The 55777-nt window shown below is 58.0% G+C and carries 56 protein-coding genes, 2 tRNA genes, 2 pseudogenes, 1 riboswitch and 1 other annotated feature (2 of these 62 only partly in view); of the genes and pseudogenes, 16 read left to right on the forward strand and 44 right to left on the reverse strand.

Annotated elements, in window-relative coordinates; all coding sequences use genetic code 11:
• The 3 genes from RCJ00_RS19535 to RCJ00_RS19545 form a co-directional block, all read right to left on the reverse strand.
• Positions 1-2103: the 5' portion of a TonB-dependent receptor plug domain-containing protein gene (locus RCJ00_RS19535; RefSeq protein ID WP_524524942.1), read on the reverse strand. It extends 870 nt beyond the left edge of the window; the window shows 2103 of its 2973 coding nt (coding positions 1-2103); it begins with the start codon at positions 2101-2103; the stop codon falls past the left edge of the window.
• A gap of 426 nt (positions 2104-2529) precedes the next feature.
• Positions 2530-4146 carry a glycoside hydrolase family 43 protein gene (locus RCJ00_RS19540; protein WP_316224033.1) on the reverse strand — a complete coding sequence of 539 codons (1617 nt, stop codon included), beginning with the start codon at positions 4144-4146 and terminating at the stop codon, positions 2530-2532.
• Positions 4143-5408, reverse strand: a complete 1266-nt coding sequence (locus tag RCJ00_RS19545) for an MFS transporter (RefSeq protein ID WP_316224034.1) — start codon at positions 5406-5408, stop codon at positions 4143-4145. The genes RCJ00_RS19540 and RCJ00_RS19545 overlap by 4 nt, the downstream gene beginning before the upstream one ends.
• 477 nt (positions 5409-5885) lie before the next feature.
• Between RCJ00_RS19545 and RCJ00_RS19550 the strand changes: the two genes are divergently transcribed.
• A complete protein-coding gene (locus RCJ00_RS19550; RefSeq protein WP_316224035.1) occupies positions 5886-6674 on the forward strand; it encodes a FadR/GntR family transcriptional regulator in 789 nt (262 codons plus the stop codon).
• Positions 6675-7579: 905 nt separating this feature from the next.
• Here the strand turns inward: RCJ00_RS19550 and RCJ00_RS19555 are convergent.
• The 4 genes from RCJ00_RS19555 to RCJ00_RS19570 all read right to left on the reverse strand — a co-directional run bounded on the left by RCJ00_RS19555 (position 7580) and on the right by RCJ00_RS19570 (position 12198).
• The gene (locus RCJ00_RS19555; protein ID WP_316224036.1) at positions 7580-8938 is read right to left on the reverse strand and encodes a caspase family protein; all 1359 of its coding nucleotides are present in this window, start codon (positions 8936-8938) and stop codon (positions 7580-7582) included.
• A 61-nt stretch (positions 8939-8999) separates the two neighbouring features.
• The gene (locus RCJ00_RS19560) at positions 9000-9869 is read right to left on the reverse strand and encodes a C1 family peptidase (RefSeq protein WP_316224037.1); all 870 of its coding nucleotides are present in this window, start codon (positions 9867-9869) and stop codon (positions 9000-9002) included.
• A 137-nt stretch (positions 9870-10006) separates the two neighbouring features.
• Positions 10007-10852 (reverse strand): S1 family peptidase, encoded by an 846-nt coding sequence (locus RCJ00_RS19565; protein ID WP_316224038.1) that lies wholly within the window; start codon positions 10850-10852, stop codon positions 10007-10009.
• 17 nt (positions 10853-10869) lie between these two features.
• The gene (locus tag RCJ00_RS19570) at positions 10870-12198 is read right to left on the reverse strand and encodes a hypothetical protein (protein ID WP_316224039.1); all 1329 of its coding nucleotides are present in this window, start codon (positions 12196-12198) and stop codon (positions 10870-10872) included.
• 392 nt (positions 12199-12590) lie between these two features.
• On the opposite strand from RCJ00_RS19570, the pseudogene RCJ00_RS19575 reads away from it, so the two are divergent.
• A pseudogene (locus RCJ00_RS19575) lies at positions 12591-13833 on the forward strand (IS3 family transposase).
• Positions 12875-12991, forward strand: a sequence feature (AL1L pseudoknot). It overlaps the preceding pseudogene by 117 nt.
• On the opposite strand, the pseudogene RCJ00_RS19580 reads toward RCJ00_RS19575, so the two are convergent.
• The 5 genes and pseudogenes from RCJ00_RS19580 to RCJ00_RS19600 all read right to left on the reverse strand — a co-directional run.
• Positions 13734-14584 (reverse strand): annotated as a pseudogene (locus tag RCJ00_RS19580) (transposase); the annotation flags it as partial. The pseudogenes RCJ00_RS19575 and RCJ00_RS19580 overlap by 100 nt on opposite strands.
• A gap of 124 nt (positions 14585-14708) precedes the next feature.
• Entirely contained in the window at positions 14709-14936 is a 228-nt protein-coding gene (locus RCJ00_RS19585) for a helix-turn-helix transcriptional regulator (protein WP_316224040.1), read from the reverse strand.
• Between the two features lie 229 nt (positions 14937-15165).
• On the reverse strand, positions 15166-16083 hold the full coding sequence (locus tag RCJ00_RS19590) for a HEPN domain-containing protein (RefSeq protein ID WP_316224041.1): 918 nt from the start codon (positions 16081-16083) through the stop codon (positions 15166-15168).
• Between the two features lie 351 nt (positions 16084-16434).
• Entirely contained in the window at positions 16435-16698 is a 264-nt protein-coding gene (locus RCJ00_RS19595) for a conjugal transfer protein TraD (protein ID WP_316224043.1), read from the reverse strand.
• A 16-nt stretch (positions 16699-16714) separates the two neighbouring features.
• Positions 16715-17044, reverse strand: coding sequence for a conjugal transfer protein TraD (locus RCJ00_RS19600; protein ID WP_316224044.1), 330 nt, complete (start codon positions 17042-17044; stop codon positions 16715-16717).
• Between the two features lie 171 nt (positions 17045-17215).
• On the opposite strand from RCJ00_RS19600, the gene traA reads away from it, so the two are divergent.
• Positions 17216-20152, forward strand: coding sequence for a Ti-type conjugative transfer relaxase TraA (gene traA / locus RCJ00_RS19605; protein ID WP_316224045.1), 2937 nt, complete (start codon positions 17216-17218; stop codon positions 20150-20152).
• A gap of 18 nt (positions 20153-20170) precedes the next feature.
• Positions 20171-20857 (forward strand): DUF6118 family protein, encoded by a 687-nt coding sequence (locus RCJ00_RS19610; protein WP_316224047.1) that lies wholly within the window; start codon positions 20171-20173, stop codon positions 20855-20857.
• A 146-nt stretch (positions 20858-21003) separates the two neighbouring features.
• On the opposite strand, the gene RCJ00_RS19615 is transcribed toward RCJ00_RS19610, so the two are convergent.
• From RCJ00_RS19615 to RCJ00_RS19625, 3 genes are read right to left on the reverse strand one after another with little or no spacing between them, the layout of a single operon-like run.
• A complete protein-coding gene (locus RCJ00_RS19615; protein WP_316224048.1) occupies positions 21004-21825 on the reverse strand; it encodes a hypothetical protein in 822 nt (273 codons plus the stop codon).
• Positions 21826-21832: 7 nt separating this feature from the next.
• Positions 21833-22570, reverse strand: coding sequence for a hypothetical protein (locus RCJ00_RS19620; protein ID WP_316224049.1), 738 nt, complete (start codon positions 22568-22570; stop codon positions 21833-21835).
• A complete protein-coding gene (locus tag RCJ00_RS19625; protein WP_316224051.1) occupies positions 22567-23367 on the reverse strand; it encodes a TIGR04255 family protein in 801 nt (266 codons plus the stop codon). The genes RCJ00_RS19620 and RCJ00_RS19625 overlap by 4 nt, the downstream gene beginning before the upstream one ends.
• 194 nt (positions 23368-23561) lie before the next feature.
• Between RCJ00_RS19625 and RCJ00_RS19630 the strand changes: the two genes are divergently transcribed.
• On the forward strand, positions 23562-24314 hold the full coding sequence (locus tag RCJ00_RS19630; RefSeq protein WP_316224052.1) for an HNH endonuclease: 753 nt from the start codon (positions 23562-23564) through the stop codon (positions 24312-24314).
• A 111-nt stretch (positions 24315-24425) separates the two neighbouring features.
• Here the strand turns inward: RCJ00_RS19630 and RCJ00_RS19635 are convergent, their stop codons facing one another.
• The 14 genes from RCJ00_RS19635 to RCJ00_RS19700 all read right to left on the reverse strand — a co-directional run bounded on the left by RCJ00_RS19635 (position 24426) and on the right by RCJ00_RS19700 (position 33298).
• Positions 24426-24800, reverse strand: a complete 375-nt coding sequence (locus RCJ00_RS19635; RefSeq protein WP_316224054.1) for a hypothetical protein — start codon at positions 24798-24800, stop codon at positions 24426-24428.
• A 177-nt stretch (positions 24801-24977) separates the two neighbouring features.
• Positions 24978-25181: a hypothetical protein gene (locus RCJ00_RS19640; protein ID WP_316224055.1), complete on the reverse strand. Its 204-nt coding sequence runs from the start codon at positions 25179-25181 to the stop codon at positions 24978-24980.
• Positions 25178-25576: a hypothetical protein gene (locus RCJ00_RS19645; protein WP_316224056.1), complete on the reverse strand. Its 399-nt coding sequence runs from the start codon at positions 25574-25576 to the stop codon at positions 25178-25180. The genes RCJ00_RS19640 and RCJ00_RS19645 overlap by 4 nt, the downstream gene beginning before the upstream one ends.
• Before the next feature lie 475 nt (positions 25577-26051).
• Entirely contained in the window at positions 26052-27245 is a 1194-nt protein-coding gene (locus RCJ00_RS19650) for a tyrosine-type recombinase/integrase (RefSeq protein WP_316224057.1), read from the reverse strand.
• 162 nt (positions 27246-27407) lie between these two features.
• Positions 27408-27483: transfer RNA gene (locus RCJ00_RS19655), tRNA-Phe, on the reverse strand.
• A gap of 108 nt (positions 27484-27591) precedes the next feature.
• Positions 27592-27831: a DNA gyrase inhibitor YacG gene (locus tag RCJ00_RS19660; protein WP_316224058.1), complete on the reverse strand. Its 240-nt coding sequence runs from the start codon at positions 27829-27831 to the stop codon at positions 27592-27594.
• On the reverse strand, positions 27828-28838 hold the full coding sequence (locus tag RCJ00_RS19665; protein ID WP_316224060.1) for a ribonuclease E/G: 1011 nt from the start codon (positions 28836-28838) through the stop codon (positions 27828-27830). The genes RCJ00_RS19660 and RCJ00_RS19665 overlap by 4 nt, the downstream gene beginning before the upstream one ends.
• Positions 28835-29413, reverse strand: a complete 579-nt coding sequence (locus RCJ00_RS19670; RefSeq protein ID WP_316224062.1) for a Maf family protein — start codon at positions 29411-29413, stop codon at positions 28835-28837. Before RCJ00_RS19670 ends, RCJ00_RS19665 begins: the two co-directional genes overlap by 4 nt.
• A gap of 9 nt (positions 29414-29422) precedes the next feature.
• Entirely contained in the window at positions 29423-29644 is a 222-nt protein-coding gene (gene infA, locus RCJ00_RS19675; protein WP_023450735.1) for a translation initiation factor IF-1, read from the reverse strand.
• Between the two features lie 159 nt (positions 29645-29803).
• Positions 29804-30322, reverse strand: coding sequence for a porin family protein (locus RCJ00_RS19680; protein ID WP_316224063.1), 519 nt, complete (start codon positions 30320-30322; stop codon positions 29804-29806).
• 354 nt (positions 30323-30676) lie between these two features.
• The gene (locus RCJ00_RS19685) at positions 30677-31129 is read right to left on the reverse strand and encodes a UPF0262 family protein (RefSeq protein ID WP_316224064.1); all 453 of its coding nucleotides are present in this window, start codon (positions 31127-31129) and stop codon (positions 30677-30679) included.
• A 79-nt stretch (positions 31130-31208) separates the two neighbouring features.
• Positions 31209-31667 carry a DUF2948 family protein gene (locus RCJ00_RS19690; RefSeq protein ID WP_316224065.1) on the reverse strand — a complete coding sequence of 153 codons (459 nt, stop codon included), beginning with the start codon at positions 31665-31667 and terminating at the stop codon, positions 31209-31211.
• Complete coding sequence (murA, locus tag RCJ00_RS19695; RefSeq protein ID WP_316224066.1) at positions 31667-32962, reverse strand: UDP-N-acetylglucosamine 1-carboxyvinyltransferase; 1296 nt, start codon at positions 32960-32962, stop codon at positions 31667-31669. Before murA ends, RCJ00_RS19690 begins: the two co-directional genes overlap by 1 nt.
• Positions 32963-33055: 93 nt before the next feature.
• Positions 33056-33298: a hypothetical protein gene (locus tag RCJ00_RS19700; RefSeq protein WP_316224067.1), complete on the reverse strand. Its 243-nt coding sequence runs from the start codon at positions 33296-33298 to the stop codon at positions 33056-33058.
• Between the two features lie 161 nt (positions 33299-33459).
• Here RCJ00_RS19700 and RCJ00_RS19705 point away from each other — a divergent pair.
• Positions 33460-33534, forward strand: a tRNA-Thr gene (locus RCJ00_RS19705).
• A 70-nt stretch (positions 33535-33604) separates the two neighbouring features.
• Here RCJ00_RS19705 and RCJ00_RS19710 read toward each other — a convergent pair.
• The 3 genes from RCJ00_RS19710 to RCJ00_RS19720 form a co-directional block, all read right to left on the reverse strand.
• Positions 33605-33787 carry a hypothetical protein gene (locus RCJ00_RS19710; protein WP_316224068.1) on the reverse strand — a complete coding sequence of 61 codons (183 nt, stop codon included), beginning with the start codon at positions 33785-33787 and terminating at the stop codon, positions 33605-33607.
• Positions 33787-33951, reverse strand: coding sequence for a hypothetical protein (locus RCJ00_RS19715; RefSeq protein WP_316224069.1), 165 nt, complete (start codon positions 33949-33951; stop codon positions 33787-33789). The genes RCJ00_RS19710 and RCJ00_RS19715 overlap by 1 nt, the downstream gene beginning before the upstream one ends.
• Positions 33952-34109: 158 nt before the next feature.
• A complete protein-coding gene (locus RCJ00_RS19720) occupies positions 34110-34622 on the reverse strand; it encodes a DUF4112 domain-containing protein (RefSeq protein WP_316224070.1) in 513 nt (170 codons plus the stop codon).
• 73 nt (positions 34623-34695) lie between these two features.
• Here RCJ00_RS19720 and RCJ00_RS19725 point away from each other — a divergent pair, with 73 nt between their 5' ends.
• Complete coding sequence (locus RCJ00_RS19725) at positions 34696-35631, forward strand: endonuclease/exonuclease/phosphatase family protein (RefSeq protein WP_316224071.1); 936 nt, start codon at positions 34696-34698, stop codon at positions 35629-35631.
• A gap of 13 nt (positions 35632-35644) precedes the next feature.
• Here the strand turns inward: RCJ00_RS19725 and RCJ00_RS19730 are convergent, their stop codons facing one another.
• The 4 genes from RCJ00_RS19730 to RCJ00_RS19745 all read right to left on the reverse strand — a co-directional run bounded on the left by RCJ00_RS19730 (position 35645) and on the right by RCJ00_RS19745 (position 39204).
• A complete protein-coding gene (locus tag RCJ00_RS19730; RefSeq protein ID WP_316224072.1) occupies positions 35645-36247 on the reverse strand; it encodes a hypothetical protein in 603 nt (200 codons plus the stop codon).
• Between the two features lie 97 nt (positions 36248-36344).
• Entirely contained in the window at positions 36345-37178 is an 834-nt protein-coding gene (gene rlmJ / locus RCJ00_RS19735) for a 23S rRNA (adenine(2030)-N(6))-methyltransferase RlmJ (RefSeq protein ID WP_316224073.1), read from the reverse strand.
• Positions 37175-37522: an MmcQ/YjbR family DNA-binding protein gene (locus tag RCJ00_RS19740; RefSeq protein ID WP_316224074.1), complete on the reverse strand. Its 348-nt coding sequence runs from the start codon at positions 37520-37522 to the stop codon at positions 37175-37177. The genes rlmJ and RCJ00_RS19740 overlap by 4 nt, the downstream gene beginning before the upstream one ends.
• Positions 37519-39204 carry an amino acid kinase family protein gene (locus tag RCJ00_RS19745; protein ID WP_316224075.1) on the reverse strand — a complete coding sequence of 562 codons (1686 nt, stop codon included), beginning with the start codon at positions 39202-39204 and terminating at the stop codon, positions 37519-37521. The genes RCJ00_RS19740 and RCJ00_RS19745 overlap by 4 nt, the downstream gene beginning before the upstream one ends.
• Before the next feature lie 182 nt (positions 39205-39386).
• Between RCJ00_RS19745 and RCJ00_RS19750 the strand changes: the two genes are divergently transcribed.
• Complete coding sequence (locus RCJ00_RS19750) at positions 39387-40298, forward strand: DMT family transporter (protein WP_316224076.1); 912 nt, start codon at positions 39387-39389, stop codon at positions 40296-40298.
• An 86-nt stretch (positions 40299-40384) separates the two neighbouring features.
• Here the strand turns inward: RCJ00_RS19750 and RCJ00_RS19755 are convergent, their stop codons facing one another.
• Positions 40385-41248, reverse strand: a complete 864-nt coding sequence (locus RCJ00_RS19755; RefSeq protein ID WP_316224077.1) for a DMT family transporter — start codon at positions 41246-41248, stop codon at positions 40385-40387.
• A 111-nt stretch (positions 41249-41359) separates the two neighbouring features.
• Here RCJ00_RS19755 and RCJ00_RS19760 point away from each other — a divergent pair, with 111 nt between their 5' ends.
• The 5 genes from RCJ00_RS19760 (at position 41360) to RCJ00_RS19780 (ending at position 46108) form a co-directional block, all read left to right on the forward strand.
• On the forward strand, positions 41360-41713 hold the full coding sequence (locus RCJ00_RS19760) for a GntR family transcriptional regulator (protein ID WP_316224079.1): 354 nt from the start codon (positions 41360-41362) through the stop codon (positions 41711-41713).
• 27 nt (positions 41714-41740) lie between these two features.
• A complete protein-coding gene (locus tag RCJ00_RS19765) occupies positions 41741-42739 on the forward strand; it encodes an aminotransferase-like domain-containing protein (protein WP_316224080.1) in 999 nt (332 codons plus the stop codon).
• 80 nt (positions 42740-42819) lie between these two features.
• Positions 42820-42926, forward strand: a riboswitch (SAM riboswitch).
• 86 nt (positions 42927-43012) lie between these two features.
• Positions 43013-44026: a homoserine O-succinyltransferase MetX gene (gene metX / locus RCJ00_RS19770; protein ID WP_316224081.1), complete on the forward strand. Its 1014-nt coding sequence runs from the start codon at positions 43013-43015 to the stop codon at positions 44024-44026.
• Between the two features lie 2 nt (positions 44027-44028).
• The gene (metB, locus tag RCJ00_RS19775) at positions 44029-45198 is read left to right on the forward strand and encodes a cystathionine gamma-synthase (RefSeq protein WP_316224082.1); all 1170 of its coding nucleotides are present in this window, start codon (positions 44029-44031) and stop codon (positions 45196-45198) included.
• A 34-nt stretch (positions 45199-45232) separates the two neighbouring features.
• Entirely contained in the window at positions 45233-46108 is an 876-nt protein-coding gene (locus RCJ00_RS19780) for a TIM barrel protein (protein ID WP_316224083.1), read from the forward strand.
• 112 nt (positions 46109-46220) lie between these two features.
• On the opposite strand, the gene RCJ00_RS19785 is transcribed toward RCJ00_RS19780, so the two are convergent.
• Positions 46221-46643 (reverse strand): organic hydroperoxide resistance protein, encoded by a 423-nt coding sequence (locus tag RCJ00_RS19785; RefSeq protein ID WP_316224084.1) that lies wholly within the window; start codon positions 46641-46643, stop codon positions 46221-46223.
• 106 nt (positions 46644-46749) lie between these two features.
• On the opposite strand from RCJ00_RS19785, the gene RCJ00_RS19790 reads away from it, so the two are divergent.
• Together RCJ00_RS19790 and RCJ00_RS19795 are read left to right on the forward strand one after the other, a co-directional pair.
• Positions 46750-47187: a MarR family winged helix-turn-helix transcriptional regulator gene (locus RCJ00_RS19790; RefSeq protein WP_316224086.1), complete on the forward strand. Its 438-nt coding sequence runs from the start codon at positions 46750-46752 to the stop codon at positions 47185-47187.
• 76 nt (positions 47188-47263) lie between these two features.
• Complete coding sequence (locus tag RCJ00_RS19795) at positions 47264-48829, forward strand: alpha-N-arabinofuranosidase (protein WP_316224087.1); 1566 nt, start codon at positions 47264-47266, stop codon at positions 48827-48829.
• A gap of 172 nt (positions 48830-49001) precedes the next feature.
• On the opposite strand, the gene RCJ00_RS19800 is transcribed toward RCJ00_RS19795, so the two are convergent.
• From RCJ00_RS19800 to RCJ00_RS19820, 5 genes are all read right to left on the reverse strand, one after another.
• Positions 49002-49922 carry a 3-keto-disaccharide hydrolase gene (locus tag RCJ00_RS19800; RefSeq protein WP_316224089.1) on the reverse strand — a complete coding sequence of 307 codons (921 nt, stop codon included), beginning with the start codon at positions 49920-49922 and terminating at the stop codon, positions 49002-49004.
• An 18-nt stretch (positions 49923-49940) separates the two neighbouring features.
• Positions 49941-50750, reverse strand: a complete 810-nt coding sequence (locus RCJ00_RS19805) for a PhzF family protein (protein ID WP_316224090.1) — start codon at positions 50748-50750, stop codon at positions 49941-49943.
• Positions 50751-50837: 87 nt separating this feature from the next.
• Entirely contained in the window at positions 50838-51497 is a 660-nt protein-coding gene (locus RCJ00_RS19810) for a DUF3617 domain-containing protein (protein ID WP_316224226.1), read from the reverse strand.
• A gap of 125 nt (positions 51498-51622) precedes the next feature.
• On the reverse strand, positions 51623-52321 hold the full coding sequence (gene ung / locus RCJ00_RS19815) for a uracil-DNA glycosylase (RefSeq protein WP_316224091.1): 699 nt from the start codon (positions 52319-52321) through the stop codon (positions 51623-51625).
• Positions 52322-52398: 77 nt separating this feature from the next.
• Positions 52399-52893 carry a DUF3617 domain-containing protein gene (locus RCJ00_RS19820; protein WP_316224092.1) on the reverse strand — a complete coding sequence of 165 codons (495 nt, stop codon included), beginning with the start codon at positions 52891-52893 and terminating at the stop codon, positions 52399-52401.
• A gap of 272 nt (positions 52894-53165) precedes the next feature.
• Here RCJ00_RS19820 and RCJ00_RS19825 point away from each other — a divergent pair, with 272 nt between their 5' ends.
• The gene (locus tag RCJ00_RS19825) at positions 53166-55124 is read left to right on the forward strand and encodes a CocE/NonD family hydrolase (protein ID WP_316224093.1); all 1959 of its coding nucleotides are present in this window, start codon (positions 53166-53168) and stop codon (positions 55122-55124) included.
• A 62-nt stretch (positions 55125-55186) separates the two neighbouring features.
• Here RCJ00_RS19825 and RCJ00_RS19830 read toward each other — a convergent pair whose 3' ends face one another.
• A protein-coding gene (locus RCJ00_RS19830; protein WP_316224094.1) for a helix-turn-helix transcriptional regulator crosses the window boundary here: on the reverse strand, positions 55187-55777 show its 3' portion. 162 nt of this gene lie beyond the right edge of the window; only the last 591 of its 753 coding nucleotides appear in the window; its start codon lies beyond the right edge, outside the window; its stop codon occupies positions 55187-55189.

Raw genomic sequence — 55777 nt, forward strand, 5'->3', positions numbered from 1 at the left:
CGGGCCAAACAAATCGTTGAGGTTCGGCGCCCGCACATCTTGCGACCGGACGGTGCGTAATCTCAGGCCGCTAAGCGGGGTATCCCACGTAAACCCGACCTTCCATGCCTGCGCATTTCCAGCGGTGCTATATTTTTCTGCACGGCCAGCCGCATTCATGTTGAGCTTGCCAAGCGCTTCGGAGTCGATCAAAGGCACATTGAACTCGAGGAAAGCTTCCACGACGTTATAACTGCCTGTCCCGTTGCGATAGTTACCGGCATAGAAATTGCCGCCGCTGGTGCTGAGCAAAGGATCGGCCGGATAGTCGGCAGTATATGGACTGGTTGTGCCGTTGCCGTAGGGGTCAGCGACCGCGCGATACCATTCGCGACGCCCTTCCGCGCCAAACGCCACCGAGACTGGGCCTGCCCATAGAGAGAAGGGCTCGCCCGACACGCTGACAGCAGCGACATCCTGAGTCTGAATGGTGTGCTGGAAGGCACCTACAGACGGCTGAAGATAGGCGATCGCCGATGCACTTGGTGTCTGGTTGCCAATGACATTGATGGGTTGGCAGCCATGGGCGCGCGCCACAGGATCGCGGCACACAATTACGCCATTCACCATCGTGGCATCGACCGCCGCCGTGAAGCGCGCTTTCAGGAGGAGATTGTGGACGTTGATGTCCGATGTTTCCTTACCGTGGGTGTAATAGGCGTCGTAGTTCCAGCTCGTGCCGAAGGCGTCGAATTTGCCGTCCGCGCCGATGACGAACCGCTCTTGCTTACGCTGGGTATTGACCCGGATGCTGGGCAAGAAAGGCGTGACCGTGCCCAGCTTGAAGCTGGTGATGCCATTTGGAGCGCATTGCGCGGAAATGGAGGCGGGCACATAGGGGTTTGAACATTGAATCGTCAGGCCTGGCTCGGTAAAGCCCGGATTTGGCTGGTTGTGCGTGTCCACCTTGGCCAGGTTGATGGTAAAATAGACTTCGTTGTTCTCATCCAGATCAAATGAGGTCCGGTTATAGAAGTTCGAACGAATAATGCCTGATTGGAGCGTTGCCCCCACGCCCACATTGGCTGAGGTGTCGCCGCCCACGCAGAACCCAACGTAGCATCCTGTGACGCCACCGGCGGCATTTTTTTGCGGCACGCCGTTGGAGCCATATACGAAGTTATACGGGTTGCCGTTCTGGTCAAAGGCAATGCCCTGAAGCGGACCGGAGGTAATCAGACCGTATTTGGAATAGGTGATGGATTGCGCATGTTCCACCGACACAAACTGGGGGGAACCATTATTGGTGATGCCGGTATTGACCAGGGTCGAGGTGCGATACCAGTCTCGGCCATTGGCCGCCTTCTCACCGAAATCACCCGCAGGCACGCCATCTTCGCGGTGATATTCGAGGGCGAACTCTGTATGAAGCCGCTTGTTCAGAAATGACTTGCCAAAGGCGACCTGGAACAGGCCCTGCTTGTCGTCGCCATAGGTGGTTTCGCCGGCTTCAATATTGCCTTTGAAGCCCTCAAACTTCTTTTCCGTGATGAAGTTGACGACACCGCCAACGGCATCCGAGCCCCAGGAGGCGGACGCGCCGCCGGTAACCACGTCCACACGCTTTACCAGTAATTGCGGAAAGAGACTGATGTCCGGAACGCCAGTGCCAATATTGGCCGGCACGACGCGCTGCCCGTCCAGCAAGGTGAGCGTACGGCTGACCCCAAGGCCACGCAGAGCAAAGGAGCTCAGGCCCTGCTGCCCACTGGAGGTGCTGAACGTATTGGTGGCGACGCCGCTTGACCCCTGGAGGGACGGCAATTGCACGATCGTCGTGAAAATATTCGGCTGGGCCTGATTGGCGATGTCGGTCGCACTGATCGAGGTTGTCGGCGTCGGCGCCTTGAAGCCCCGCGACACAATGCGCGAAGCGGTCACGACGACCACGACGTTGTCAGAATCCGCTCCCACTTTTGCCGTCTCGGCTTGCGCGGCGTAAGCGCAGCCTGTGGCGAGCGCAAACGCCAGCACCGAGGCCGAGGCGACTTGCAGCGAGCGCTTTAGGTAGTTTCCGGATACGCCCGGCGCCTCACACACGCGGTTCTTCAGTAAATATCTCATTTTCATCCTGGTTTCCTTCCCCTTGCCTTTTCGGCAATTTCATTAACGGCACGTTGGCGTTGACTGGCTCTGCAGGCCAAGTCGCGCCCGGTCAAACGACAGCTTGCCGGGCATTATGTCAGACCATAACGAGGGTATTTTTGAAGCGCAACCGCCGTTATGCCAGACATATCGAAATAAGTCTGGCGTTGTAGATTTATCACAAGACAAAATACGACGGAACTATCCGCGCCAAATCCCAATGTGGAAATAGCGGACGTAAAATTTAATTAATATATATCAATATGTTACTTCTAGGTTATTAGACCACCGGCCCGAAGATGGTTCATTAGAGGCCAACCCAACTCAAACCATTTCGCCTGGCTAAACAACAAATTATAGGTAAGACATAATTTTCACGAAATAGAGGTCGCGGATTGAGGCGGATTATATGGGTGCGGCGTCTTGATAACCAAACCAATCAAAATCGGCCGCAAGACGCTCTCCGGACATATCCTGGCAGGCCATGCCGACAAAGGTACCCGTGAAATTCGGCACGTCCTGCGCCCCCGCCTCATCGGACAACTCGGACATGTCCAGCGTCAGGCCGAACCACGTCCAGTCATCGCTACCCTCTTGGCGGAAGGCGAACCTCAGACGATCATAGTCCACGTCCACCCGTATCTCGACGGCGCCATCAGATATGGGATGGATGTTTGAGGCCGGGCCTATCTCATCTAAATTCGGCACGCTGGACATGACCCGCAGATGCCGGCCGATGGCATCATCATAGGTGACGCAGCAATAATGGTACTTGCTGGCGTTATAGTAGACGACAAGGCCGGCCGACTGCTGAAAATTCCGGGGTGAATAGTCCAGCCACGTCGTCGCGGAATAGCAAAACGCCTCCTGACGCCGGGCGACCAGCGCTTGCTCGAATTGACTTCCCAAACTTTCGCGCCCGTAGAGACGCAGAAAACCCGGCCGCTCCGTCAGGCTGAACAGTTCGTCTGGGCACGGCGATCTTAACCATTGGAATTCTTCTGGAAGGTCTGCGGCATCAAAATCCCGGCGGACGGTGTCCGGCCCCACCTCTCCCGCTTCCGGTTCCGGGCCTTTCGCGCTAACAACAGGCGCGCCGTCGCCATCCAGAGTCTCCAGCCAACCATCCGCGCGCCAGCGCATGGGCTGGATCGCCGTTTCGCGACCCATCACGCACCGCTGCAGGCCCGGCAGAGGACGTCCACACAGATAGGCAATGAACCAGCTTCCATCCCCGGCCTCGACGAGATCGCCATGCCCCGCTCGCTGTAAAGCACACGCCGGGCGCCCGCGGCTTGTCAGGATGGGGCCCGTCGGGCAGGCGTCATAAGGACCGTCGATGTGACGAGACCTAGCCATTGTCACCGCATGATCCCACCCGGTGCCACCCTCCGCGACGATCAGGTAGTACCAGCCGTCGCGCTTCAGTAAGTGCGGCCCCTCGGTAAAGCCCAGCTCCGTTCCGGTATAGATTATCCGACGCTCATCGATCAGCTTGTTTGCCGCACGGTCATACTCCTGGAGCACAATGCCGCCAAAATGGGGCCGATCAGGCCGATGGTCCCACAGCATATTGAGAAGAAAGGATTTGCCGTCATCGTCATGAAACAGTGAGGGATCAAATCCGCTGCTGTTGAGCACAACCGGATCGGACCACTCGCCCGTCACCGAGTCGCACGTGACGAGACAATTGCTGAAATCTCGCAAGGCAAGCCCATTGGCGCCGCTGACAGTGGTTCGCCCATATCTGCGCACAACGGAATATGTCAGATAGAAGAGGCCATCCTTATGCGTAAGACACGGCGCCCAAACCCCGCAACCGTCCGGGACGCCCCTTAAATCGAGTTGGGAAGCCCGCCGCAGCGGCCGATTGACCAAGCGCCAGTGAACAAGATCGCGAGAGTGATGGATTTGAATGCCCGGGAACCATTCAAACGTGGACGTCGCTATAAAATAGTCCGCCCCGACGCGCACAATGGACGGGTCGGGATTGAAGCCCTTCAGAACCGGATTGCGAATCATGACCCGGTCTCCGCGATGACCGCCCTTGGCTTGATTAATAGCCAGAGCAACGCAGCGCCCACCAGATCAAGCCCACCGATCAGAATGAAAAACGGGCCGTAGCCGATCTTCGCGACCAAAAGGCCAATAGCCAGGGATATCAACAGCGCCCCCAAATTGGCGGCAGAGCCAACCATACCGGCGACAGTGGCGACTTCTCCGCGCGGAAATAGGTCGGACGCCATCGTAATCACGTTGACCGACAGCGTCTGATGCGCAAACGCACCCACGCACAAAAGGGCAATCGCTACATAGGGGCTCGAAACGTAACCGACAAAGGGAATGCACGTCATCATGCACGCGCCGGCCGTGAAGGCCCACCGCCGCGCGTTGATCAGACTGACACCCAGGTTTTGAATCGATAAGGCCAGGGCCGGGCCAAACAGGCAGCCCAAATCCGCCGCCGCAAAAGGCAGCCAGGCAAACAGGGCAATGTGTTTCAGGTCGAAGCCACGTACCGAACTCAGGTAAAGCGGAACCCAGAACACCAGGGTGCCCCAGGTTGGATCGGCGAGAAATCGAGCAATCGCCAAGCCCCAGAAATTTCGCTGGGTCAATATCCGAAGCGGCGACGGTTTCGGCGCACGGGATTCCAGATGACTCTCTTGCCCCGCATTGATGTAGTCGCGTTCCACCGGTGATAATCGCCTATGCCGGGCCGGCGATTGATAACAGGCATACCACAGCGCGGCCCATACCAGGGCCAGCCCGCCGGAGATGATAAAGGCGGCCTGCCAATTATATTGAAGAATGGCCCAGGCCACCAAAGGCGGCGCCAGCATTGAGCCGACGGACGCGCCGATATTGTAAATTCCGCTGGCGAATCCCCGCTCCTTGGCAGGAAACCATTCCGCAACAACCTTTAGCCCCCCCGGCTGGGCGATTCCTTCGGCAAAGCCTTGCAAGCCGCGCAGGAAGGCAAGGCTTTGCCAGTTTCCCGCCAAGGCATGCGCCATGGTGATCAACCCCCAGGCCAATGCGAACAGCGCGAGGCCAAGTTTCAGTTTGACGAGGTCCAGAATGTACCCAGCGATCGGCTGGAGCATGATGCCAAATTGGAAAATGCTGGTAATCACGCCGTAGTTTTTCTCGGTCATGTGCAACGACGCCATCATCGTTGGTGCGGCAACGCTCAGCGCGCTTCGGGTGAGATAGTTGACTATGGTGCCCAACATGACCAGGCATATGATACCCCATCTGGTCATACCCGTGTTTTTGGCCATTCCATCCTCCCGTAGCCTTATGACGCCCCCGGTGAGATCGGCCGCCTTGCGCCTGGCTCACATGCGATGCCAGGCGTAAAAATGGCACGGACTTTCCGGGATCTTCGCCCCTTCGCTACCCCTGTTTCAGTTATGGCTACCACGTTATGTCTGGCTTTATCAAGGCAAGACATAGCCGGGCCAATTCATCCCTTTATTCTGCGCACGGCGCGTGGCGGAGTTCGCACATTTCAGACATTCCTGGATATTTATCAACATTTTGCAACTATATTGGGGGCGTAATCGGTGGGTATTTCACAATGTGTCGCAGCCGTAATCCTTGAGATGCAATTTGAATTTATGTTACATTCTGCCCTTTTCAGGCTTGGAGCCCCTATCAATTGGTCTTACATAATGAAATTTTCGGCCTCATTCGGCCTTTCCATATCTGCCAATCAAATATAGCGTGCGAACAACGAGATGCAGAGAGAGTCACATATGGATAAGCCAGGCCGCAAGCGGCTGGCAGCCGTCAATAAGCGCGACAGGCTGGAGTCGGGTAAATTGGGTGAATTGCATACGCAGTTGGCCCAAAAGCTGGGCATAGACATTCTTGGACGCAAATGGCTGCCGGGCGAAATCCTGCCCAGCGAAGTCGATATGGCCAATACCTACGCGATTTCTCGGCCGGCCGTGAGAGAGGCGATCAGGACCCTGGCCGCGAAGGGAATGGTTGAGCCGCGCCGCCGACGGGGCACCTGCGTCACCGAACGCGTGAAATGGAACATGCTGGATCCGGACGTCCTAAGCTGGATGTTTGCCTCCAAGCCCGATGAAACACTCGTCAAGAATCTGTTTGAGATGCGCCTCATTCTGGAACCGGCCGCCGCGCGGCTGGCGGCCCAAAGACGGACGGATGCGCATCTAAAAGCCATGTCCGACGCCCTGACCATAATGGGGCGGGAAACGCTGCTCACCGAAACCGGCCTACAGGCCGACATAGATTTTCACGCCGCCCTCATGTCAGCGGCCGGGAATGAGCAGCTTGGCGCCTTAAACGCGTCGATAGGCGCCACTGTTGCCTTGTCCAACCGCTACAAGATCGCCCACGACATTCTGGGCCGCGACCCGGTCCCCGCGCACATGGCCGTGTATGAAGCGATTTTGAACCGAGACCCCGAAGAGGCGCATTGGTGCATGCAGTACCTCGTCCGGCTGGCGGTCAAGGACCTGCTGCATATGGATGCCATCGAGGACCTCCCGCCTGAGGCCGGCAAGGAGGCGTAACCAGACGCGCCATTCTTCGCGGTTGGCCTGTCGATGCTACAAGGCGCGCAGCCCGAACAAATAAATACATAGGGGAAAAAATGGGCATGAATTCGGTATGCGGCAGTTCACAGCTATCCGTTTGACCGAACCCGCATGGTCCGTGCCTCGGAAGGCGTTTCTACTTCTTGCCGGTGGCGGGCTTCGGCTCTGATGAATGCTGTTGAAAGTGGCATTTCAGGTACCCGGATTCACCATCCGGCAAACACGCGCAAATTGAAAGATCGAGTGATATCTTCTAGGACGTCGCCGGACGAACCAATGCAAGACTACCTTATAGGACTTTCTATACTCTGGAGGATATCTTGGGAAAAGGTGGTGGAGCCGGAATCGAACATCGTCGGAACCATTTATTTTTATTGACTGTCTACCGACAAAATTTCTGTCATACCCGCACTTGTACCCGCGCTCCGCAAAATTTAATCCACAAGATAATTTGGCTTGCAATCTCTTGCTTCGCGATCCGTAGCGACGTCATTGTTATCTTAAATTGCGGCGTTTTCGCCAAGGCCGTAGGCTGAGCTAGGCACTTCGCCAAGTTGAAGGCTTCCCTATGCCGATGGTCAGATTGTGCGAAATAGGGGAACCTTACAGCACATCGGCATAATGCTGTCGAAAGCGGGTGAGCGTGAAGAGGACCAGGCTTTCCTGAGAATTGAAAAACTCTCCAAGCTATTGGGCCATCGCTAACTCCTGGCCCTTGGTGGCTTGACAGGGTGCATGGGGGCCGTTCTCATGCAACTGACCGATACTGGTGGTGTGGCGGGTGCATAGACAAAGAGTGGGTAGGGTCGCGGGTACAGCCAGATTTGATTCGTTAGGCATCCGAGCTAACGCGTACTCAGGTTTGAAAGTCCGATGGCAAACTACTGACGAAATTTCGACAGCATGTCCTCGCTGTATTCTGGCGCCGCACCGCACACAAGCGCTGAAACACTATGCGTCGGCCGGCCGCCCTTACCTTTGCCCTTTTGGGGCAAAAACTCTCCATCAGGGTAAGCCCGTGCTATTTTGGTCAGCGCGGCCGCTTCCGCTGCATTGTCATATCGCATAATGTTTCTTCGGACATGTCCATAACCACCGAAATCATTCAGCGCTTGGGACAGCGGCACTACCACCACGCTCTTAATGTCCAAATCCTTGGCGTTAAGCCTCAGGAAATTGGCAAACTGTTCCGCGTATACGCGTCGCTCGACCTCGCCCGGCCCTTGGCACCATAGGACTCGCATATCGACAAGTTTCAGCCGTTCGGAGGGATCGGGCACAAGGTTCCAATAAGATGCCCGCATCAGTTTCGCACGTACTTTGCCGGACGAAAGAACCGTGGGCGGCGGTGCTTCCGTAAGGTAGAAGCCGTCGCTTGCACTGAAAAGCCGTGCGCCATTCAACGTTGGCTCATCCCCTAATGCGCCAGCGCTATATAGTGAAGTCAACTTATCATCGGCGGCTTGCATCACCGCACCTATGTCCCCCCCCCGAGATAGCTCCGTCGCGAGGATCGTCGAATAGGCGTCGTTGGCGGCCGAGAATTCCGAAGGTCGCGTCCTATATTGGATAAGTACGTTTTTCTGCGTGTCTATGTTGACTAACTCGTTGGACCCAGAGTCCAACTGGGCTTGGCTGCCCTTGAATGGATTGTTGCGACAATTGTCGAGGACTACCACCACGGCCAAATCAGCCCTTTGCTTGATCTTGGCCAACGAGACCTGGAGATCGTTCGCAATGGCCGAAGCGACCGCGATCTGCGCGGTCCCGTTCCTTAGGTTGTAGGCGTTGTCCAGTTGAGGCTTCGCAGCCCTGACCGGTAGTGCGAAAGCATTGCCGTAAGCTTGGATTCCGTGGCCAGAATAATAAATGAAGACGATCGATTTTGGCGGGAGGGCGTTGGCGGTTTGCGCGAACTTTGAAAACGCATCAGCGAAGCCCTGTTGATTGGCATTGCAGACATAAGTGATTTGAAATTGGAACTTTTGAAGCTGATCTCTGACCGCAGCCAAGCCGCCCAAGGGGACGTCGTCTCGACAGCTTATCGGCAAATCGTCGAAAAAAGGCCCAGTGCCTTTCTCATCGGGTCCGTCAAGAGCTCGGTTTAGATTGTAATCCCAGTCAGAGATGAACAAGGCAATCCTTTGGGGAGCTACCGCTGCTGACGTCGACGTCCCTGTTAACGCAACCAGGGAAACCAAAAAGCATACAGCAACGAACACAATGGACGGTTTACCCATGTCTTTCTCCAAAAAAGGAATGCGGAAAGCAAAAGTGTTTCTCGGCTTCGAGAGTGGCTTATCAGGTGCCTTTGATGGGATTGACGACATACATGCGCAGTTGTTCGTCCACGGTCGCATCCCTAAGTACGGTGTCGTAGCTGATCCAAGCAAACCCTCTAGCCTCGGGCGGACTGGACGCACCCCAATTGGTTCCCCAGGAATTCATTACTTCGAATGCCCCTTTCTGATTGTCGTATCCGACCACAAGCATGGCGTGCCCCCCGGTAATCGGGTCGGATGGCGGAGGGGCGTAAATGCCTCCCTTGTAGTCGTCGAAGGACTTCCTTAGCTGGATGCCGATCAACGCCGGGATGCCCGCAGCCAGTGAATCCTTCACTTTGGAAATGCTGTCAGCAACCGCCCAGCCGGAAATCACAAGGGTTCCCCGAGCGACCTTGTCTTCATCCAGTTTGGGTAGGCGGGCACAATCTGCATCGAGATAAGGATAATTGTCCCACGGTAGGATGCCAAATCCTTGCAAGTACGCTAGTGCTGTCTCAATGAACATACCTGTGTCACAGGAATATTCCCATGCATTGGCGTAGCTATCCAGAAGCATCCCCCGATTGTAAATATATGATGGACTCGTAATTACTTGCTTACCAGTACGCTTCTTGACCAGAGCACTTGCAAGTCCATATCCCACCGACCAACCCACACACGATCCTTGCGCCTCTTGTTCGACCGGCAGGATAGGCGGTAGGAACTGGCGAGTAGTGGCTCGCGGGCCGACCGCGCCTCGTGAAGCCGGTGCCCTATCAATTTTCGCAAACTCGTCGTTCGGCAAGAACCGCAGGCCATGCGGCATCGGCCGCCCCTGACTCCGTCCCGGCAGCGATCCCACAGTAGCAAAGCCGACACCGCCGGCGAGGAAAGCTCTTCTAAGCATAGCCTAATCCTTTCTCTGTCATTGGCGGGTTGCCGCAAGATTCGTTGGCCGTCCTTGCATTGACCCGTCCACTTTACGCGTAGGCAAAAGATCGATCCTGATACCGAGGTCTTTGGTGGCTGTCGGGTGAAGCCCTCCTAGATGACCTTGGGCTTTTGACCGTGCATCCGCTCGATAGCAGCCAGAATCCAGGTTCTGTTCGTCGTGGTCAGCCGCGCATAGACCCCGCCACTACCGCAGGGAGCGTCGGCAGACGCCACTGCACGATTAGTGACGCCTACAAGCACGTAATCTGAATCGCTTTTGGAATTCGGCCCCTTTGTGGAAACCATCAATGGCCCACCACTATCACCGGCACAGGTGTCGGGAGACAGCGGACGGCCGAACACCATCTCGGTCCCCGATTGGCAGCCATAGTACTCCGTGGCAGGAAGCCCTTCGTGCACGCCGGCGCAGTTCCTGTCTACAGGGCTGACCGGAGCTATCCTTTTGTCGAAACTGAGATCAGTCCCTGCTCTGTCGACGGCGCCATAACCTAGTACCGAGAAAAATGCTGCATGTTCCAATTCCGCCTCCGATGCGATCACGACGGGCTTGAACTTGGAGATCGCGGGCGTGATATGGACCACGGCTATGTCCTTGCCTTCGAAACTTTCGTCGCATCGCGCGAGGCTATGCCAATCGTCGACCTTAAAATACCCCATATTGGGCCTAGGAACCGTGGGATCGTTGCCGACATAGATATTGCTGTTCACTTGATCGCAAACGCAATGGGCTGCAGTCAGCACGACGTCCGGACTAATTAAGGTTCCAGTGCACGAAGCAAACCTTTGCCCTGCCCTCGTTATGCCCACGACGTACATGAAGCGGCCAAGATCCACCGGCTTACCTTTGTAGATCCGTTCACCATTCGTCGTGGCTGCAGGCAAAAGTAGAACAGTCGTAAGCAATCCGACCAACAATACGTTGAGACGCAGAAACATACGCCACCCCCCGGCTGCTAATGGATTGACAAGATCTTCTTGTATTGGCTCGCCTGCCTTCCCCCGCCCGAGGCGACAACCTCGCCGGTGCTCAGGACGACGAGTTGATAGCTGACGATGACACCGCCCTTGACCCAAAGCGGAGGCCCTCCGAACACAGACCAAATGTCTTTCTTTGTGTAATTCGCAGCGACGCCATGAGCGGATACGGACAACACCATCCCATCCGCACCGGCTGTAGCCGCGACCTTTTTGCCTTTGATAACCTTGACGATATTAGGGACTTTTGCGTCATCTTTCGTTGTCAGCCAAGTCAGAAGCGCGTCATAAGTCGTCATAGCCTTGCTGGCGGCGGCATCGGCGGCATCGTATTGCACCGCGACCATCAGGGCTGCCGGTGTATTCAGCTTCTTGAGCGTGGCGGATTTGTCTTTGTACGAAGCGCTCGCGGCAGACATCGAAGCATAGTCAGACTGAAGCGTCCGAAGATCCGAGGCGATGAGATCGAGGTCTGTGGGTATGATGGCGGAGGGGAAATAGATCTTTTGTGAGATGGGAAGTGATGCATCCGGATTAACTGACTTCAAGGCTTGCGCTAGGTACCGGGGAAGTTCAGCGCTGGCTGGATCCACCGATGAAATTGTCCCAAACCCATAAGACGCGTTGAAATAGCTCAAAAGCTTCGCGGTATTGTCGACCGCGGCGCCGACAGTGCCGAAGGTAAGGTTGCGGGCACTGCCAAGGGCGCCTTTGGGAGGGGGGGGTAACTTCAGCTCGGCTGTAAGAGCGGCGGTTTGAATCGTGTTGGAGATCGCGACGAAGTCTTCTATCGACTTCACCTGCTGGCTGAAATATAGGCTTTCGGATTGATCGAGTTCGGAAGGGTCGGCAACCACGAGTATTGGCCCCTGGCCGCCCTCGTTGGCTTTCTTGGCGATATCGATCGCTGCCACGGTTGCCGCCTCAACCATTTGATCGGCTATTAGCAGGCTGGCATCCGCGCCATCACTGATGCTCGTAGCCGATATTTCGTTGCTCGAGATTGAACTGCCCGAGACTATCCCTATTTTTGCCACCTCGGCAGATCGCGCAGCGGCGTCCGCTGAGGCTTGTGCCGCGCTGACGGATGCTTTGCTGGTGATGTTCGCCGCGATGGCGGAGTTCACAGAAGTGTTGCTGTTCAAAATTGAAATGAGCGAGGAGTCGGCGGAGATCGATGCATTAACCGACGTGGAATTACCGTCGTCCGCACTGGACGATCCTTCGATGGGATTCTGTTGTTGCGCTAACGCGGTGCCCGCGAGGGCAAGGGTAAAGATACACGCGAATACTACACGCTTGGCCATGGCCACCTCCCCAGATGATATGGTTAACAAACACGCCCATAAAGTGTGGTCAATTCAAAAATATCGCGAATGGAGAATTACCTAATGCGTGTGATTATTGGGCAACTCGCCCTTAGAGAGACTGTTCCGACGGGCTGATGAGCGGTAAAAGGGCGACGCGCTTATGTTGTAGAACTTCACAACTAGCTGGCAAAAAAACTTTCCGATTGCTTGATCGCGCACAGGAAAACTCAGCACGTAAAATCTCCTCGCAAGTGCGGTGCGGAAATTGCAACTCCGCTCCTTACGGATTAACGTCCATTCGAATTGAAACCCGTTGCAAACCACGCCCGACCTAACAGTTGAACCGCCCCGGGTTTGCCGGAGGCCCTAACTCGTGAGTAGATAGGGCTATGACGAACAAAACGACGAATAAATTCTCCCCTGAGATCCGTGAACGCTCTGTGCGGATGGTTCTCGATCATGAAGCCGATTACCCATCGCGATGGACAGCGATCTTGTCGGTGGGTCAGAAGATCGGCTGTGCGCCAGGTACTTTGAACGACTGGATCAAGAAGACTGAGGTCGATAGCGGCAAGCGGGCCGGCGTTCCGACCGATCTGTCCGAGAAGATGAAAGCGCTGGAGCGGGAGAACCGCGAACTTCGGCAGGCCAATGAGATATTACGCAAGGCCAGCGCTTATTTCGCCCAGGCGGAGCTCGACCGCCCGTTCAAGCGATGACTGCGTTCATCGATGATCACCGGGAGGCGTACGGGGTCGAGCCGATCTGCAGAGTTTTGCCGATTGCCCCATCTTCCTATTTCGAACGCGTCGCTCAGCGCAATGATCCGGCTCGACTGTCGGCGCGGGCGAAGCGTGATCTGGAACTCAAGCCGCAGGTCGCACGGGTGTTTGCCGAGAACTACGAGGTTTACGGCGTCCGCAAGGTCTGGCGCCAGATGAGGCGCGAGGGCTTCGATATCGCCCGCTGCACAGTCGAGCGATTGATGCGTGGCCTTGGTCTGCATGGTGTCATCCGCGGAAAGCCTGTTCGTACAACGATTTCCGATAAGACGGCGCCTTGCCCGCTGGATCATGTGAACCGGCAATTCCGCGCACCGGCACCCAACCGCCTCTGGGTTTCGGATTTTACGTATGTCGCCACCTGGCAAGGCTTCGTCTACGTGGCTTTCGTCATCGACACTTATGCCCGACGGATCGTCGGCTGGCGCGCCAGTCGTACGGCCCATGCCAGCTTCGTCCTCGATGCATTAGAGCAGGCGATCTATGATCGCAGGCCTGTTCATCGCGGCGGTCTGGTGCATCACTCAGACCGGGGCAGTCAGTATATTTCGATCAAGTACACCGAGCGGCTGGCCGAAGCCGGTATCGAACCCTCAGTCGGAAGTGTTGGCGATTCCTACGACAACGCCTTGGCTGAAACCATCAACGGGCTTTACAAGGCCGAGGTCATTCATCGCAAAGGGCCGTGGCGCAACTTTGAAGCCGTTAGTTTGCCACCCTCGAATGGGTTGACTGGTTTAATCACCGAAGGCTGCTTGAGCCTATAGTCGATAGAAGGCCTCTGTCGACGCAATGGTTTGTCACTTCATGCGCGACAATCAGATGGTGCTCGGTGTGCACTGCGGTTTGAACGTTATAGGCAACCATACCAGCAGCCCGCGCACTTGAAGACATGGCGCGACAGTCGGGATCGGTAAGCGAGATCTGTCCATCAGCTGTCGCCTCAAGTTCAACCTGTAGCGCCTTCAGCTTCCGCATCTGCGCCCTCATTGCGGAGATCTTTTCCGTCAAACGAACTGCCTTGGCTTTAGCCATGTCACTGTCTTGTCGATCCGCGGCGTCCAATGCTTGCAGATACCGCTCTATGCCGGCTTCCACCTGTTCGATCCGCCCACGAAGCTTGCCGCGGGTGAAGTTGCGATCGCGGGCATTGACGGCCTTGAACTTGCTGCCATCGATCGCCGCCACGGCGTTGGTAAAGAGGTCGAGTCGCCGACAAAGCAAAATAAACTGAGCGCAGGCTGAGCGGATCGCTGCCCCGTTGTCGCGACGGAAGTCGGCAATGGTTTTAAAATCTGGGGCCAGCCGGCCTGTCAGCCACATCAACTCGATATTACGTTGAGCCTCACGCTCCAACCGACGACTTGACTGGATCCGATTTAAGTACCCGTAGATGTAAATCTTGAGCAGTACGCCCGGGTGATAGCTCGGGCGCCCTGTGGCAGCCGGAATGGCACCTGCGAAGCCAAGCCCTGCCAATCTGAGCTCATCGACATACGCATCGACCACTCGGACAGGGTTATTATCCGACACGTAGTCTCAAGGTACTCTGGAAGCAGCACGCCCTGCCTACGGTCTTCACTCTCAACGAAGCGCTTCATACCAGCCTCCGGTGTTTAACCTCCAAACACTATAGCTGACTCGTCTGTTTTCACACAGGCTCGGGCAAAAGCGGTCTAATGAGATAGAAGCCAGCTATGAGAGCGAACCAAGTAATTAGTCGTTCTAACCGGGCCTGTCGACAGGGCTAGAACAGCCAACATTTCGCCACCCGCACGGATCAGCGATCCATTGATTCACGCTCGACTCATGCCAACCGGCGCCGTGGACGCTGATTTTGAGCTGACAGGGGAATGATCCCTCTGTGATTTTCCGGTATAGGGTCGAACGGCTCAGGCCAGTTCGATCCAGGACAGTTCTGAGCCGTATTATACGGTCGCCTTGGGACATCATGGACTTCTCCAATTTTACACGAGGTGCGCAGGCACCTGCAAAGAAAATTGATAGAAATTTCGTCGAGATTCAAGATCCCTGAAGGACAGCTGGGGCCGGTTTGCGGCGAGATTCGGCGTAAGCGTACGAGAGCGTACTGTAGCGTAGAATTAAAAAGGTAACATTTTCGTGAAGCATTGTCCCACGACGTCCCAACATTCCACGCCTTACTTCAAATGCCCTGAATTTCCTAGAAAGACTGAGTATCCAGCCCGATGAGATGCCGTTCACAGGCCATTTTGACCGCTTCCTGAAGCAGCGATACACGCTCCACCAGCCAGCTCAATTCTTCGTCGGTGACCTGATAATCTGCCGAGTACCGGGCTTCCACATAGGCCCGACGTAGGCGATCAAACGCCTGTCGCTGGAGGCGGTTTTCGGACGGCCAAATCTCCCGTAAACCATCGTCGAGATTTTCGGCTTGAGACCGCAGGACAGAGATGCGGTGGCTCTTCGGGCTGTACAGCGTGACAGTCAGCAGGAGGCAGTGGTAAAGCGTTTCAACTGTTTGATGCAGCGTGAAGACCGCAAGCTTGAGATTCGGAATGTTGCGATATGCCCCGTAGCCGATCAGCAAGTCCGCAGCCTTTGGAAACCATTCCCGATAATATTCGGAAGCCTCTGCTTTGATTTCAGTCGGCGTCAGCGCCTTCGGCTTTGCCAGTGGATGCCCCGGCGCGTCGTAAAGCAGGATGCCATCGCGGGCGATATCTGAGAAGAATGGGCGACCTCTGGCCAACTGGTCGTTTACATCAGCCAGGCTATGCACGATGAAATTCACCGGCGTCTTGATGTTCTGGGTAACGGTCAGTTCCTGGATAAAATGCTGGTCGGCCTTGTCCCAGTAGGTATGCAGGTCGGTGAATTCCTGACCATTGACGACAAGCAGGAGATCATAGTCGGAACGATAGCCGCTCAGGCGATCCTCGACCCAATCGCCACGTGCATAAGAACCGAACAGAATGACTTTGAGGATGCGCCCCGCCTTGCGCTTGGGGGACAGCGCCGTCTTGGTCGCATCTTCAAACTCGTCGAACAGGATCTTCACCACGCGTTCCAGTTCACGTCGTTTCGTATCCGGCAGGTGATCGAGTTTGTCTGGGTTCATGGCTGTCTTTGTCCTTATTTCCTTTTGCACCACTTCGCCCGATCCATCAATGCAGTGGTATTGCATTCCTATGGTTCAGATGACCAGTGTGCAGATACCGCAATCGGAACCGCAGGTTTCAATTCTGACACCTCGCCGCCGTGGCCCAATGACATCACCGCCTCCCCTGTCAGTCTATGTCCGTAAGCGGGCACTCTTCCGCTTACGGACATGGTGGCCCCTTGTCGGGATGGCCGGTGCGGGTCAAGCCCTTTACCGCCAGGCGGATTTACAGACCCTTTCGGTAAATCCGGGGCTTAAGGCGCGACGGACGGCCCGGCACTGCGCAGGTGTTTCCATGCAACTGACCTTTCACCGCCTACGCCGCTCATAGGCCCGGTGCGCGTCTTCCTGCCTGGCCGCCCCCTCTTGTGCCTCGGTGTCAAAAGCCCGCTTGCCACGCCGCCGCCAGAGTTCAATCGTCTCGGTTCCGTCAGGACTGGTCAGCGTCGTCACCAGGGTCAGAAACGCCCCGTACAAAACCGTCCGGTCATCCTTCGTCAGCTCATCCAGCTTTGCCTTGATGACCAGGCCACCGAGCTCGATCAGATGACGTGTGCGTTCGCGTCGTTTCATCACCCACTCCCGCGTGTCAGTTCTCGCTTGGCTTAAGTTCAAACGGTTGCGTAGAGCCGTCAGCTTTTGCTGTTGCCGTAGGGTTCGGCTCAGCTCCATCGCCAGCTTCCCCTTGTCCGCTCCCCCGAAAGAACGCGGCGCCGCTTTTGCGCATAACCTCCTTTTGATCCGGCTTGGTGTCTTTCACCATGGCCAGCAATCCGCCCGCCAGTGTGTCGATGTCGAGCGCATCCGCACCCGTGGCGATAACCAGTTCGCCAAGCTGTCGGATCTTGCGCTCTTTCAACATCCTGGCACGATCATTCAGCGCCTTCAGTTCCGCGTCGAAGTCCCTCGGTTTACGCATAGCCGTCTCCTGCATTTGAAGCTGAGACCATTATAGGATAGGTTGTTGGCGTTGGCTTCAGTGTGACCGAGACCGTCTGAGACAGACCGCGCCCTCCCGAGATTTAATCTTGGGAGGGCGCGCTTATACGTCGTGGCGACGTGCTCTTTTCAGCGTAATTGGTATGTCGCCATGGCGATATATCATCTCTCCGTCAAAGTGATTTCCCGAGCGGGCGGCTCCAGCGCCGTGGCGGCAGCCGCCTATCGTTCGGCCAACCGATTGTTTGATGAACGTCTGGATCGCGCCCAGGACTTCACCAACAAGTCGGGCGTCGTTCACTCCGAGGTCATGCTTCCCGACAACGCACCGCCGCAATGGTCGGATCGTGAGCGACTATGGAATGACGTTGAAGCCTTCGAGAAGCGCAAAGACGCCCAGCTCTCCCGTGAGGTCGAGTTTGCCATACCGCGCGAGATGAACCAGCCTCAAGGCATCGCTCTCGCCCGCGACTTCGTTCAGCGCGAGTTCGTCGATCAGGGCATGGTGGCCGATCTCAATGTCCACTGGGACTTTTCTGGTGGCGTTGGGGGCACAGACGGCCAGCCCAAACCCCATGCCCACGTCATGCTGACCATGCGTGAAGTCAGAGAAGACGGCTTTGGCCCGAAGGTGCGCGAGTGGAACCGTGTTGAGCTGGTCGAGCATTGGCGCGAGGCCTGGGCCGAGCACGTCAATCAGCGCCTTGTCGAACTCGATATCGACGCCCGCATTGATCATCGTACACTCGAAGAACAAGGCATCGATCTGGAGCCGCAAGGCAAGATCGGCGCGGCTGCACGGCGCATGGAGAGCCAAGGTCTTGAGGCCGAGCGCATCGAGGATCACGCCGATATCGCCTACCGCAATGGTGAGCGGATACTCGCCAACCCGAAGATTGCCCTGGAGGCCATTACCCACACTCAGGCAACCTTCACCAAACGCGACCTGGCCATGTTCGTGCATCGCCACTCCGACGGCGCCGATCAGTTCAACGCCGTCATGACCGCCGTGCGGCAATCACCCGAACTGATCGAACTGGGCAAGGATGGGCGTGGCGATGAGCGCTTCACCAGCCGCGATATGATCGAGACCGAACAGGGACTTCAGCGCGCGGCGGATCTGATGAAGGCGCGCGAGCAGCATCGCGTCTCAACCGCCAGCCGGGAGATGGTCTTGGGGCGCGCCGAGGCACGCGGCTTCACCCTGTCCGAAGAGCAGAATGCCGCGTTGGCGCATGTCACGAAGGCCGACGGTCTCAGTATCGTTGTCGGCTATGCCGGCACCGGTAAGAGCACCATGCTGGGTGTAGCAAGAGAGGCGTGGGAGGACGCGGGCTACACCGTCAGAGGGGCAGCGCTATCGGGCATTGCCGCTGAGAACCTGGAGGCAGGCTCTGGGATTGCGTCGCGTACTATTGCCAGTCTGGAGCATCAGTGGGGCAAGGGTCGTGAGGTCTTGACGTCGCGCGATGTCCTGGTGGTCGATGAAGCCGGCATGATCGGCAGTCGCCAGATGGAGCGCGTGCTGTCCGCCGCCGCCGAGGCCGGTGCCAAGGTCGTGCTTGTCGGTGATCCGGAACAGCTCCAGGCCATCGAAGCCGGCGCCGCCTTCCGCTCGATCCATGAGCGCCACGGCGGTGTCGAGATCACGCAGGTTCGACGCCAGCACGAAGACTGGCAGCGCGACGCCACGCGTCATCTCGCCACCGGCCGGACGACGCAAGCGCTACATGCCTATTATGACCATGGCCATGTCCATCAGGCCGAGAGCCGCGAGAATGCCAGGCATGACCTGGTCGAGCGCTGGGATAAGGATCGCATCGCCCATCCCGAGGCCTCGCGGCTGATCCTCACACATACAAATGACGAGGTTCAGGTCTTGAACGCACTGGCGCGTGACCGTCTCAAAGCACGGCGTGAGTTGGGCGACGACGTTGAGGTAAAGGTTGAGCGTGGCGACCGCACCTTTGCCTCTGGTGACCGCGTCCTGTTCCTCAAGAACGAACGCGGGCTTGATGATCACGGTGGCGTCAAGAACGGCACCTTGGGCACGGCGGAATCTGTCGAGGCTAATAGAATGTCTGTCCGCCTCGACGATGGCCGGTCGGTGTCGTTCGATCTGAAGGACTACAATGCCATCGACCACGGCTACGCCGTCACCATCCACAAGTCCCAGGGCGTCACCATCGACCGTGTGCACGTCATGGCCACGCCCGGTCTTGATAGCCATTCGAGTTATGTCGCCCTCTCCCGCCATCGTGACAGCGTCGACCTGCATTACGGCCGAGACGACTTCGACGATCTGAACCGCCTCGGTCGCACCCTGGCGCGCGAGCGGTCAAAGGACATGGCGCTGGGTCACGACGGAGCCAAGGCCTTCGCTGAGCGGCGGGGCATAACTTTGCGGGAACGCATCGTCGAGATTATCCGCCAGGTGCCAGACAAGGTGCGCGGTATGTTTGACGGCCTCGACCTGGGGCAACGATCCAACACACTACAACCAAAGCCTAGCGATTATCGCGAGGACCGCGATGCTTTGCGCTCCAGCGCGATCCAGCGCCATGCCGGGGCGGTGCGCGATATCTTCCACATGGAAGACAAGGACCTGCCGGTTCTGCCGCACCAGACCACGGCCTTAATCAAGGCGCGTGAGGCGTTGAATGCTTTCGACAAGCACGCCGCCCCCGATCTGGAACGGGCCTATAGCGCCGATCCCTCCATGGCCAGCGAAGCCGCCAGCGGACGCACCCAGCGGTCCATTCGCGTGCTCCAGATGGAAGCGGAGATGAGGGCCGATCCTGTAAAACGAGCGGATCGCTTCGTCGATGACTGGAAGCGGATGGACGCGCGTCGGATCGGGGCCGAGGCATCTGGCCACACGGCAACTGCCAATCGTCTCCGCAATCAGATGGGCGCCATAGCCAAGTCATTGGAGCGCGATCCGCAGATGGAGTCGCCCCTGCGCAACCGCCGCCTCGCTCTGGGCCTGGGTGGAGCGCCCGGGTGGGACACCGAGCGGAAACTGTCGCGGGAGCTTGGCGCGAGCATAGGCCTTGGCCGATCACGCGGGCTCGACATTGGCATGTAGCAGAAAGGGAAATCTGACATGACTGAGAATACGGAGATTGACGGGCCAGACCCGAAGTCGCCAACGGAAGCGTTTGAGGACTTACGCCGCGAGGTAGCATTTATGCGCAAGGTCATTGAGCGTATGGCCGACGACCAACGCGCCGCGCCGGATTACAGCGAGACGCTTGGCATAATGGCCGATAGTCTAACAACAGCGTCGCAGTCTCTCGGATGGCTGACACAGCGCCCCATTGTGAAGACTACAGCTGAGAAAATGGCGCAAGAGATCAGCAAGGCAGGGAATGAGGCGCGGGCCGCTGATCAAAGGACCATTGCGGATGCAGCAAGGGCCTTGAATGACACCAATCGTGACCTGTCCGGTTGGATTGCAATCGCTCGGAAGGCCGACGACCAGGACCGTGAGGTTTTGCGCTTTAGCGCACTTGCGGCGGGCGCGGGCGCTATTCTCGCCATTACGCTGACGATTGCGTGTTTGCGGGCTTTTCCCGAGCACAGCGCGGCATGGCTATTAGGTGAAAGCCGCTGGGAGGCTGGCGAGCGGTTGATGGCTTCAGCTGATCCACGGAGGTGGGCGGCAATGCTGGGCGCCCTCGAATTGGAACGCGACAATCATCAGGCCATCGTTGATTGTCGAAAGAATGCTGAGCATACAGGTCAAGACCAGCGGTGTCGTGTGACGGTGAAGGCAGGATTTAAGCGATGAAAAATGCGCTGCGGTATCTAATGCAAAAGCTAATCTGCCAGTAGTCAAAAATCGTAAGTCGACCCCTTCGCGCCCAAAGGCGAAATTTGGGCACAGATTGTATGGTTCGCCCGAAACCGGACACCCTCTAATTGCCAGAGACTTAGCTACCTGCCCGAAATATAGTCCCAATCGATGCGTTGGCTGTTGGTCCATTCCCTGGCGCTATAGCCATCGAGATCTCTCAGGGTAAACTTGGGTTCCTCGAAACTAAACCCCGTTGGAAGGGTCACGGTTTTCAAGACGTCGCCAATAAATTTGGATACCTCCAGATATGAGGCTTCCGGCTTATCTTCCAAGACAAACCGAAATCCAATCTTGTCCTCAGGCGCTTCCCAAGCCGGTGCCGCCTGTACCCGCACCTGATGGATGGACCGAACAATGCGGCCGTTGTCATTCTGCTTGCGATGGGGCTTTTTGAATTTGTCTCGGAGCGGCGCAATCACCTCATCAGCAAACCTGTCCGGAAAAGCAAACCGGCCGTACTTCCGTTCGAGCGCACCAGCAAATCTAGCTGCTTGACTGTCATCATTGAAACCGGCCGATCTCTGCCAACCAACCAAGGCCTTCTTATGCACACTCATCATGCGGCTCAAATCAACAACGATCTGTGCTGCAGGAGCATTTGGCAAGGCGTAGTAAGCTGGTGTTGCTCCTGACTGCGCGGCGGGAATCATCGTCTCCGGCAGTTCAACAAAGGGGGCGACGATGACGTGATCTTTGCCCGGCGTGCAGCGAACAACGTCGCATGTTTGGCTGACTACGACGACACCTTGAATGTTTGGATCGGCCCCAAACTCAAGATTACCCTCGCTGTCGGCACCAAGGACAGAGACAAACTCCTTGGGCGCAAGTGCATAATCTCCCTGACGCCACAGCATCAGATCCTCAACCTCTTTATCCGTTAGCTTGAGATCATCGTCTTGCATTCACGTCTCAAGCTGTCTTCATCCTGAAACGGCGAATGGGCTTAACCTGAATGGGCTGATTGGCGTCTGCTTCCAGGTTCTCAGTCATTTGCATCTGCGTTGCTAAGGCCGGCGGCTCTCCCAGACGTGGAGACACCTTGCCCCAGCTTTCATCGCTGGAAACTAGCGTGCTGCGAAAAGCTGTTGAAACCAAATCAAAATGCCCATCTTTCAGGTGATCGAAGACGGTGCGGTGATCCAAGTTTTCGCCGAGCAAGACTTTAGTAGCGGCGCCGGTGCCCTGATCTATCGCCTGTATAACGACGAGGAGCCTTGAAATGCGACGTTGATTTGCCTCGGCAATTGCGCCGCCTTGGGTCCATTTGTAAACAGCCTGGCGGCTTGTATGGGTAAGCTCGGCAATCCCGTCCCAAGTCAAACCGGATAAACGCTTCAAACGATGTAAATCGGCAGCCAGTTGCGAAGCCGCAGGTGTGGATGGCTCGTAGAGCGCGCCCTCCTCGACATTAACCGCAACTGTGACAATAGACCGATCGCCTTGGGCATACCGGCTCGCTGGCACAGGCGATCCTGACGTGCGCTCAACGTTGTTGGAGATGACAAAAATGCTATTGGCGTCCAGGAGAACAAAAATTGTCGAATTGGGATCTGAGCTACCAACAGATTGTGCCCGTCGTCTCGGCAAATAGGCATAGTAAGGTGCCCGCTCAGCGAGGTCTATGTGATCTGCAGATAGCCCGGTCATAAGGAAGCCCTTTTTGATTCGATCAGCGTATCATTTACGCGCCACCGAAAGAAATTATAACACGCAGCCGAGAGTTTTTCGGCGCCCGCAACGATAACGTGTGGCTCAAACTCCACAGTCATCGTCGAGTGATCGACGAAAGCATCGATATCTAAGAAAGATGATGGGGCGGCCTTTGGCTGCATATTTTCGACATCATGCGTCGAGTTCGGCGGCAAGAACCCCCACTTGGATCGCAATGAGCCAACGTCCGTCGCCAGAAACACTTCGGACATCATGTAATTGGTCGGACCGCTTTTTATAGAGCCGTATGTTGCGCACAGATCCTCGCGAAGCAGGTTGGATGGCTTCTCGTCCGGGGCGTGCTCCAGGTGATTGATATATCTGATCCCTATTCGCAACGCGTGGCTGGGTTTGATCGTCTCTGAGGCCCTTCCCAAGACAAAACCGACTTTGTCCAGGAAGTCATGTCGGGACTTATAGGTGGTGGTTTCTATTGTCAGAAAATTCTGGGTGAGGCTCACCCGCCAAGCCTGTGTGACGTCGAAAAACCGCCAGACCGGCAGGCTTTCGAGCTTGGCGCCGGTCGGCAACATCGTCATGACCTGACTCACATCTTCAATGAAAATCGGGTAAAAGGACCTAATGGCATCCTGAAAGTCGGCAATGAATAGACGCTCGGACACCTTTATGATCGGCGGGAACTGCACCTGACATATGGCGCGGACCACCGGCGCGTTGGTGAGCGGCACTTCATCATAGGCATTTTCGAATGGATCAAAGATCATTTGCGTCATACCGAGTCTCCCACATGTCCCGATGTGTCTACTACATATTGTAAAATAGAGCGTAAAGTGGTTTTGTTTATGGCACGTCCGTATCTAATCACTTTGAGCGGCGCAATAGAGCAAAAGACTGCACACGTCGGTGAGCCATTTGCCGACAGTTCTTCAGCTGAGGATTAGGATGCGTTTGGGGTTGAACAACGGCGATGGCTGGCAAAGGATATAAGGGCAAGACGTGCGCTTATTGTGGGATCGACGGGATATCTTCGACCGCCGATCATGTCATTGCGCGCGCGTTCTTTCTCCTCGAAGACCGGGCCCACCTGCCCCAAGTTCCAGCCTGCTCCGACTGCAATAGCAAAAAATCCGCACTCGAAGTCTATGTCTCCGCGATTCTGCCGATCGCCAGCCGCCACGAAGACGCCGACAAATTCCAGCGCGATTTCGTTCGTAAGCGCATCGAGAATAACGCCAAACTACAGCGAGACCTCCGCCTCGACGACCCGCCGCAAATGGTCAACATCGGCGGCTTGATCCGTCCCATGCACCCGATCCGAATCGATGCCGTCAAGATCACCGGCCTGATGCATATGATCCTCCAGGGCCTGTTCTACTTCCATTTCGGGCGGCCGCTGTCAGGGGACTACTATCCTGATGTCCTGATGCTTCACAATGACGCGCAAGCCGCGTTCGTGGCGTCGATGTCGCCCTATCTTGACGGCGGTGAAAATCGCGAGGTCAATCTCGGGCGCGGCAGCTTCGCCTATAGGTATGTTCGCAGCCCGGCGTATCCAGACGTCACCTTATGGAACTTCTTTTGGCACAATGGCGTCCCGCTGCATGGTAGCGACGGCATCGGCGCCAACCATTGGTGGGGTGTGACGCGCCCCAGGACCGAGACCGTTGCACGCGAAAAAATAAAGCAAGCCCGTGGCAGTTCCAGCGAGCAATTTGAATAAAATCAGACCACGCCGGCAAACTAATCAGAGAAATGAATCTCGCTCCATGATTTTTACCATTTACATGCTCGCATGCTTGAGCGCGCGGTCTGGCAGAACGCCCAACTTTTCCTAGCCAGCGATCTTGTGAACGTAAGCGGCGATCGAATTGAAAGCATTCGCCTTGTTGGCTGACGACGGATACACGTCAGGAAACGACGTGATCTGGTAGTTGGCCAAGAGCTTTCGCGAGGAGTCGCCGACGTTGGCGGCCGTCACAAGACGGAACATTTGATGCCAATGGTAGGTCTCGATATAGACTCCTTCTCCGACATCGAAATGATCGGCCCGCAGATCAATAGCGGCTCCGAGAAGGGCTCTCGCGACATTCTTGTCGAGTTCACTGGTCTGGGCATGGTTCTTCAACTCGATGCAGAGATAGCGTGGACCCTGGTAGGGCGCGCCAGTTGATCGCTTGCGTATGCCATCGACGACGAACTTAGGCATCAAGCTCACATCAAGTTCGTGCGTCTCGCCGCTGCCCCCAACGTGCTTGATGCTGACGTGAAGCTCTAGCGGGAAGATCTTGCCGCTTTCGATCCGGAAGTGGCAAGGCTGTTTCCCTTTGGCTGAGGCGCTGGCGATATTGCCAGGCCCGCCCTTGATCTTGAATAACGATGTCGCCTAGTCTTTATGATCATAGGGTGCGATGTCGACACCCATTTGGCGCACCCGGTCCGCCAGCGAGAAAAGAAACCAGGCCTCGTAGGCCTTGCCGTTACTGCTGAGGATATCGGGAAGGGGCAGGCTCAGCACCTTGGCGGCGTCCTTCACGGCCGTTTCAAGCGCTGGCGCAACTTTGGGCTTCTTTGTGGGCGCCTTCGTCATGTTAGCTGCCCCTCGCGGGAGCGGCCGATCTGGGTATGCCAAGTGTAGAGAAAGGTCTCGAGCGCTTCGATCCGGCCTGCATCGGTCAAGACATCAACCACCCGCGCAGGTCGGTAATCGGGAACAGCTTCGATGGTCTCGACCTGCTTAACGCCCAGTCTCCCGGCTGTCTCCTGCAAACCACGGCGTAGATCGATTTCATTGTTGATGACCCGGGACACGAGCCGACCGGCAATGTCGATCTGGCGCCGGTCTTCGAAATGCGTATCGCCTCCACGCAACTTCGGCTGCGAACGCGGTTCGAGCCTATCGATTTCCAAGGCCACGAGGCCGAGTTGCCCTCCGTCGGCCAGGCCTGTTATGATGGCGTCGATTGAAGCCGTCCTTCTTGCCATTCCTCACCCCTGAAAATGGAATCTTCTAAATGCTCAATCGACAATACAGCTAGGAAATTGCAAGTCCGGATTTCAATCCACGACCCGAAGCACCGAACACGATGGATACTGGGCGCAACAATGGAACCACCTTCCGGAAAGCTGCCGCTCTTACCCGTTGCCGCCGGCAAGGTCAGCCAGGTCGGTATTCGGCTAGGCGCCTTTGCGAAAATTGACCAGTCGAGATGACGAGGTTGGCATGCCCATCTTTCTGAAAGGTCGCATGGTGCCAAACCTATCACAACCGGAACCGGGCAAAAATCTGATATTTCGGCTATGAATTCGCCAAAAACAGGCAAAATGTCCCATCCGCACGAAAACACTTTAGGAGTAACCAATGAGTCAACCGGACTTATACGCTGTCGAAATACCAATGCGAGCGCATCGCTTGCTTGCTGATTTTTGGCAACGCGTAGACGGTTACCCACGTATTTGCCTAGGCGCCCTCGCGCAATCTGTCCAAATAGTCTGACCACCATTGCGCCATAGCCACTCGCTCAGCCCAATATTGGCCCCGATTGTAACTGCCCCTCACCTTGTTTTTATCCTGGTGTGCCAACGCCGCTTCAATCGCGTCGGGCTGCCATTCCCCCGACTCATTTAACAATGTGCAAGCAGTGCTCCTGAAGCCGTGGCCAGTCATTTCGTCAGATGTGTAGCCAAGTCGGCGTAGAGCTACGTTGATCGTATTCTCGGACATAGGACGATCGCCCGTTCGTATTGATGGGAAAACATATTTCCCCTCCCCCGTGATATCCCGAATGGCGAAAAGAATTCCCACCGACTGCCGTGAGAGGGGAACAACGTGCTCGCTTCCCATCTTCATTTTGGACGCAGGGATGCGCCAGCAGCTTTTGTCGAAATCAAACTCAGACCATTCGGCGTGGCGAAGCTCACCAGGGCGCACAAAGACGTGTGGAGCGAAGCGAAGGGCTGCGTGCGTTGTCATGTGCCCCTCAAACCCTTCGATGTCCCTCAATAGGCCTCCCAGGCCCTCTGGCGTGAGAATAGCTGCATGATGGACAATCTTGGGTGATTTCAGCGCGCCGCCGACGTCCGCGGCAGGGTCAACCTTGGCACGTGCAGTCCATATGGCATATTTGAAAACGCGACTTGCGAAAGATCGCGCACGTTTTGCGCTTTCAAAGTTGCCTCGCTTTTCGATTTTTTTAAGAGCCGAAACGACTTCATAGGGTTCGATGTTTGCTATGGGGCGGTTACCCAGATCCTTTTCGAGAAGCGACGCCAACCAATTGGTTTTCTTTCTGGTCGCCTCGGCGATGCCGTCAACTTCAAGTTTTTCAATATATTCCCTCGCAACACCCTTAAAAGTGTTGTTTGCCTGAAGCGAGGCAGTAATGGCCTTACGCTTCTTTTCAAAGCTGGGATCAACACCGTTAGCGATTAGGCGTTTCGCTTCGTCCCGCCGTAGCCTCGCCTCCTTCAATCCGACCTCAGGATAGGCGCCCACACTCAAGAGTTTTTCGACACCCGCGAACCGGTAACGGACTCGCCAGAGTTTGCCCCCTCCCTTACTTATCAAAAGGTACAATCCTCCCCCATCGGCGACTTTGTAATCCTTATCGGCATTGGGTTTGGCAGCCCTGACGAACGCATCTGAAAGTGACATTGCGGGTATCCGGATTCACCGTCCGGAATATACCCGCAAAATATACCCACAAACCGAAAGATGGAGTGGAATATCCTGGGACGTCGCCGGACTAACGAATGCCAGAATACCTTATTTTATAAGGATTTGCCAGCTTGCGTGGGATGTCTTGGGAATAGGAACTGGTGCCTGGAGCCGGAATCGAACCAGCGACACGCGGATTTTCAATCCGCTGCTCTACCAACTGAGCTATCCAGGCCTTCTCATGAGCGTGTCCGCTAAGGGACGTCCTCGGGAGGGAGGCAGGTCTATAGGCGAGGTAATTGGGCTTGTCCAGCCATAAGCGGCGGTATTTTTGAAAAATTTGTCAGTCTTCCCCATCATCTTTTGACTGAAGGCCGGATGGGGCGTCACTATCGGCATCTTCGTCATTGACCGACAGGCCGCCGGCGCCGTCGATGACGTAATCGCCCTTCAGCCAATGGACTAGATCGACATCGGCACAACGCTTGGAACAAAACGGCGCATAGCTTGGTGCGACGTTGACAACGCCTTCGATCGCTTCGCCGTAGGGTTTGCGGCAACGGGTGCAATAACGGATACTCATAGGATAACCTCTGGCTTGGCGGCGGCGCCCAGGCGAATGATCGCCGACAGCGGATCATGGGATGCAGCCAATAACGGACGCACAATATCTAATACCGATGGCGGCGCACGCAAGGTCATCAGCCGTCCCGGCTGGTCGGCCGCACGTTTCACCGCGTCGCGCAGCAGCCGGTGGGCCGTGCGCAGGACCGGGTCGGCGTCGATCAGCGGACAAGCGCCCCATGGCCGCACAAATTCCAACGTGCCGAATTTTCCGATCGGCGCCACAATGATCGATTCGCCGGAAAAGCCGGCAAGTAGTCTGTCGCGCAAGGTGTCGGCATCGTGCCGCTTGCCAATTAGGTCCACGACGACGAGACCGGCCAGGCCGGACAGACGCAAGCGCCGCCCAATATCGCTGGCAGCACGCTCGTTACACGCCTTAGCAAAGGCGCGGGGCGTCGCCACACCGGACTCAATACCATCTCCCCCCGCCGAATCAACGTCGCAGGCAATCAGGGCGCGCGTCCGTTCGACGCTGAGAAAGCCGCCTTCCGGCAGCGGACCAGACGGATTGAGCGCCCCCTCCTCCGCATCGTCCAGGGCATCGGCTATGGCGTCTGGCTCACTTAACTCCGCAACCGGCCCATCGACACGGGCCAAGAGGCGAGCCTTCAGGTTGCGCACCGGCGTCACTCGTCGTGGCTCACCCTGCGCCATTGCGATCAGGCGCGCGCGGGCGCGTTTCTCACGCCGCGCTTCGGCTATGATTTCAACCTCCAGCGCCGCCCCTTCCGCGATCTTGGCCACGGCCTCCTGCGGGGCGTCCAGAACGGCCTCTCCGCCGTCCGCCAGGCGCAGGAAGGCTATGCCACCGGTCTTGGTGCGCAGACGCGCAACCGAGCGCACACCGAGCAGGGTCAGTGCGGGGTCATTTTCGTAGCCTTCGAGATAAACATGCGGACGACCATCGATCAGGATCGCGCCTCGCGCCAGGCCGAAACGGCTGTCATAGGCCAGGGTTTTCACCGGCTAAGACCCGCGCCTTCGAGCAGGGTGCGCGTTTCATACAGCGGCAGCCCCATCACGCCGGTGTAACTGCCGACCAATTGCGTCACAAATGCCCCGGCGAGACCCTGAATGGCATAGCCACCGGCCTTGCCCACCCCTTCGCCACAGGCGATATAGGCGGCCATATCGGCGGCGCTCAGGCGCTTGAAGGTCAGGCGTGTTTCCACCAATCGCGACGACAGCTTGCCCGACGGACTGACCACGGCAACACCCGTATAGACGCGATGCCCGCGACCGGACAACAGGGTGAGACATGCCGCAACATCCGCGTCCGTAGCGGCCTTGTCGAGCACTCGCCGCCCCACAGCCACGACCGTATCGGCAGCCAGTACGAAGGCGTCCGTGTCCGCCGCCACCGCCTGCGCCTTGGACACAGCCAAACGCAGCGCCAGTTGCGCCGGTGTTTCGGTTTTCAGCTGGGTTTCATCAAGATCGGCCGCGACGATGGCATCGGGGGCCAGGCCGATCAAGCCCAGCAAATCGCGGCGGCGCGGGCTGGCGCTGGCCAAAATAAATCTAGCGCGTTCAGCCACGGAACAAATTTACTTGAAGCGGTAGGTGATGCGGCCCTTGGTCAGGTCGTAGGGCGTCATTTCAACCAGAATGCGGTCGCCGGCAAGGACGCGAATGCGATTCTTGCGCATCTTACCTGCGGTGTGGGCGATGATCTCGTGACCCGACTCTTCCAGCTTTACGCGAAACGTCGCGTTGGGAAGCAGTTCGACCACGGTGCCCGGAAACTCGAGTAGTTCTTCTTTTGCCATTCGGCCCTCTGGTTACCGGCCTGCTGAAGACTCAGGCCGTTGAGAAAATTGAGATTGCGCCCTTTATACCCAAAGGCTGGAAGTGGAAAGCCCTAAAACGAAATGCGCCCCTTGCCGCGAAGGCAAGGGGCGCACGAAACGGGTTCTAGAAAGGGGAAACTAGAACGCCTTCACGAGGCTGATGGTAGCGGTATTGGCCGTACCCTTATCGCTCTGGAAGTCCGAACGCGTGTAGTCCGCGCGCACGGCGTATTCCGGATTGATGTGATATTGCGCACCAACGCCGTAATCGAGAGCCGTGCCTTGCTCGTACTTACCGTTTACGGCGGGCGACTTCAGGTTGGTGTCGGAGACACCGACGCGGCCGATCAGGTCGAAGCTGCTGGATACCGGCAGATAGCCGACGCCATAGACGCCAACCTTATTGGTCAGCTTGGTACGGCCAGCGGCTGTGTTGTCGTCATCGGTACCGAAAGCGGCTTCGCCTTCAACGCCGAAATGCGGGGTGATCTTGGTGCCGACGCGGGCATTGACACTGCCCAGCTTGGTATCGGTCTTGTCGTTATCGGTTTGCTGGTAGCCGAGCGAGCCATACACATGGCCGACGTCCTGAGCCGAAGCAGCGGTGCCGATAGCGAGAGTGGCCACGGCGGCGGTAGCGATCAAAAAGGTCTTCATAGTCTGTGCTCCAAATTTAAATTGGTCACGCATCGGGGAGGATGCGGGCCGGGCGATCATCTTGTCGCCTGACTGTAATATGGAGGCTCGATCCGCCCTTCGTGGGGCTATTACTAGGTCATTTTAGGGTAATTGCAGCCAAATAAGACCTTATGGTCACGGTCTGGCCCCGTATAAGGCGAACGGCGTGATATATGGCTGGTTTGCGCCGCATTCAGGCCGCTTTGATGAACCAATATGAATGAAGAAAATGTAATGAATTCATAAGGATAGGCAATTATTGCCGACTCGGCCACCCTGCTGGTCGTCCCGCCGGCTATTGTCGCATTCATCGCCATGAATGCGACCGTGCCTTCAGGACCTGACCAGCGCATTCACCAGGGTGAACAGGCGCCGCGCCGTCTCGTGATCAATGGCGATCTTGCCCTTGAGCCGTTCGCTCAGCAATTCGGCGCCTTCGTTGTGAACGCCGCGGCGCCCCATGTCGATCGACTCGATCTGGGTTGGCGTGGCGTTTTTCAGCGCTTCATAATAGCTTTCGCAAATCATGCGGTAATCGCGCAGCATGGTTTTGAACGGTGCCAGCGACAGCATGATCTTGCGCGCGAAATCGGGTCCCGTGACGTCGAAGACCAGACGATTGTCTTCCAATGCAAGTCGCAAATCGAACGGCCCCTGCGCGGCGCCTTCCGGGGCGAAGCTGTTTTTTTCGATAAGGTCGAACATGGCGACCTTGCGTTCATGCTCCACCTGGTCCGACGGCGCGCTCAAAGACTCTTCGTCGATATCGATTCGGGCGATGCGCATGATGTAATCTCTCAACTGTCCGCGTTACGATGAGCACAAATCGCAGTGATTTGGCAAGTCGGCTTAGCGGTGCAATAGTTTACAGCGCGTGATCGGGCAGCATCTTGGCGCGGCGCGGCGGCGCCAGGTCGAGAAGCAGCACATCCAGGCATTCGACCTCTATCCGCATATCGCGGTCCGCCGCTCCGGCAAACCGCAAGGTCAGGGCGAAGGCCGGCGCTTCCAGAGGTTCGGCGGCAATGTCGAGCAGGCTGAGCGGCAAGGTCTTCTGCTTCGGATCCAGGCCGCGCGTCTTGACGCCGGTCACATCGGAAATGCGCAGGATGCTTGGGGCGCGCAAAGGCACAGCGCCCCCTTGTTCATGACAGAAACGGCTCATCTGCAAGGTAACGTGACGGCCAGCCGGATCGTAACTGATATCCCCAACCCTTAGGGCCGCGTCCTGAACCAGGGCGGAAATAGCGGGCAGGTCTTCGGCATCCTGGGCCAGAAGGCGCAGGGGCTTGGCAGGCGGTTTACCGAAACCGAACAGACCCATTATTCCTCTTCCATTATGGGGGTATCGCCCTTGAGCCGCTTGATATTGGCGCCACAGGCCGACAACTTGCCTTCCAGATTTTCGAAACCACGATCCAGGTGATAAACGCGGTTGACGATGGTCTCCCCCCGCGCCGCCAGGCCAGCAATGACCAGACAGGCCGATGCCCGCAGATCCGTCGCCATCACCTGAGCGCCGCGCAGTTCCGCAACGCCGTGTACGCGGGCCTCATTGCCCGTGACGCGAATATCAGCCCCAAGGCGCCCCAATTCCGGAACGTGCATGAAGCGGTTTTCGAAAATTGTCTCGCGGATAACGCTTTCCCCGTCCGCCAGCGTCATAAGCGCCATGAACTGGGCCTGCAAATCGGTGGCGAACCCCGGGTATACGTCGGTGGTCAGGTCAACCGGGCGGATCTTGGCGTCCTTGCGGCGGATGGTCACCGTATCAGTGCCGCGCTCAACCTCGCATCCGGCTTCAACCAGCTTATCGAGCAGAATAGCGATCAACTCGGGACGAACGCGGGTCAGGCGCACTTCGCCGCCTGCCGTTGCACCAGCCACGGCATAGGTCCCGGCTTCGATGCGGTCGCAGATCACAGACCAGTCCGTGCCGTGCAGCGAGGTTACGCCTTCGACCACGATCGTGGTTGTGCCCTGCCCCGACACCTTGGCGCCCATGGCGTTCAGACATTCGGCCAGATCAGCGATTTCCGGCTCGCAGGCGCAATTTTTCATGACCGTCGTACCATGCGCCAGAACGGCGGCCATCAGGGCATGTTCGGTCGCACCGACAGAGACGAAGGGAAATTCGATCTCGGCGCCCTTCAATCCACGTGGCGCCTGGGCAAACACGTAGCCCTCATGCATGTCGATATGGGCACCCAGCGCCTCGAGCGCCTTGAGGTGTAGATCGACCGGCCGCGCGCCGATGGTGCACCCACCCGGCAGGGACACCTTGGCGTGGCCGGTGCGCGCCAGCAGCGGCCCCAGCACGTTGAACGAGGCCCGCATCTGGCGGACCAGATCGTAGGGCGCAAAGGAAGAGGTGATTTCCGGGGTATGCAGCACGGTTTGCTGACCGTCCGGTCCATCGGATTCGCTGATCTGCGTACCGAAACGCGCCAGCAAGCGACCGAGCAAGCGCGTGTCGGCTAGACGCGGCATGTTGGTTAGACGTATCGGTTCCGAGGTCAAAAGGGACGCAGCCATCAGCTTAATGGCGGAGTTCTTGGCGCCCGAAATGGGTATGTCCCCGAAAAGAGGGCTGCCGCCCTCGATGGCAATGCGATCCATAATACGTCCGTACAAGGCAAATCGCGCCAAACCGGCGCGAGGAAACGAATGTGCGCTTCTACATGACAATGCGCTACAGGCAACAGCCTGAAACTACTTTTCGCCGTCGTTTTGTTTCGCTTTTTCGTGATGGTCGGGTTCAGGCGTATTCAAAGCCTTGGCGCCAGCAACCTTACGGCGGCGCAGATTTTCACGCAAGGCGGCCTGCAACTGCGCGGCGCGGCGCTCTGCCTGGGTCCTTGGCTGTGTCTGGTTTTGGGTCTTGGACTGGGTCTGGGCTTTGGAACGCCCGGATGCGGCTTGTGGTTCGAGTGGCTCGTCTGGAGTATTGGACATGAAATGGGCCGGTTGGAGGATAGGTCTGTGGCTTCGACTTAAGAAATCCGGGGATTAAATGCAAGCCGGGGCATTTTTCAGCCCCACGCCTTCACTTTTCGCTTTGTCTTTTCAAAAACTTTGGCTATAGCCCGCGCCTCGGATGTTTTTACATTCCGTCGGCCGTATTAGCTCAGTGGTAGAGCGCATCCTTGGTAAGGCTGAGGTCGGCAGTTCAATCCTGCCATACGGCACCACCGGGCCCCTGTCGGAAACGATATGGGGCCCGACCTGTTTCTGGACCATAGGTGCTAGACTCACCCTGCATCAATCCGCGTCGAATCGCGCTGCCTGGATTTCTTCGTCGAATTTCATTTCCGCCTGATCGAGCCTGGAATAGTCCATCTGCTCATTTTCGCCCCAACGAACAGAAAAGCGAGCCTCAGGCGCGTCAACGCCGTTGTCCCACAGTTCCACCCGGCCCTGCTTCTTAAGGCGCTGGCCGGGCATCAGTTGCGCAGGTCGTTGATCGCCCGATACAGTTCCGTATCGAAACCACACAGATGGCGAAGCGTATCAGATGTATCCAGCTTACGTTTGAACGCATCCTCGCTCACGCCGAAACGCGCGCGAGCAGGTTTTACACGGGTCAAGGTAAAATCGAAGCGGAACATGTTACGCACCCTTTGGAGTTCAAGTCTGTAACATACCGTAACATTGCGACAATAGAAGGGCGATAGAGCTTTATCCCGACAGTTGCAAAAACAGGGTAAATGACACCTCATCATCGCCAATTTATATATCTGCCGGGGCGCGCCACGACGCCTGGGTGTCAACCTAAATAGACAATCCGCTTCTTACCCTTGGTGGCGCGCATTTCCGATCTATTGGCATGATGGTCGCCATCCGTGGACTTTCCATCGATATACAGGGTCTTTTTTATATCCTGCTGAATCAGGTGGGCCGCGTACAGGTGGCCCTGAAACAGCGCATCGATACCGCCGGGAATAAGCCCGAGCAAAGCCCCGGCGCCGGGGATAACCTTCACCACGTCCTCCACCGTTGTAATGCCGGCGTCTATTGCCAGAATGAGCAGGCTGAGGATCAGAGTCAGCGGCGTGACGCGTGCCCGTATGCCCTGAACCAACAGAATCAGACCCGCGCCAACGGAATAGACCGTGGACAGGCCGGGGATCGGCAAAAGCGCCAGGATCCCGTCAAGGCCGATGATGTTGATTGGCCCAATACCGATAATGCGGTCCGACAACCGCTTGACGGTCTCAACAGAGTCGTAGATTTGGTCGATATCAGCCTGGCTTTTCGCGAACACGTCCTTGCCCCCCATAGCCGGGTTCCTCTACCCTGTTAACCAAGTGCGGTGCGAACACCGTTTTTGTCAATACGATTTGGATAGCCGCATGCGCCTGCTCAAACTCCTTTTTGGCGCCCTTTGCCTGGCGGCCGCGCTGGCAGCAATAGGTGTGGCCATAATATGCCTGATGAACCCGCACAGGCCACAACTCTATCTCATCGATATTTTCAGCGTCCCGATCACTAGCGGCGTATGCCTTCTGGCCGCGGTGCTTTGGCTTGTGCGCCAAAAAGGTGCGGCGGGCATTGCCACGCTGGCGGCGGCACTCCTGATTGCCTCTATCTGGCCGCAGGGGCATCCGGTGCAAGGGGGTGCCGATCCATCGCGACCCGCCGTGCGGATGATGTTCGCCAACCTGCTTATCCGTAACACGACCCCGGAAAAGCTGTTGCCGTGGGTGGAAACACAGAATCCCGACGTGGTCGCCGTTGTCGAGGCGAACCAGCACTACCGCGACCAGTTGGTGGAGGGCCTCAAAGCCAGCCGTCCCTATATAGCGACCCGCTACGACATGGTCGTCGCGTCCCGGTATCCCCTGTCGGATCAGCAGAATTATCCCACGGGCTTCGCGCTCATGACGGTCAAGGTGAAGACGCCTGACGGCCCCCTGACCCTGGCTGTCGCCCACCTGACGCGGCCATGGCCCTATACGGGCGCACAAGACCAACCGCGTCAATTCGATCGCCTGGCGCACACGATTACCCCCATGATGAATGAGCGCTTTGTCATGGTCGGAGACTTCAACTCGTCCCCCTGTGCCGTTCAGTTGCAGGACCTGGCCAAGCGCACAGGCTTACATATAACCCCGGCGTTTCGCGGCACGTGGCCGACCTTTTTGCCCGGCATATTGCGTATTACCATCGACAACGGCCTGGCGAGCCGCGACCTCACGCTCAGCCGCCGTCACGCCGGGCCGTTCGATGGATCGGACCATCGCCCTATCGTTTTTGATATTCGTCCCGTACGGAACGACAGGCCTTAAGATTGCTTAGGCCTTAAGGCCGCTTGGGCTTTACCGCAGATACGGCCTTAGCGATCGGCTTGGGCGTTGCTTTCGGGGTAGCGGGCTTTGGCGCCGCCTTGGCGGCTTCTTTCAGCACCGCCGGTGCTTCGACGGCCGCAGGCTGAATGGCAACGGGTGCTTCGACCACTGGATCGAACACCACCTTGGGCTCAGGTGCAGCGTCTACCGCCTGGACCACCGCGCCCGAGGCCTCATCAACCACCTTTTCTGCGGCTTTTGCCGTGGACGTGACCATATCAACAACGGCCGCATCAGCGGCTTCGACGACAGGCTTTACGGCATCGACGGTCTTGTCGAGACTTTGCGAAGGCGTAAGGGCGCCCCAAACGCCCATGAACCCCGGCCATTTCGGGGCCATTTTCGCCATTTCGGGGATTTCCTTCATCAGCCCCTCGCTCTTGCCGAGGCTCTGGGTCATGGCCCAGGCACTCAGCCCGAAGCTGGAAGCGGCCCAGAAAGGCACCCACATCGGCGACAGGGCGCCAACCCAGAAATTCATGACCTTCTCGGACGCGGCCTTCATCTCTTCGGGGGTCGGTACAGTGGCGAACTTGGTTGGTTCAGGGTCGGTCATGGTGAGCATGGTATCCTCTGTGTGGCTGCAGTGGCGAACAATCCATATTGCGCCGCAGCATAACACGAAAAGTGCAAGTCTCCAATGAGGCGAGTCATCACAAAATGCGGACCTTGGCCACAGCCCCCTCTTCGCCGAAGGTTCTGACCACGTCTTCGGATATCGCTGTCAATAACGGCGTAAAGGCCTCAGGCGCATTGACCGCGACCAAGGCGCACCCGTTCATCGTCATCGGGTTCCATAGGGGCCGCAGGCGCAATTCGGCGACGAGAATTTCCGTCATCTCGCCGATTTCACGCTCCATATGCCGCAACCAGGCGTCGAAGGTTTCAAGGTCCTTCAACGGCAGCCAGATCAGCGCCCGCGCATCGGGTCGCAAGGTCAGGACATCGCGCAAGGTGGAGGTAATGCGGGCGTAATCGTCTGCCTTTTCGAAAGGCGGATCGATCAGGTACAAAAGGGCATTCGGGGTATCCATCACCTGTAACGCGATCTTGTAGCCATCCGCCTTTATGGCCTGGCCGCGCGGCTCGATACGGTCATATAGCAGACGATAGTCATCATCGCGCAGTTCGCAGCCAACATACTGATCGTTCGGGCGCTGGTGATCGAGGATCAGGACCGGCGAGCCTGGATAGATGCCGATGCGGTCCCTGAATCCGGCCTTGGCGTTCTTGGCGCGAACGTAGTCGGCCAATGGCTTCAGGCTATCGGGCACATCGCGGCTCATCAGATACTTGATGCCCGCCTCCGCCTCACGGGACCGCGCAAAGTCCGGATTGGACAGGTCGTAAAAACCCGCACCGGCATGGGTATCGATCACCATCTGCCGCTGGTCGCCATCGCGCAGCAGGCGCAAAAGCGTGAGTACCGCCGCATGTTTGGCCAAGTCGGCAAAATTTCCGGCGTGAAAGCCGTGTCTGTAATTCATGTCAGGAGCCCAAGCTCTCTTTTCGTCTTTTTAGGCAAGGCGGCGGCGATAAGGTCGTATGATCCCCGCACATGATCCTTTAGCTCAGAATCGGCAATATCAAACGCCTGAATCCACTTCATGCCGCGCGATGCCAGATACGGCGCCGGCCGGCAGCCGTCGGCATAGCCCAGAATTTCAAAAGCAATCGGAGTCACCTTGAAACTGACCTTCAGGCCATCTTCGCCTGACGCGATGGCAAAGACCTTACCGCCGATCTTCCAGACGTCCGATCCGCCCCATTGCACGACGTGCGTGGCGTGGGGCAAACCGGCGCAAAAGGCGTTGAAGGCTTTCGGGGTCACTTGAGCGGCATCTCGCGTGCGATTTGAAGCGTATCCGCCAGAAGCGATTCCGAAGTCGGCCACGCGCCCGCGCCCTTGCCCGTGACATACCAGGTGTCGCCGGTGTCCAGCTCGATGATGGCGCGGTTTTGTTCGCCGCGCGCGCCAACCAGATAATGATCGGCATCCAGCACTTCGAGCTTCATGGAGCCTTGCAGGCCGTCCGCCGTCGGATAGGCGCGCGCCACGTAGCGCAGGCCCTTGCCCTGCGGGATGACCAGCGAGTCCTCGGTGATCTGGCCGACCTCAATATGCTTCGGCGATTGGCCGGGGAAGGCGATTTCCCGCAGCAGCTTCAGCTTGGCGCCAACGTCCGTACCGTCCAGGTCAGCCGTCGAATCCGGTTCGGCGAAGCCCAGCCGGCGCGCTTCGTCCATGGCGGCGTCGAAACTCTTGCCCGACTCGACCTGGTCGATCACGAAGTTCGACGTGCCATTCAGTACACCGGCCAGCGAGGTCACTTTGAGCCCTGCCGCGGCGGCGCGTTTCAACGCCTCGATGATCGGGGCGCCACCACCGACGGAGGCGGAATAGGTCAGAAGGGCGCCGGACGACTTGGCGGCGGCGCGCAGTTTGTCCGCTGAGGCCGCGACGGCCTGCTTATTGGCGCTGGTGACGCTGACGCCTGCCTTGAGAAAGCCTTCCAGCAATTCGGCCGACGGCGAAACCCCGGTGCCGATGTCGACGAAGACATCGACATCGTTGCGCACGAAGTTGCGGGCGTCGGAGGTGAACTTGGCGGCCAGCGGATGATCGCGGCGTTTGGAGGCGTCGCGGACCAGAATGCGGTCGACCTCGATCAGATCGCTCCATTCCAGGCACCGTTCCAGGAACTTTGAGCCCACGCCGCCAGCGCCCATAACGGCGATGCGGATCGGACGCTTTAGGGTAGGCGTCTTGCGGTAGGCCGTCTGACCGCCCAGCACGGTCTGGTAGCCCTTGGCCAAACCCGCAACCTCGACGGTCAGACCGTTGTCTGCGGCATAGCGCATGGCCTTACCCTGTACGACCGGGAAGGCGATCTTCAGCGCTTCGTTCCAGCTCAGGCCTTCATACGGTCTGGCGGAATCGCCGACCGTCGCGGGATCGGCGTCATAGACGGCGTCAACGTCCTTGATCAAACGGGCGGTGGCATTCACGCCTGCGTCGTTCAGCGCCTTGGCGATATAGACGGCCGTCAGGTCCGAACCGCCACGGCCGAGCAGCACGGGTTCACCGGCGGCGTTTTCGGCCACATATCCCGGCACGACGACGAGATCGACGGTTTCAAGATCGCGCGTCAAAACATCGGCCTTGATCGATATGGGATTGGCATTCAGGTGTTCGCCATCCGCAATCAGGCCGATTTCATAGGCCGAACGGAAGCGCGTCACGATACCGGAGCGTTCCGCCGCCATGGCCAGCAAGGTCGCCGCACGCATTTCGCCGGTCGCCACCAGATGCGGGGTCGCCGACGAGACGGAGGCCTGGGTATAGCTGCCGGCCAGGCGCAGCAGTTGGTCGGTCTGCCCCTTGAAGGCCGAAACAACGGCGATCACCTTATGTGCGTCGCGGACATAGCGGTAAATCTCCGCCACGGCGCGTTGCAACGCGCTTTCGCTCGTGAGAACCGAACCACCGAACTTGACGACGAGGATAGACATAATTCACCTGTTTGAGAGCAGTTTGCACGGTCGCTATAAGACTTTTCCGCTAGAGCCAAGAAAAAACATTCAAATCCTTGGTTATTCTTCGGTGTGGTTTCGTTGGAAATCAGTTGCCACGAACAGTTGCGACCAGGCTCGTCCTGTCTTGATCGGCCCCTCGGTGAACGCTAAGAGCAGATATGTCTTCTAGTGCCCCCGTCAAAGCCTACGCCCTTCTTATCCTGACCAGCTTGATCTGGGCGGGCAATAGCGTCGCCGGCAAGATCGGCGTCGGCCATGTCGATCCTATCCTGCTCACCACCCTGCGCTGGTGGATCGCGGCCATAGTGATCGTCACCCTGTCGCTGAAACCGTTGAAACGCGACTGGCCGGTCATCAAGGCGCATTGGCCACTTTTGCTGGGCTACGGCGCCACCGGCTTCGCCCTGTTCAATATTCTGCTCTATTCCGCCCTCACCCAGACGGCGGCCGTCAATGTGATGATCGAGCAAGCGGGCATTCCGCTGATCATCTTTCTCGGCAACTTCATCCTGTTCCGAACCCGCGCGACGGTAGCGCAACTCATTGGCTTCGTCCTGACCGTCACTGGGGTGGTCATCACCGCCACGCACGGCGATATTCACCGGTTACTGCATCTCAAGCTGAACGCCGGCGACGCCATGATGCTACTGGCCATCCTGGTTTACGGCGGCTACACGGTCAGCCTCAAATGGAAACCACCTCTGCACTGGCAAAGCCTGCTGGCCATACCCTGCGCTGGCGCCGCCCTGACGTGTCTACCATTCCTGGCCTGGCGCTATGCAACGCACCCGTTCACCGCCCCCGACGCAACAGGATGTGGCGTCGTGCTTTATGCCGCCATACTGGTCGCCCTTGTCGCCTCGGCCACCTATATCGCGGGAATAGAATTGATCGGTGCCAATCGCGCTGGCTTGTTTATCAATCTGCTACCGATATTCGGGGTCTTCCTGGCCGTGCTGATCCTGCGCGAACCCCTGCGCGTCTTTCATGTCGTCGCCCTGATTTTGGTCAGCGCCGGTATAATCCTGTCCGAATGGAGCCGTCTGCGCCCTGCCCGGCAGGCGGCATAGATCGCCGCCCAACCAGGTCAGATAATATGTATAATACCTTGTTTTAATTACCTTAGTCTAACGTGAATCACGTTCGACTAGCGCTCTTAAGTCGCAAAACGCCGCGCGCCGGCCACGCAGGCGACAATGGCGGCCATCACGGCGATCACAGCACCGCCGATCGGTTCTTTCAGCAGGCAGGCAGCCAGTATCAACGCCAAGAACGGCTGCATAAGTTGTAACTGGCCCACAGCGGCGATACCGCCCATGGCGAGGCCACGATACCAGAAGACAAAGCCGATAAGCATAGAAAAAACTGAAACATAGCCCAAACTCACCCAAGCCGGCCACGTAATAATCGACAGATCCACCGGACGCGTCATGACAGCCAGGATCAACATTACCGGCAAGGCGACCACTAAGGCCCAGCAAATGACCTGCCAGCCGCCAAGGCGACGTGACAACCGCGCCCCCTCGGCATAGCCGAAACCGCAGACGGCGATGGCAGCCAGCATGAGCAGGTCGCCGATGGGCGAGACTGAAAAGCCCTGCGTCAGGGCGTATATGACAATACACGCACCACCCAGTCCGGAAAACAACCAGAACAGCCGCGGCGGATGCTTTTCACCTAACAGGCTGGCGCAGACGGCCGTTGAGATAGGCAGTAAGCCGGTAAAGACGATGGAATGCACCGAATTGATGTGTTGCAAAGCCATGGCCGACAGCAAGGGAAAGCCTACGACCACGCCCAAGGCGACCCAAATCAGAGAGCGAATGTCACGCGCCGCAGGCCGTGCGGCGCGGAATACCCACAGACACCCCGCCGCCAGCCCTGCCGCGATCACGGCCCGAGCGCCGGTCAGGAAATAGGGCGACATGGCCTGTACCGCGACCTTTGTCGCCGGAAGGGAACCGCTGAACGCCAATATACCCAGTCCCCCGTTGATCCAGCCGATCGTTTTCGTGTCCATAACTGTCTCCATACGTAACAAACAGCTCTATGCCCAAACAGGGGCTGGCCTCGACAGAGACGATTCAGTAAAATTGACCCAAACTGTCATGGTATGGAAAGCAGTACAGTTATGACAATCGCGCCGACATTAACGACCCACGTCATGGATCAAATCCGGGACCGCATCACGCGTCAACAATTGGCGCAAGGCGCGCGCCTGCCCTCCGTCCGCGCCATGGCTGAGATGCAGAAGGTGTCCAAATCGACCGTAGTCGAAGCCTATGACCGCCTGCTGGCCGAAGGCGTGATTTCCGCCCGGCGCGGTTCCGGCTATTTCGTCGCCACGCCGCATCCGCCGATGACCCTGGCCGCCATAGGTCCGAAACTAGACCTTCACGTTGATCCCCTGTGGATATCACGGCAATCACTGGAAACCGAAGGCGACTACCTTAAACCCGGTTGCGGATGGTTGCCGTCATCCTGACTGCCCGACGCAGATATCCGCCGGGCTATGCGGACCCTGGCACGGGATGAACGGGTGAACCTGACCGAATATGCCACGCCCATGGGACATGCGCCCTTGCGTCAGATCCTGTCCCGCCGCTTATCGGAACACGGCATAGAAGCAGGCCCACAACAGATCCTGCTGACAGGATCGGGCACCCAGGCCATAGACTTGCTGTGCCGGTTTTTACTGACGCCCGGCGACACCGTTCTGGTGGACGACCCGTGCTATTTCAATTTTCTGGCACAGTTGCGTGCCCACCGCGTCACGGTCGTCGGTGTTCCCGTCACACCCAACGGCCCGGACCTCAATGCCTTCGCCGACGCTTTGATCGCCCACAAGCCCCGCCTCTACATCACCAATACGGCCCTGCATAATCCGACCGGGGCCACCTTATCGCCCCTCACCGCCCATCGCCTGCTCAAACTGGCCCAGGCGCACGACCTTCTGATCATCGAAGATGATATTTACGCCGATTTCGAACACAACCCGGCGCCCCGTCTGGCAGCTTTCGACGGTCTTGACCGGGTGATCCATATCGGCAGCTTCTCAAAGACGCTGTCCGCGGCCATCCGCTGCGGCTTCATCGCTGTCCGCGCCGACTGGCTGGCGCCCCTGATCGATCTCAAAATAGCGACCGCCTTCAGCCATGATCCGCTGTCTGCGGAGGTGCTGTATCATCTGCTCAGCGGCGGCCATTACCGCAAACACATGGCTGATGTCCGCGAACGGTTGGCACATCTACGTCCACGCATACTGAAAACCTTAGCCAGTCTCGGGATTCAGCCGTGGCATGTCCCACAGGCTGGCATGTTCGTCTGGTGTGCCTTGCCGGCGGGCGTCGATGCATCCGAACTGGCACGTCAGGCCTTGACGGAGCGAGTGGTGCTTGCGCCCGGCAATGCTTTCAGCCTGTCCCAGACCGCCGGCGGTTTCATGCGCGTCAATATCGCCCAGATGCAAGACAATGCGGTGATGGACACCTTGAAGCGCAAACTGGGCTGACGCCTGCGCCAAGATATGTGCCCGCCAACCCGCCCAATTCCCACTCTTGACGCCGCCGCGGTTTTTCCGCATAAGCGAGACACTCATCGAGACCAGTCGAGGGAAAGGCCCGACGACGCTGGGGCAACCGCTGCAAACGCAGAATGGTGCCAACTCCTACAGGGCGCATTTCCCTGACAGATGAGAGGATGATTCGTCCCGTGCGGATGCGCGGCGTAGTGTCTGCTCTCGGCTGGTCGCGATGATTTTATACCCCCCGTGACCGGACACACCATGAACGCCCCAACCTTGACACCTCAGGCATTAGATCCCTCGCGCGCAGCCGCGCCCGATCTGATTGGCACCGACATCACCGCCGCCTTGCCCGCCGACTTCCGCCTTCAAAGCGGCATGAAGCTGGAGCAGACGGACGTCGTCGCGCGCCTGTACGGCCCGAAGGATGCGCCGGTCGTTGTGGCGGCCGGTGGGATTTCCGCCGGCCGCGTACTGTTCGCCAAGGAAGATTCGACCGAAACCGCGCCCGGGTGGTGGGAAGGGGTGGCGGGCCCCGGCGAAGCGCTCGATCTCAACCGGTTTCGTGTGCTGTCCATCGAATTCGCCCCACGCCTGCCCGCGTCCAAGGTCTATACCATCACCACTCACGATCAGGCACGGTTGGTTAAGCTGTTGCTCGACGAAATCAATGTTGATAAAATCTATAATTTCGTCGGCGCCTCCTACGGCGCCATGATCGGACTGGCCTTTGCGGAACTCTACCCCGACGCGGTCGAACGCCTGTGCATCATATCCGCCGCCCACCGCGCCCACCCCATGGCCACGGCGTTTCGCGGCCTGCAACGCCGGATGCTGAAGTTCGGTCAGGACAATGGCAAGCCCGCCGAAGGCATATCGCTCGCCCGGCAACTGGCCATGACGACCTACCGCTCCGACGCCGAATTTTCCGAGCGGTTCGACGGTCCGGCGCCCGAAGCCGCCGGCGGCAATTATGTCGTCTGCCAATATTTGCGGGCACGTGGCGACGCCTATTCGGCAACCGACGTCAATCGCTGGATTTCCATGTCTGACAGCCTGGACCGTCACCGGGTCGATCCGTCCAAGATCAAGGCCAAGGTTTTCCTGGCCGCCGTGCCGACAGACCGTCTGGTCCCCTATGACGACATGAAGGCGCTGCACGAACAACTGCGCGACAGCGTTTTCATCGAATTTCCCTCACTTTATGGACACGATGCTTTCCTTAAGGAAATCAAGCTCGTTTCCGATATCGTTCGTACATCTCTCAAAGAGTGATCATGTCAAAAGACTATCTCAAGACCGCCAAGCTCGGCACAAAGGTCATCAATATCGGCATCGATTCGGACAAGGCGCATGGCGCCGTGATGCCGCCAATCTACCTGACCACCAACTACACCTTCGAAGGCTTGGGCCAGAAGCGTACCTATGACTATGCGCGTTCAGGCAATCCGACGCGCGAAATCATCGCCGAGGTCATTGCCGAACTGGAAGGCGGCGTCGGGGCCGTGATGGTGGCATCCGGACTGGCCGCGCTCGACCTTCTGTGGCAAGATCTGCCTGGCAATCGCCGGGTTGTCGTTCCGCACGATTGCTACGGCGGCACGCAACGCCTGCTCAATGCCCGCCACAAGCAAGGCCTGATCGATCTGGTCTATGTCGATCAGGGCGACGACGCAGCCGTCACGGCCGCCCTGTCGGAACCGACAGCGCTCCTTCTGCTCGAAACACCGTCTAACCCGCTGATGCGCCTGATCGACCTGAAAAAACTGATCGACCTGGGGCACAAGGCCGGCGCGAAGGTCGCGGTCGACAACACCTTCCTGTCGCCTGCCCTCCAAAACCCGATCAAATTCGGCGCGGATTTCGTTGTTCATTCGACGACCAAATATATCAACGGCCATTCCGATGTCATCGGCGGCGCCCTGGTCTGCACCACCCCGGAAGACGTCACCACCTATCGCTGGTGGGCCAACTGCGTCGGCGCCACGGCCGCACCGTTCGATAGCTACATGACCCTGCGCGGTGTCCGCACCCTGTTCGTTCGCATACGCCAGCAGCAACAGTCGGCACAAAGCATTGCTGAGTTTTTGCACAACCACCCCAAGATCAAGATTGTCCATTATCCCGGTCTGCCCAGCCATCCCCAACACGAATTGGCCAAGGTCCAACAGGCCGGTTTCGGTGCGATGATGAGCTTTGAGCTGGCAGGCGGGTTGGAAGCCGTGAAGCAGCTATTCGACCACATCGACCTGTTCTCACTCGCGGAATCTCTCGGCGGGATAGAAAGCCTGATCGTGCATCCGGCCTCGATGACGCACGCGGCCATGTCGCCCGAAGCTCTGGCGACCGCCGGTATCAGCGAGGGACTGGTCCGATTGTCGATTGGATTGGAAGATGCGGCCGACCTGATCGCCGCGCTCGATCACGGGCTTTCCCAAATCGTCTGACCGTCATAGAGTGCCTTCAAACAAGGAGGACTCTATGACCCATTTGACGCGCCGGGCAGCCTTTGCCATGGCCGGGCTGGCGGCGACGCCCATCGCCGCCGCCGTACCCGATCGTAAAATCGCGCTCCGCCCCTTTGCCTGTAATCTGGATACCTGGTTCACCGAAGTCCCCTTCGCCGACCGGTTTGCACTGGCGGCGCGGGCCGGCTTTACCCAAGTGGAATTCTGGCCAGTACGGCGCAAAGACGACAAGATGGATGCAGCCCGCGCACGCGCGCTGCTCGATGCCAATGGGCTGGTTCTGACGCAATATGCGCCGACGGCCCCGAATTTTTCCGATCCCGCCAACCATCCGGCCCTGGTGGCGATGATCAAAGAGGCCATTGTCGACTCTGCTACACTGGGGTGCAAGGCAATCACCCTGGTCGGGCATCATTTGGTCGATGGCCTGTCGCGGGAAGCGATGCTGAGCGGCTATACGGCAGGCCTGATGCGCATCGCCCCGCTCCTCGAAGCGGCCGGGCTGATGGCGCTGGTCGAGCCCTTCAATACCGTCAACCACATTGGGCATCTTCTCAACGGCTCACGACCGGCGACAGGCATCGTTCGCGCGGTCAATTCGCCGATGGTCAAGATCCAGTGGGATTTCTACCATATGCAGCTGGAAGACGGCGATCTGATAGAAAAGTTCACCGCCGGCGTGGATACGGTTGGCTATGTGCAACTGGGTGACGTGCCCGGCCGTTATCAGCCCGGCACCGGCGAAGTCAATCACGTCAATCTGCTCAAGGCCATTCGAGCGGCCGGTTACAAGGGCCCGATGGGCCTGGAATACTTCCCGCTCGACAAGGACAATGAGCGCGCCGTTCGCGAGGCGGTATCCCTGTCTCAAGCCTCCGGCCTCGTTTGACGCAGGAAAGCCCTCCGGCCAGGGCCGAAGAGCTTTCAACAGGTTATCTAGAGCAAAAAATTAGAGCCTTGAGGCAGCTCAACTGGGCCGACGAATGCTCTAAGACGACGGTTTAGACGCGTATCAGGTTCACATTGATGTTGCCGCGGGTGGCGTTCGAATAAGGGCACACCTTGTGGGCTTCTTCGATGAGCTTGTCGGCAACGGCAGCGTCGACGCCCGGCAGGGACACCTTCAACTCAACTTCGATACCGAAGCCGGCGGGGATCGGGCCAATGCCGACGCTGGATTCGATCGAGGTATCGGCCGGCACGGCCACCTTGTCACGACCGCCGACGAACTTTAGCGCACCGATGAAACAGGCGGCGTAGCCCATGGCGAACAGCTCTTCCGGATTCGTGCCGTCACCGCCCGCGCCGCCGAGTTGCTTCGGTGTGGACAATGTCAGATTTTGATTGCCCGCAGAGGCGGTGCCTTCGCGGCCGCCCGTGGCCTTGCCATGCGCGGTGTAAACGGCGGTGATCGATTGGGTCATGGGTAGTCTCCTTTTGAAAATTCAATGATGCACAATTATATTGTGTACAATTTGATGTCAACTAAATTGCGCACTATCTTTCAAACGAATGTGAGAAAGTCCCATAATGTCCGCCTCCCCACCCGAACTACGCCTGGAAAATCAGTTGTGCTTTGCCGTCTATTCGGCAGCCCATGCCTTCGCCCAGGCCTATAAGCCGCATCTCGACCCGATGGGGCTGACCTATCCGCAATATCTTGTCATGCTATTGCTGTGGGAACAGGATGGCCGGTCGGTCAATGAACTGGGACAGCCCCTGCAACTCGATTCGGGTACGCTCACGCCGTTGTTGAAGCGCATGGAAAAGGGCGGTTTCGTCACACGCCAACGCGACGCCCGCGATGAACGCGTCACCCGCATTCACCTGACGGAACATGGCCAATCCTTGCGTGACAAGGCGCGCGCGATCCCCACCGCCCTACTATGTGCCTCGGGCCTGACGCTCGATCAATTGAACACTCTGCGTGACCAGGTGCGCGTGCTGGGGGAAAACCTGCGTGAATAGAAGGCGCTTGCCAGCCCCCATCAATTGTCCTACAAAATAAAGATCTTATAAAAATCCCAGGGACAGGACTTATTTCATGCGCAACACCGCCATTTCCTTGACGGCGCTTGGCCTTATGGCGTTCGGCTGGACCGCCATGGCCGAAGCCGCCACGCCCGTCACCAAGGTTTCGGTTGACACCACCAAGCCCGGCGCGACGATTGACCGCCACATCTTCGGACAATTCGCCGAACATCTCGGGACGGGAATCTATGGCGGCATCTGGGTCGGCAAGGATTCCCCCATTCCCAACACGCGCGGCATCCGCAATGATGTGGTGACGGCCCTGAAAGCGCTGCATGTCCCGAACGTGCGCTGGCCAGGCGGTTGTTTCGCCGACGAATATCATTGGCAGAAGGGCATCGGCACGGGCAAGCGTCCCGTCACGCTCAATTCCAACTGGGGGGGTGTGCTGGAACCCAACACCTTCGGTACGGATGAATTCATGGACTTCGTGAGTCAGATCGATTCGGAAGCCTATATCTCGGCCAATGTCGGCTCATCCACGCCGCAGGAAACCGCCGAATGGCTGGAATATATGACCTCGGAAAAGGAAACCAGCCTGGCCATGGCGCGCCGTGAAAACGGCCATCCCGCGCCCTATTCCATCGCGTTCCTCGGCATCGGCAATGAAAGCTGGGGCTGCGGCGGAAACATGACGCCGGAACATTACACCGACGAATTCCGCCAGTTCACCACCTATGCCAAAAACTACAACCCGGCGCAAACCGGCGACAAGCGCATGAAGAAGATCGCCTCCGGCGCCAATGTCGACGACTACAACTGGACCGAAACCTTCATGAAGAACAAGGGCGGCGAAGTCGACGCCCTGTCGCTGCACTTCTATTCCGGCTTTGAGCAATGGCCCCCTTACCAGCCGGCGTCCGGCTTCGACGAGACGCAATATGCCAAGGTGATCAAGACCGCCTTGCGCATGGAAGAGCTGGTCAGCAAGCATAGCGCCATCATGGACAAGTACGACCCTGAAAAGAAGGTTGCGCTGGCGGTCGACGAATGGGGTGCATGGTACGCCCAGACGCCGGGCAGCACATCGGGCTTCCTGGTCCAACAAAATTCGCAGCGCGACGCCATATTGGCGGCGGTGTCGATCAACATCTTCACCCGCCACGCCGATCGCGTGCGCATGGCCAATATCGCGCAGATGATCAACGTCCTTCAGGCCATGATCCTGACCGATGGCGACAAGATGGTGCTGACGCCGACCTATCATGTCTTCAAGATGTACGTGCCGTTCCAGGATTCGAAGGCCATTCCGGTCAGCTACGATGCCGGCACCTATAGCCATGACGGGGTCACCCTGCCACGCGCCGATATTGTGGCTGCCAAGGGCAAGGACGGCAAATATTATCTGTCCATCACCAATATCGACCCGGATGAGCCTCTGGAAGTCGATGCATCCATCCTGGGCTTCACACCGAAAAAGGCAACCGGCCAGACCTTGGTCGCACCGAAAATCGATAGCATCAACACCTTTGACAAGCCGAACCTTGTCGTACCGAAGGCCTTCTCGGCGACAGCCAAGAACTGCGCCCTCACCTTGAAGGTCGCACCCGAGTCGGTGACGGTCGTAGTGCTGGAATAGTCACTGCCCTACCCGCCAGATCAAGCCTCGCCGGGTCTAGAGCATTTCCCGACCATGTTGAATCGGAAAAATGCTCTAGACCTTTGTTTTAACGCTCTTTTTTATCCGAAAAGTGCGTCACACTTTTCGGAAAGCGCTCTCGCGGCGGGGCTTTTTGTCGGCCATATGGTCGCTATTTGGCCAGTTCGATGGCCGGCAGACTGGAGATGGGTTCCAGAGTGATATTGCGGAAGAAGGTTTCCGCGCCCTCAGACTGCAACTGAATGGCGCCGCGGATCAACGGCAGGCATGGCGCCTTTTCGCTGGCCTTGTCGCAGATGCCCCACACTTCCATCACCGGCACGCCGTTGACGACATGGACAGCGTGGTTGGCAAAGACGTAGAGGTCGAGCGTATTCCACTCCCCGACCGGCTTGTCGGCATTGACATTGTTTTCGACATTCCAGTTCGCGGTGTTGCCGACCGCCGACCCCAGCGGCGCCCCAAACATATAGCGCTGCTTAGGATCGATGAGCGTATCGTCGTGCGCTACGCTGGTATCGACGCGAAGTCCATTGCCCACCGGAACCACCATGCCGACGCTGCCGGTCATGATTTCAAACTCGACCGCACGCGACCAGGTACCCCACACCGCGCCCGGCTTACCATGGCTATGATAGAGAAGTCCGTTGTTTTCCGGCGCGTCGAGGCGCGGCGCATAGCGTTTACCGCTCCACTTATATTCCAGATGCAGGTGGTAGTTGGCGTAATTGCCCTTATGAACCAGGCTGCCCCAGGTTTCGCCCGACACCCGAAGCGCCGGCGCGCCGTCTTCGGTCACCACCGTAAAGATCGTACCGACACCGCCGGGTCCAATCGGCTTGGCCTTCCCGGCATTGTAGGTCAAGGACGGATCGCGATAGCCCAGCCAACCTGTCCAGTCCTTCAAATCCTTGCCGTTGAATAGCTTGACCGCGGGCCCCGTTGGCTTGGGGATATTTTTCAGAACCAGCTTTTGCGGCTGAAATTCCGGCGCGGCCGCGAATGCGCTTCCTGAGGTAACGGACAGGGCGAACGCACCGCACAGGGCGACGAGCAGATTGGATTTGAACATGAGTCTTCCCGTTTTTGGTTATAGGTTCAGCTCTGTCCGGGCGACGGTAACTGCCTGTCCGCGCAGCTTGACGCGATCGCCAGTCACCTCACACTGCATATACGCGCCACGCCTCGGATGGGCCTGATAATAGGTCATGACCGCCCTGCCGGTCAACGACTGGTAGAGCGGCGCCAGCATGCAGTGCATCGATCCGGTGGCCGGGTCTTCGGGTATCCCCATGTCCGGTGCAAAGAGCCGGCTAACGACGTCATAAGGACGATTCGCATCGGCCTGCGCCGTGACCACCAGGTGCCGATCGGTGTAAGCTGTTCCCTGATAAGCGGGCAGGCGCGACAAATCTGGCACGATCTGACGCACGGTGGCTTCGCAATCCAGCAAGGCAATCAGAGCCGGCCCGCCATAGAGCGCGATCGGTTCCACACTCAGCGCCTCCACGACCGCCGCCATCGCCGGTATTTCAACCGGCGTGTAGGCCGGAAAATCCATCTCAAGCCGGTCATTCGCCTGCCGCACCCGCAATTCACCGGACAGGGTGTCAAAGCACAGCTCATGCGCAGCGACGCCCCATTCACGAAACAGGGCATGGGCCGACGCCAGGGTGGCGTGGCCACACAGCGGTACCTCCATGGTCGGCGTGAACCAGCGCAATCCGAATCGTTGCGGGTCGTCCGTGCGCAGCAGGAAGGCCGTTTCCGCCTGGTTGTTTTCCATGGCCAGGTTTTGCATGAACGCATCCGATGGCCAGGCGTCGAAGGGGGCAACCACACAGGCCGGATTTCCGGTGAATGGCCGGTCGGCGAAGGCATCGATCAGGTATTGAATCATGGCTCTCACGTTGCACTTTAAGGCGTGCCCCCATTGACGCGCACCCTTGGGCTCGCCAATTCAAACGGCACCGCCCTGTAGACGCCCTTAGCCGAACTTGGCCAGCAATTTCCCGACTTTCAGATGGACGCCATCACCGGTGATATAGTCGCCCGGTTTCATGCTGGACGGACAGGCCCCCAGCCATTTGGCGTCCGTGATGGTCATCTGAGCGCCGTGGCCGGCGAAGGCGGGTGAGTATCGCGTCTCGACGGATTGATGGAAGGCCTCGTTGCCAATCACATCGACATGGATGTGGGATGTCAGGGTTGTATCCTTGACCATGCAGACCGTATCGATGTCCGCGCCGTCATGCAGCTTTTTCACCGATCGGGCGGAACAGGACAGGTCGACCATTTCGGCCTTGCCCGGCAGGTCATGACCGATATAGGCGAGCTTTTCGCCCTGGGCGTCATCAACGCAAATCTTCGCGACGCTCTTTCCATCCACTTGCGGCAAGGTCTGCGTCAATTGCCACAGGCCCGCCCTTTGTCCCAACCGGCTGACGACGTAGGTTTGCGATGCCGCCGCGGACTCGGCGCTGGCAGACGCGCTCATATCTCCGACCGCTTCCGAAGACGCGGCCGCCGACAGTTCGGCGCCATCCTCGACAAAGGGCGTCTGTGGTTTTTCCGGCTTTTTGTCGCAAGCGGCAACAAGGCACGCCAGTCCGATCAGGACGCTATACTGAATTCCCCGGCCTGACATGATCAGCAAACACCCAGTCCGTTCCCGGCAGTGGAGGTATTGGGAAGAAAAGGTTTCATGATCATCTCCTTTTTCACTTTATGCGAGAACCTTAGATCGCGAGATATAAAGGCGAAATTCGGAAATCAAATGGCCGGGTCATCAGGCAGCTTCCAATCTATCGGTGGATAGCCCTTGGAAACCAAAAAGTCATTGGCGCGTGAAAATGGCCGGGTACCGAAAAAGCCATTGTGCGCCGACAGCGGCGATGGATGGGGCGATTTGATCACCAGATGCTTTGATGTATCGACAAAAGCCGCCTTTTTCTGGGCATAGCTTCCCCACAAGATAAAGACTACCGGCTGCGGCAAAGCGTTGACCGCGCGGATCACCGCATCGGTAAACACTTCCCAGCCCTTGCCTTGGTGTGACGCCGCCATGCCCATCTCCACCGTGAGGACACTGTTGAGCAGCAGGACACCTTGACGGGCCCAATGTTCCAGAAAACCGTGACGCGCAGGCGCGAACCCCAGATCGGTCTGCAACTCCTTGTAGATGTTGACGAGAGAGGGCGGAATACGCACGCCCGGCTTGACCGAAAAGGACAGGCCGTGTGCCTGACCTTCACCATGGTAGGGGTCCTGGCCCAGGATTACCACACGAACCTTCTCCGGCGGTGTAAGGTCGAGCGCGCGGAAGTAGTCCGCCCCCTTGGGAAATATACGGGCGCCGGCGGTCTTCCGCTCCTGCAGATAGCTCTTGAGCTGCGTCATGTAAGGCTTTGAAAACTCCGTCTCAAGCAGAGCTTTCCAGCCGTCGTCCAGTTTGATGTCTGTGGTCGCCATGCCCGCAATCGACAACGACTCCGGGGGCGGAGTCAATATGCCTGTGCCTAATCACACGCGATGGCTGGCCGACACCTTCAGGATTTGGTGCAGGTGCCTGTCACCTTGCCCGTCACATGCGAGGTGGTGTCCCGGCCAGCAGACGATGCAACAATGTCACCACTGAACGACTGATGGTCGCTGGTCAGCGTCAAGGAGCCCGTGCCCTTTACCGCGTCGCAATCCGTCGTCCAGGATACGGTATTGCCCGCCGGACTGAACATCTGGGACTCGCATTGCGGACCGGTTATGGCGACGGGCGGCGCCTTCAGATCCTCGGCGCTGGCGCACAGGCTGGCGGTCGTGGTGGTCGGCGCCTGGCCGGCGACCGTTGTCTGGGTCGTAATTTCCCACAACGAGTCGGGTCCCGGCAGTACGGCCGTATCGGATGCCACTTCGGGAGCTACGTCCGCCACAGCACTGGCGGCGGCGGGTGGCGCGCCGGGCGTTACCTGGTCGATCAGGGAGGGTCCGGCCACCCCAAACAAAAAACCGGCGGCGGATGCGAAGGTTAAGGCAAGCGTAGGCGACATGAAACCGCTCCTGTAACAGCAAAACCCTCCGCCTTCCCGTCCAATATTCTATGCAGAGCGTGATCAAGCGCAATAGCTGACGCGTACAAATCTTTGAGATTTATGGCTTTTTTATTTACAATCGTGTGCAATATCAATGAAGTGCGCGAAACGCCGCCATCGTTTTTTTGCACGGAGACTAGCTCGATACAGGCGAAACCGTCGTATATTGTATCATCGCATCAAGTGTGTATTGTCGGTGTCGCCAGATCGTCCGGCCCCGGAGCTTCATCATGAAATACCGCACCCTTGTCAGCGCCGCCGCGCTGATTTCGCTCGCCTTTGCCGCCCCCGCCTTTGCGAAACCCAAGCCCAAGCCTGTCGACACACCAGCCGCGGTTGCTAACGGCCCCGTAACGCCGATGACGCCGGACATGATGCCGCGCTATGACAGCATTCGGCCCGACGCGGACTATATCAAGCGCGTCGAGATGGTTCCCATGCGCGACGGCGTGAAGCTCTACACCGTCATCGTCATGAAGAAGGGCACCAAGGACGGTCCGATCCTGCTGTCGCGCACGCCCTACGACGCCAAGGGCACCATGGCCCGGTCATCTAGCCAATCGGCGACTGAGATTCTGCCGGCGATGTACGAGGAATTCGTCAATGACGGTTACATCATCGTCACTCAGGACGTGCGCGGTCTGCATGGCTCGGAAGGCGATTACATCATGAACCGCCCGCTGAAAGGCAAGGCCGGCAATACCGGCAGCGACGACTCGAGCGATGCCTATGACACAATCGACTGGCTGGTGAAACACACGCCGGAATCGAATGGCAAGGTCGGCATCATCGGCTCATCCTATCTGGGCTTCACGTCCCTGATGGCCGAAATCAATCCCCACCCGGCGTTGAAAGCCGCTGTCCCGCAAAGCCCGATGGTTGACGGCTGGATGGGTGACGACTGGTTCCACAATGGCGCCTTCCGCAACAATACCCTGTCCTATGTCGCCGGTCAGACGACAAACAAGGCCGAGGGGGGCGGTGGCATCCCCGAAGGCGTCGGTGACGACTATTCGCGCTGGCTGAAGGCGGGGTCTACCGGCGACTACGCGCGCCAATGGGGCGTCGACAAATACCCCTTCATGCAGAAGATCTTGCAGAACCCAGCCTATACCAAATTCTGGTCGGAGCAGGCCGTGGACAAATGGCTGGCCGAACAACCACTGAAGGTGCCGACCATGCTGGTCGTCGGCCAATGGGATCAGGAAGACAGCTATGGTGCGCCGGCCGTCTACCGCGCGATTGAGCCCAAGGATACCGCCAACGATATGGTCACCCTGGTTATCGGGCCATGGCGCCATTCCGGTGTCAATCATTACGGTTCGGAACTCGGCAATCTCCAGTTTACCGGCGACACCGCCAAGGAGTTTCGCGGTAAGTATTTGAAGCCTTTCTTCGATCATTATCTGAAGGGCGCGCCCGATCCGAAGACACCCCCCGTCCTGACCTACGCCACCGGGATCAACCAGTGGCAGGAAACGGCGAAATGGCCGATGGGCACGTTGACGCCGCTCTATGTCAGCGACGGCTTCACGGCCAGCTTCACCAAACCGACCACGGCGGGACATGACGACTATGTCTCCGACCCGTCCAAGCCTGTGCCCTTCACCCCCCGCCCCGTCGGCTTCGACAACGGCACGCAATGGAAAACCTGGCTTGTCCACGATCAGCGTTTCGCTTCGGATCGTCCCGACGTGCTCGTCTATGAAACGGCTGCTCTGGACGCGCCCGTCCACATCATGGGCGCACCTGAGGTCGATCTCTACGCCGCCACCAGCGGCACGGACTCCGACTGGGTGGTAAAGATCATCGACGTATATCCCAATACGTCGAGTGAAGGCGCGGGCCAAGGCCATGTCGGCACCGAAATGGCCGGTTTCGAATTGCCGATCGGCATCGAAATCTTCCGCGGCCGCTACGTCCATGGGTTCGGTACCCCGGCCGCTTTGACGCCAGGCAAGGTCGAGAATTACAAGTTCAGCCTGCCTAACGTGAATCACGTCTTCCTGCCCGGGCACAAGATCATGATACAGGTTCAGTCTTCGCTGTTCCCGCTCTATGATCGTAACCCGCAGACCTACGTCGATAACATCTTCAACGCCAAACCGGCCGATTACAAAGCGGCGACGGAAAGCGTGTATCGCGGCGGCGGACAGGCCTCGGCCGTCTGGCTGCCCATCGTTCAGTAAACACCCCACCGGCAAGACAGAACGCCCCCTGAGCCTCAGGGGGCGTTTTTGTTTTTTTGGCCTCATTGCATCTGGCTTTGAGCTTCCGCCTTGGGCTGCGCCTTCGCCGGCATTTCCGCTTCATAGCGGGCGCTTTCTTCATCGCGTTCGCGCTTCCACGCCTTCAACAGGATGGGGCGGCGTTTGGGGTAGCGGTTTTCCAGCGGTGACCAGGACACAATGCGGTCGGCCCGCAGATGGCGGAAGGCCTGGCGCAACTCGCACCACACCACAACGATGCGCACATGTTCAAAGAAGCCCAGGGCGATGGGCCAGACCACCCGCTCGGTCGTCACCTCTTTCAGGTCGATGTAGCGCACGTCGACCCGGCATTCGCTGCGGATGGTGGCGCGAATATCGCCCAGGTCGATGCGGCTTACCGGCGTTGACCAGCTGGGTACAACCAGCAGGCCCGACGTCTCGATCTCATCCGACAGGTCGCGGGGCAGGACGGCGGTAATCTTGGTCAGGGCGTTCTGCGCCGCCTCCCCCAGACGGGCATCGCCGCGATCCGCCACCCAGCGCACGCCTAGTACCAGGGCTTCCAGTTCTTCCTGTGACAACATCAGCGGCGGCAGCATGTATCCCGGCCGCAAGACATAGCCGACGCCCGG

The sequence above is a fragment of the Asticcacaulis aquihabitans genome (assembly GCF_032490435.1).
In the GTDB taxonomy this organism is placed as follows: Bacteria; Pseudomonadota; Alphaproteobacteria; order Caulobacterales; family Caulobacteraceae; genus Asticcacaulis.

Excerpts from the sequence above, each read along its gene's own strand:
- RCJ00_RS19540 (WP_316224033.1), bottom strand. The coding sequence starts at position 4,146 with ATGATTCGCAATCCGGTTCTGAAGGGCTTCAATCCCGACCCGTCCATT.
- RCJ00_RS19545 (WP_316224034.1), bottom strand. The coding sequence starts at position 5,408 with ATGGCCAAAAACACGGGTATGACCAGATGGGGTATCATATGCCTGGTC.
- RCJ00_RS19550 (WP_316224035.1), top strand. The coding sequence starts at position 5,886 with ATGGATAAGCCAGGCCGCAAGCGGCTGGCAGCCGTCAATAAGCGCGAC.
- RCJ00_RS19555 (WP_316224036.1), bottom strand. The coding sequence starts at position 8,938 with ATGGGTAAACCGTCCATTGTGTTCGTTGCTGTATGCTTTTTGGTTTCC.
- RCJ00_RS19560 (WP_316224037.1), bottom strand. The coding sequence starts at position 9,869 with ATGCTTAGAAGAGCTTTCCTCGCCGGCGGTGTCGGCTTTGCTACTGTG.
- RCJ00_RS19565 (WP_316224038.1), bottom strand. The coding sequence starts at position 10,852 with ATGTTTCTGCGTCTCAACGTATTGTTGGTCGGATTGCTTACGACTGTT.
- RCJ00_RS19570 (WP_316224039.1), bottom strand. The coding sequence starts at position 12,198 with ATGGCCAAGCGTGTAGTATTCGCGTGTATCTTTACCCTTGCCCTCGCG.
- RCJ00_RS19585 (WP_316224040.1), bottom strand. The coding sequence starts at position 14,936 with ATGATGTCCCAAGGCGACCGTATAATACGGCTCAGAACTGTCCTGGAT.
- RCJ00_RS19590 (WP_316224041.1), bottom strand. The coding sequence starts at position 16,083 with ATGAACCCAGACAAACTCGATCACCTGCCGGATACGAAACGACGTGAA.
- RCJ00_RS19595 (WP_316224043.1), bottom strand. The coding sequence starts at position 16,698 with ATGAAACGACGCGAACGCACACGTCATCTGATCGAGCTCGGTGGCCTG.
- RCJ00_RS19600 (WP_316224044.1), bottom strand. The coding sequence starts at position 17,044 with ATGCGTAAACCGAGGGACTTCGACGCGGAACTGAAGGCGCTGAATGAT.
- traA (WP_316224045.1), top strand. The coding sequence starts at position 17,216 with ATGGCGATATATCATCTCTCCGTCAAAGTGATTTCCCGAGCGGGCGGC.
- RCJ00_RS19610 (WP_316224047.1), top strand. The coding sequence starts at position 20,171 with ATGACTGAGAATACGGAGATTGACGGGCCAGACCCGAAGTCGCCAACG.
- RCJ00_RS19615 (WP_316224048.1), bottom strand. The coding sequence starts at position 21,825 with ATGCAAGACGATGATCTCAAGCTAACGGATAAAGAGGTTGAGGATCTG.
- RCJ00_RS19620 (WP_316224049.1), bottom strand. The coding sequence starts at position 22,570 with ATGACCGGGCTATCTGCAGATCACATAGACCTCGCTGAGCGGGCACCT.
- RCJ00_RS19625 (WP_316224051.1), bottom strand. The coding sequence starts at position 23,367 with ATGACGCAAATGATCTTTGATCCATTCGAAAATGCCTATGATGAAGTG.
- RCJ00_RS19630 (WP_316224052.1), top strand. The coding sequence starts at position 23,562 with ATGGCTGGCAAAGGATATAAGGGCAAGACGTGCGCTTATTGTGGGATC.
- RCJ00_RS19635 (WP_316224054.1), bottom strand. The coding sequence starts at position 24,800 with ATGCCTAAGTTCGTCGTCGATGGCATACGCAAGCGATCAACTGGCGCG.
- RCJ00_RS19640 (WP_316224055.1), bottom strand. The coding sequence starts at position 25,181 with ATGACGAAGGCGCCCACAAAGAAGCCCAAAGTTGCGCCAGCGCTTGAA.
- RCJ00_RS19645 (WP_316224056.1), bottom strand. The coding sequence starts at position 25,576 with ATGGCAAGAAGGACGGCTTCAATCGACGCCATCATAACAGGCCTGGCC.
- RCJ00_RS19650 (WP_316224057.1), bottom strand. The coding sequence starts at position 27,245 with ATGTCACTTTCAGATGCGTTCGTCAGGGCTGCCAAACCCAATGCCGAT.
- RCJ00_RS19660 (WP_316224058.1), bottom strand. The coding sequence starts at position 27,831 with ATGAGTATCCGTTATTGCACCCGTTGCCGCAAACCCTACGGCGAAGCG.
- infA (WP_023450735.1), bottom strand. The coding sequence starts at position 29,644 with ATGGCAAAAGAAGAACTACTCGAGTTTCCGGGCACCGTGGTCGAACTG.
- RCJ00_RS19680 (WP_316224063.1), bottom strand. The coding sequence starts at position 30,322 with ATGAAGACCTTTTTGATCGCTACCGCCGCCGTGGCCACTCTCGCTATC.
- RCJ00_RS19685 (WP_316224064.1), bottom strand. The coding sequence starts at position 31,129 with ATGCGCATCGCCCGAATCGATATCGACGAAGAGTCTTTGAGCGCGCCG.
- RCJ00_RS19690 (WP_316224065.1), bottom strand. The coding sequence starts at position 31,667 with ATGGGTCTGTTCGGTTTCGGTAAACCGCCTGCCAAGCCCCTGCGCCTT.
- murA (WP_316224066.1), bottom strand. The coding sequence starts at position 32,962 with ATGGATCGCATTGCCATCGAGGGCGGCAGCCCTCTTTTCGGGGACATA.
- RCJ00_RS19700 (WP_316224067.1), bottom strand. The coding sequence starts at position 33,298 with ATGTCCAATACTCCAGACGAGCCACTCGAACCACAAGCCGCATCCGGG.
- RCJ00_RS19710 (WP_316224068.1), bottom strand. The coding sequence starts at position 33,787 with ATGCCCGGCCAGCGCCTTAAGAAGCAGGGCCGGGTGGAACTGTGGGAC.
- RCJ00_RS19715 (WP_316224069.1), bottom strand. The coding sequence starts at position 33,951 with ATGTTCCGCTTCGATTTTACCTTGACCCGTGTAAAACCTGCTCGCGCG.
- RCJ00_RS19720 (WP_316224070.1), bottom strand. The coding sequence starts at position 34,622 with ATGGGGGGCAAGGACGTGTTCGCGAAAAGCCAGGCTGATATCGACCAA.
- RCJ00_RS19725 (WP_316224071.1), top strand. The coding sequence starts at position 34,696 with ATGCGCCTGCTCAAACTCCTTTTTGGCGCCCTTTGCCTGGCGGCCGCG.
- RCJ00_RS19730 (WP_316224072.1), bottom strand. The coding sequence starts at position 36,247 with ATGACCGACCCTGAACCAACCAAGTTCGCCACTGTACCGACCCCCGAA.
- rlmJ (WP_316224073.1), bottom strand. The coding sequence starts at position 37,178 with ATGAATTACAGACACGGCTTTCACGCCGGAAATTTTGCCGACTTGGCC.
- RCJ00_RS19745 (WP_316224075.1), bottom strand. The coding sequence starts at position 39,204 with ATGTCTATCCTCGTCGTCAAGTTCGGTGGTTCGGTTCTCACGAGCGAA.
- RCJ00_RS19750 (WP_316224076.1), top strand. The coding sequence starts at position 39,387 with ATGTCTTCTAGTGCCCCCGTCAAAGCCTACGCCCTTCTTATCCTGACC.
- RCJ00_RS19755 (WP_316224077.1), bottom strand. The coding sequence starts at position 41,248 with ATGGACACGAAAACGATCGGCTGGATCAACGGGGGACTGGGTATATTG.
- RCJ00_RS19760 (WP_316224079.1), top strand. The coding sequence starts at position 41,360 with ATGACAATCGCGCCGACATTAACGACCCACGTCATGGATCAAATCCGG.
- RCJ00_RS19765 (WP_316224080.1), top strand. The coding sequence starts at position 41,741 with ATGCGGACCCTGGCACGGGATGAACGGGTGAACCTGACCGAATATGCC.
- metX (WP_316224081.1), top strand. The coding sequence starts at position 43,013 with ATGAACGCCCCAACCTTGACACCTCAGGCATTAGATCCCTCGCGCGCA.
- metB (WP_316224082.1), top strand. The coding sequence starts at position 44,029 with ATGTCAAAAGACTATCTCAAGACCGCCAAGCTCGGCACAAAGGTCATC.
- RCJ00_RS19780 (WP_316224083.1), top strand. The coding sequence starts at position 45,233 with ATGACCCATTTGACGCGCCGGGCAGCCTTTGCCATGGCCGGGCTGGCG.
- RCJ00_RS19785 (WP_316224084.1), bottom strand. The coding sequence starts at position 46,643 with ATGACCCAATCGATCACCGCCGTTTACACCGCGCATGGCAAGGCCACG.
- RCJ00_RS19790 (WP_316224086.1), top strand. The coding sequence starts at position 46,750 with ATGTCCGCCTCCCCACCCGAACTACGCCTGGAAAATCAGTTGTGCTTT.
- RCJ00_RS19795 (WP_316224087.1), top strand. The coding sequence starts at position 47,264 with ATGCGCAACACCGCCATTTCCTTGACGGCGCTTGGCCTTATGGCGTTC.
- RCJ00_RS19800 (WP_316224089.1), bottom strand. The coding sequence starts at position 49,922 with ATGTTCAAATCCAATCTGCTCGTCGCCCTGTGCGGTGCGTTCGCCCTG.
- RCJ00_RS19805 (WP_316224090.1), bottom strand. The coding sequence starts at position 50,750 with ATGATTCAATACCTGATCGATGCCTTCGCCGACCGGCCATTCACCGGA.
- RCJ00_RS19810 (WP_316224226.1), bottom strand. The coding sequence starts at position 51,497 with ATGTCAGGCCGGGGAATTCAGTATAGCGTCCTGATCGGACTGGCGTGC.
- ung (WP_316224091.1), bottom strand. The coding sequence starts at position 52,321 with ATGGCGACCACAGACATCAAACTGGACGACGGCTGGAAAGCTCTGCTT.
- RCJ00_RS19820 (WP_316224092.1), bottom strand. The coding sequence starts at position 52,893 with ATGTCGCCTACGCTTGCCTTAACCTTCGCATCCGCCGCCGGTTTTTTG.
- RCJ00_RS19825 (WP_316224093.1), top strand. The coding sequence starts at position 53,166 with ATGAAATACCGCACCCTTGTCAGCGCCGCCGCGCTGATTTCGCTCGCC.